This window comes from Paenibacillus taihuensis (assembly GCF_003386535.1).
GTDB lineage: Bacteria > Bacillota > Bacilli > Paenibacillales > Paenibacillaceae > Paenibacillus_Z > Paenibacillus_Z taihuensis.
The window spans coordinates 24,200-81,870 of sequence record NZ_QTTN01000024.1 but is presented as its reverse complement, the minus strand read 5'-3'; the positions used below and the strand labels follow the sequence as shown (position 1 = coordinate 81,870).

50 protein-coding genes, 1 tRNA gene and 1 riboswitch (1 of these 52 cut by a window edge) are annotated in these 57,671 nt (G+C 54.7%); of the genes, 17 read left to right on the top strand and 34 right to left on the bottom strand.

What is annotated here, in order from left to right; genetic code table 11:
- A protein-coding gene (locus A8990_RS19265) for a DNA alkylation repair protein (RefSeq protein WP_116190677.1) crosses the window boundary here: on the bottom strand, positions 1-254 show its beginning. Its footprint begins 892 nt before the window's first position; only the first 254 of its 1,146 coding nucleotides appear in the window; it begins with the start codon at positions 252-254; its stop codon lies beyond the left edge, outside the window.
- A gap of 112 nt (positions 255-366) precedes the next feature.
- Between A8990_RS19265 and A8990_RS19260 the strand changes: the two genes are divergently transcribed.
- From A8990_RS19260 to A8990_RS19245, 4 genes are all read left to right on the top strand, one after another.
- Positions 367-1,341, top strand: a complete 975-nt coding sequence (locus A8990_RS19260) for a diacylglycerol/lipid kinase family protein (protein WP_116190676.1) — start codon at positions 367-369, stop codon at positions 1,339-1,341.
- A 55-nt stretch (positions 1,342-1,396) separates the two neighbouring features.
- Positions 1,397-1,894: a large-conductance mechanosensitive channel protein MscL gene (gene mscL / locus A8990_RS19255; protein WP_116190675.1), complete on the top strand. Its 498-nt coding sequence runs from the start codon at positions 1,397-1,399 to the stop codon at positions 1,892-1,894.
- A 4-nt stretch (positions 1,895-1,898) separates the two neighbouring features.
- Positions 1,899-2,546 (top strand): NUDIX hydrolase, encoded by a 648-nt coding sequence (locus tag A8990_RS19250; RefSeq protein WP_116190674.1) that lies wholly within the window; start codon positions 1,899-1,901, stop codon positions 2,544-2,546.
- Between the two features lie 157 nt (positions 2,547-2,703).
- On the top strand, positions 2,704-3,096 hold the full coding sequence (locus A8990_RS19245) for a hypothetical protein (protein WP_147306833.1): 393 nt from the start codon (positions 2,704-2,706) through the stop codon (positions 3,094-3,096).
- A gap of 168 nt (positions 3,097-3,264) precedes the next feature.
- On the opposite strand, the gene A8990_RS19240 is transcribed toward A8990_RS19245, so the two are convergent.
- The 5 genes from A8990_RS19240 to A8990_RS19220 all read right to left on the bottom strand — a co-directional run bounded on the left by A8990_RS19240 (position 3,265) and on the right by A8990_RS19220 (position 9,812).
- Positions 3,265-3,660 (bottom strand): hypothetical protein, encoded by a 396-nt coding sequence (locus tag A8990_RS19240; protein WP_116190672.1) that lies wholly within the window; start codon positions 3,658-3,660, stop codon positions 3,265-3,267.
- Between the two features lie 215 nt (positions 3,661-3,875).
- The gene (locus tag A8990_RS19235) at positions 3,876-4,310 is read right to left on the bottom strand and encodes a hypothetical protein (protein WP_116190671.1); all 435 of its coding nucleotides are present in this window, start codon (positions 4,308-4,310) and stop codon (positions 3,876-3,878) included.
- A gap of 109 nt (positions 4,311-4,419) precedes the next feature.
- Positions 4,420-7,764 (bottom strand): Ig-like domain-containing domain, encoded by a 3,345-nt coding sequence (locus A8990_RS19230; RefSeq protein ID WP_116190670.1) that lies wholly within the window; start codon positions 7,762-7,764, stop codon positions 4,420-4,422.
- Between the two features lie 336 nt (positions 7,765-8,100).
- Positions 8,101-8,175: transfer RNA gene (locus A8990_RS19225), tRNA-Thr, on the bottom strand.
- Positions 8,176-8,243: 68 nt separating this feature from the next.
- A complete protein-coding gene (locus A8990_RS19220; protein WP_181909671.1) occupies positions 8,244-9,812 on the bottom strand; it encodes a sensor histidine kinase in 1,569 nt (522 codons plus the stop codon).
- A gap of 248 nt (positions 9,813-10,060) precedes the next feature.
- On the opposite strand from A8990_RS19220, the gene A8990_RS19215 reads away from it, so the two are divergent.
- Entirely contained in the window at positions 10,061-10,279 is a 219-nt protein-coding gene (locus A8990_RS19215) for a hypothetical protein (protein ID WP_116190668.1), read from the top strand.
- Positions 10,280-10,391: 112 nt separating this feature from the next.
- Here A8990_RS19215 and A8990_RS19210 read toward each other — a convergent pair whose 3' ends face one another.
- From A8990_RS19210 to A8990_RS19195, 4 genes are all read right to left on the bottom strand, one after another.
- Entirely contained in the window at positions 10,392-11,747 is a 1,356-nt protein-coding gene (locus A8990_RS19210; protein WP_116190667.1) for a putative bifunctional diguanylate cyclase/phosphodiesterase, read from the bottom strand.
- A 188-nt stretch (positions 11,748-11,935) separates the two neighbouring features.
- A complete protein-coding gene (locus A8990_RS19205) occupies positions 11,936-12,652 on the bottom strand; it encodes a response regulator transcription factor (RefSeq protein ID WP_116190666.1) in 717 nt (238 codons plus the stop codon).
- Between the two features lie 102 nt (positions 12,653-12,754).
- Entirely contained in the window at positions 12,755-16,642 is a 3,888-nt protein-coding gene (locus A8990_RS19200; protein WP_116190665.1) for a response regulator, read from the bottom strand.
- Between the two features lie 103 nt (positions 16,643-16,745).
- Positions 16,746-16,988: a hypothetical protein gene (locus A8990_RS19195; protein ID WP_116190664.1), complete on the bottom strand. Its 243-nt coding sequence runs from the start codon at positions 16,986-16,988 to the stop codon at positions 16,746-16,748.
- A 300-nt stretch (positions 16,989-17,288) separates the two neighbouring features.
- Between A8990_RS19195 and A8990_RS19190 the strand changes: the two genes are divergently transcribed.
- A complete protein-coding gene (locus A8990_RS19190; protein WP_116190663.1) occupies positions 17,289-18,173 on the top strand; it encodes a helix-turn-helix domain-containing protein in 885 nt (294 codons plus the stop codon).
- A gap of 801 nt (positions 18,174-18,974) precedes the next feature.
- Here A8990_RS19190 and A8990_RS19185 read toward each other — a convergent pair.
- The 5 genes from A8990_RS19185 to A8990_RS19165 all read right to left on the bottom strand — a co-directional run bounded on the left by A8990_RS19185 (position 18,975) and on the right by A8990_RS19165 (position 23,361).
- The gene (locus tag A8990_RS19185; protein ID WP_116190662.1) at positions 18,975-20,423 is read right to left on the bottom strand and encodes an HD-GYP domain-containing protein; all 1,449 of its coding nucleotides are present in this window, start codon (positions 20,421-20,423) and stop codon (positions 18,975-18,977) included.
- Positions 20,424-20,454: 31 nt separating this feature from the next.
- A complete protein-coding gene (locus tag A8990_RS19180; protein WP_116190661.1) occupies positions 20,455-21,360 on the bottom strand; it encodes a multicopper oxidase family protein in 906 nt (301 codons plus the stop codon).
- A gap of 176 nt (positions 21,361-21,536) precedes the next feature.
- Positions 21,537-22,484, bottom strand: a complete 948-nt coding sequence (locus A8990_RS19175) for a DUF4097 family beta strand repeat-containing protein (protein ID WP_116190660.1) — start codon at positions 22,482-22,484, stop codon at positions 21,537-21,539.
- Entirely contained in the window at positions 22,481-23,044 is a 564-nt protein-coding gene (locus A8990_RS19170; RefSeq protein WP_116190659.1) for an HAAS signaling domain-containing protein, read from the bottom strand. The genes A8990_RS19175 and A8990_RS19170 overlap by 4 nt, the downstream gene beginning before the upstream one ends.
- Positions 23,041-23,361, bottom strand: a complete 321-nt coding sequence (locus A8990_RS19165; protein WP_116190658.1) for a PadR family transcriptional regulator — start codon at positions 23,359-23,361, stop codon at positions 23,041-23,043. The genes A8990_RS19170 and A8990_RS19165 overlap by 4 nt, the downstream gene beginning before the upstream one ends.
- 205 nt (positions 23,362-23,566) lie before the next feature.
- Here A8990_RS19165 and A8990_RS19160 point away from each other — a divergent pair, with 205 nt between their 5' ends.
- Entirely contained in the window at positions 23,567-24,433 is an 867-nt protein-coding gene (locus A8990_RS19160) for an aldose epimerase family protein (RefSeq protein ID WP_116190657.1), read from the top strand.
- 56 nt (positions 24,434-24,489) lie between these two features.
- Entirely contained in the window at positions 24,490-25,482 is a 993-nt protein-coding gene (locus A8990_RS19155) for an aldo/keto reductase (RefSeq protein WP_245996103.1), read from the top strand.
- A 138-nt stretch (positions 25,483-25,620) separates the two neighbouring features.
- Here A8990_RS19155 and A8990_RS19150 read toward each other — a convergent pair whose 3' ends face one another.
- From A8990_RS19150 to A8990_RS19140, 3 genes are read right to left on the bottom strand one after another with little or no spacing between them, the layout of a single operon-like run.
- Positions 25,621-26,718, bottom strand: coding sequence for a TRM11 family SAM-dependent methyltransferase (locus tag A8990_RS19150; protein ID WP_116190655.1), 1,098 nt, complete (start codon positions 26,716-26,718; stop codon positions 25,621-25,623).
- Positions 26,719-26,738: 20 nt separating this feature from the next.
- Positions 26,739-27,659: an ArsR/SmtB family transcription factor gene (locus A8990_RS19145; protein ID WP_116190654.1), complete on the bottom strand. Its 921-nt coding sequence runs from the start codon at positions 27,657-27,659 to the stop codon at positions 26,739-26,741.
- 31 nt (positions 27,660-27,690) lie between these two features.
- Complete coding sequence (locus A8990_RS19140; RefSeq protein WP_116190653.1) at positions 27,691-28,821, bottom strand: alpha/beta hydrolase family protein; 1,131 nt, start codon at positions 28,819-28,821, stop codon at positions 27,691-27,693.
- Between the two features lie 144 nt (positions 28,822-28,965).
- Between A8990_RS19140 and arfA the strand changes: the two genes are divergently transcribed.
- Positions 28,966-30,468: an arabinosylfuranosidase ArfA gene (gene arfA, locus A8990_RS19135; RefSeq protein ID WP_116190652.1), complete on the top strand. Its 1,503-nt coding sequence runs from the start codon at positions 28,966-28,968 to the stop codon at positions 30,466-30,468.
- Between the two features lie 674 nt (positions 30,469-31,142).
- Here the strand turns inward: arfA and glpK are convergent.
- Positions 31,143-32,732, bottom strand: coding sequence for a glycerol kinase GlpK (gene glpK, locus A8990_RS19130; RefSeq protein WP_116190651.1), 1,590 nt, complete (start codon positions 32,730-32,732; stop codon positions 31,143-31,145).
- Positions 32,733-32,762: 30 nt separating this feature from the next.
- Entirely contained in the window at positions 32,763-34,598 is a 1,836-nt protein-coding gene (locus A8990_RS32505) for a glycerol-3-phosphate dehydrogenase/oxidase (protein WP_116190650.1), read from the bottom strand.
- 198 nt (positions 34,599-34,796) lie between these two features.
- Here A8990_RS32505 and A8990_RS19120 point away from each other — a divergent pair, with 198 nt between their 5' ends.
- From A8990_RS19120 to A8990_RS19105, 4 genes are all read left to right on the top strand, one after another.
- On the top strand, positions 34,797-35,189 hold the full coding sequence (locus tag A8990_RS19120; protein WP_245996102.1) for a VOC family protein: 393 nt from the start codon (positions 34,797-34,799) through the stop codon (positions 35,187-35,189).
- A gap of 76 nt (positions 35,190-35,265) precedes the next feature.
- Entirely contained in the window at positions 35,266-36,417 is a 1,152-nt protein-coding gene (locus tag A8990_RS19115; RefSeq protein ID WP_116190649.1) for a copper amine oxidase N-terminal domain-containing protein, read from the top strand.
- Between the two features lie 25 nt (positions 36,418-36,442).
- A riboswitch (ZMP/ZTP riboswitch) is annotated at positions 36,443-36,530 on the top strand.
- 93 nt (positions 36,531-36,623) lie between these two features.
- Positions 36,624-37,574 (top strand): bifunctional 5,10-methylenetetrahydrofolate dehydrogenase/5,10-methenyltetrahydrofolate cyclohydrolase, encoded by a 951-nt coding sequence (locus A8990_RS19110; RefSeq protein ID WP_116190694.1) that lies wholly within the window; start codon positions 36,624-36,626, stop codon positions 37,572-37,574.
- Between the two features lie 3 nt (positions 37,575-37,577).
- Positions 37,578-38,207 carry a cyclodeaminase/cyclohydrolase family protein gene (locus tag A8990_RS19105; protein WP_116190648.1) on the top strand — a complete coding sequence of 210 codons (630 nt, stop codon included), beginning with the start codon at positions 37,578-37,580 and terminating at the stop codon, positions 38,205-38,207.
- A 39-nt stretch (positions 38,208-38,246) separates the two neighbouring features.
- Here A8990_RS19105 and A8990_RS19100 read toward each other — a convergent pair whose 3' ends face one another.
- The 12 genes from A8990_RS19100 to A8990_RS19045 form a co-directional block, all read right to left on the bottom strand.
- Entirely contained in the window at positions 38,247-39,074 is an 828-nt protein-coding gene (locus tag A8990_RS19100) for a prenyltransferase/squalene oxidase repeat-containing protein (RefSeq protein ID WP_116190647.1), read from the bottom strand.
- Between the two features lie 100 nt (positions 39,075-39,174).
- Positions 39,175-40,668, bottom strand: coding sequence for a sensor histidine kinase (locus A8990_RS19095; RefSeq protein WP_116190646.1), 1,494 nt, complete (start codon positions 40,666-40,668; stop codon positions 39,175-39,177).
- Positions 40,665-41,348 (bottom strand): response regulator transcription factor, encoded by a 684-nt coding sequence (locus A8990_RS19090; RefSeq protein WP_116190645.1) that lies wholly within the window; start codon positions 41,346-41,348, stop codon positions 40,665-40,667. The genes A8990_RS19095 and A8990_RS19090 overlap by 4 nt, the downstream gene beginning before the upstream one ends.
- Positions 41,349-41,705: 357 nt before the next feature.
- A complete protein-coding gene (locus A8990_RS19085; protein WP_116190644.1) occupies positions 41,706-41,993 on the bottom strand; it encodes a small, acid-soluble spore protein, alpha/beta type in 288 nt (95 codons plus the stop codon).
- A 72-nt stretch (positions 41,994-42,065) separates the two neighbouring features.
- Positions 42,066-43,028, bottom strand: a complete 963-nt coding sequence (gene corA, locus A8990_RS19080) for a magnesium/cobalt transporter CorA (protein WP_116190643.1) — start codon at positions 43,026-43,028, stop codon at positions 42,066-42,068.
- 49 nt (positions 43,029-43,077) lie between these two features.
- Positions 43,078-44,520: an S-layer homology domain-containing protein gene (locus A8990_RS19075; protein WP_116190642.1), complete on the bottom strand. Its 1,443-nt coding sequence runs from the start codon at positions 44,518-44,520 to the stop codon at positions 43,078-43,080.
- 540 nt (positions 44,521-45,060) lie between these two features.
- On the bottom strand, positions 45,061-45,663 hold the full coding sequence (locus A8990_RS19070; protein ID WP_116190641.1) for a response regulator transcription factor: 603 nt from the start codon (positions 45,661-45,663) through the stop codon (positions 45,061-45,063).
- A gap of 18 nt (positions 45,664-45,681) precedes the next feature.
- Positions 45,682-46,812 carry a sensor histidine kinase gene (locus A8990_RS19065; RefSeq protein ID WP_116190640.1) on the bottom strand — a complete coding sequence of 377 codons (1,131 nt, stop codon included), beginning with the start codon at positions 46,810-46,812 and terminating at the stop codon, positions 45,682-45,684.
- 4 nt (positions 46,813-46,816) lie between these two features.
- Complete coding sequence (locus A8990_RS19060) at positions 46,817-47,569, bottom strand: ABC transporter permease (protein WP_116190639.1); 753 nt, start codon at positions 47,567-47,569, stop codon at positions 46,817-46,819.
- A gap of 47 nt (positions 47,570-47,616) precedes the next feature.
- Positions 47,617-48,510 carry an ABC transporter ATP-binding protein gene (locus A8990_RS19055; RefSeq protein WP_116190638.1) on the bottom strand — a complete coding sequence of 298 codons (894 nt, stop codon included), beginning with the start codon at positions 48,508-48,510 and terminating at the stop codon, positions 47,617-47,619.
- A gap of 518 nt (positions 48,511-49,028) precedes the next feature.
- Positions 49,029-49,958 (bottom strand): DMT family transporter, encoded by a 930-nt coding sequence (locus tag A8990_RS19050; RefSeq protein ID WP_116190637.1) that lies wholly within the window; start codon positions 49,956-49,958, stop codon positions 49,029-49,031.
- A gap of 118 nt (positions 49,959-50,076) precedes the next feature.
- Entirely contained in the window at positions 50,077-50,532 is a 456-nt protein-coding gene (locus tag A8990_RS19045) for a DUF2269 family protein (RefSeq protein ID WP_116190636.1), read from the bottom strand.
- Between the two features lie 217 nt (positions 50,533-50,749).
- On the opposite strand from A8990_RS19045, the gene A8990_RS19040 reads away from it, so the two are divergent.
- Positions 50,750-51,838, top strand: coding sequence for a M24 family metallopeptidase (locus tag A8990_RS19040; protein WP_116190635.1), 1,089 nt, complete (start codon positions 50,750-50,752; stop codon positions 51,836-51,838).
- 418 nt (positions 51,839-52,256) lie between these two features.
- Here the strand turns inward: A8990_RS19040 and A8990_RS19035 are convergent, their stop codons facing one another.
- Complete coding sequence (locus A8990_RS19035) at positions 52,257-52,793, bottom strand: PadR family transcriptional regulator (protein ID WP_116190634.1); 537 nt, start codon at positions 52,791-52,793, stop codon at positions 52,257-52,259.
- A 491-nt stretch (positions 52,794-53,284) separates the two neighbouring features.
- Here A8990_RS19035 and A8990_RS19025 point away from each other — a divergent pair, with 491 nt between their 5' ends.
- The 3 genes from A8990_RS19025 to fdhD all read left to right on the top strand — a co-directional run bounded on the left by A8990_RS19025 (position 53,285) and on the right by fdhD (position 56,986).
- Complete coding sequence (locus A8990_RS19025) at positions 53,285-53,659, top strand: Na-translocating system protein MpsC family protein (protein ID WP_116190632.1); 375 nt, start codon at positions 53,285-53,287, stop codon at positions 53,657-53,659.
- A 144-nt stretch (positions 53,660-53,803) separates the two neighbouring features.
- Positions 53,804-56,173, top strand: coding sequence for an FdhF/YdeP family oxidoreductase (locus tag A8990_RS19020; RefSeq protein WP_116190631.1), 2,370 nt, complete (start codon positions 53,804-53,806; stop codon positions 56,171-56,173).
- A 15-nt stretch (positions 56,174-56,188) separates the two neighbouring features.
- Positions 56,189-56,986 carry a formate dehydrogenase accessory sulfurtransferase FdhD gene (fdhD, locus tag A8990_RS19015; RefSeq protein ID WP_116190630.1) on the top strand — a complete coding sequence of 266 codons (798 nt, stop codon included), beginning with the start codon at positions 56,189-56,191 and terminating at the stop codon, positions 56,984-56,986.
- A 53-nt stretch (positions 56,987-57,039) separates the two neighbouring features.
- Here fdhD and A8990_RS19010 read toward each other — a convergent pair whose 3' ends face one another.
- A complete protein-coding gene (locus A8990_RS19010) occupies positions 57,040-57,528 on the bottom strand; it encodes a glutathione peroxidase (RefSeq protein ID WP_116190629.1) in 489 nt (162 codons plus the stop codon).
- Between the last annotated feature and the right edge of the window lie 143 nt (positions 57,529-57,671).

Here is a 57,671-nt window from a genome sequence, read left to right as displayed (position 1 = left end):
TACGGGAAGCCTGCGCATTGCTTATGAATGGCAAGCAGCACATCGAGCGCTTCCGGATATGTAGCAGGCAAAGTTGCCCCAAGTGCTTGCGTTATGCGCCGAATTCGGCTTTTGAGCTCCAGTGCCTCCCAGCCGTCCGCCGTGACAAGCCGGATAAACGCCTCTTCCTGAAAAGGTGCCCACGCGGAGGCAACGCGCGCTGCAAACTGCCGCAGAAACGGCAGGTCGTACATTGCTTTTAACGGTTCAGCCATATGTTGTCTCTTACCTCCTTTCGTTATTATAGCCGATTCTGCTGCAAAAAGAAGTTGGCGGGCTGGTCCGCCGCCCCTTATAATGAGTGCAAGTCAGAGGAGGAGACACATCATGTGGATTTTTGCAGTTAACGAACGCGCCGGCAGCGGCCGCGGGAAAATCATTTGGAAGCTTGTTGAAACCGAGCTGCAGCGCAGGAGCCTTCCTTACCAAGCCGTCATTGCGGAATCGGCTGAGGCTGCGTGTCAGGAAGTGCGGAACTTGCTGGAACAGAATCGCCGCGGGGGCTCGAGTGACAGCGATCTTTCGCGCTCGGATGTGAGAGCGGTTACAATCATTGGCGGCGACGGCACGATCCACAGCATCCTGCCGGCACTTGCGGGCAGCGCTGTTCCGCTCGGCCTTATTCCGTCCGGCTCGGGCAACGATACGGCGCGCGCGTTCGGCATTCCGAAGCAGCCGCTTGCCGCGCTGGAGCGCGTGCTTCAAGGGCAGGCCGTGCCGGTCGATCTCATCATGCTCGGCGGTGACGATGATTGCGGCGGGGTTCAGCCTAAGAAGCCGATCTTGACCGCGCTCGCTGTCGGCTTCGACGCTGCAATCGCCTCTGCTGTGAACCGCTCCTCCTATAAGAAGCTATGCAACAAGCTTGGCGTCGGCTCTCTTGCCTACCTCATTGCCCTTGTCCACATGCTTCTCACTTACCGTCCTCGTCCGATGATAGTGACGATAGACGGCAAGCCTCATGTGTACAGGCGCGGCTGGATGGCCGCGATTTGCAATGTGCCCGCCTACGGGGGCGGGCTGCGGATCTGTCCGGAGGCATCGCCGTCCGATGGCATGCTCGACATCTGCATCGTGCATACGTGCACGCCGCTGCAGCTGCTGCGTCTCTTCCCGACGCTGCTGACGGGCAAGCATGTCCGGCTGCCGTTCGTAACGATGCTGCGCGGGCAGACTGTCTCTGTTGCCGCAGAGTCTATGCCGGGTCTAGATCCGATTTCCGCATTCGGCGACGGAGAACCTGCGGGGCAAGTCCCGCTTCATGTGAAGCTTGCTTCAAATCGGCTGCTTTTGGTGAGATAATCTTTGAACCCTCTCAGGATTCCGATATAATAGGGCAGAAGGAGCTGAATACATCATGAAAATAGTAAAAGAATTTAGAGAGTTCGCCGTCCGAGGCAATGTGCTCGATCTTGCTGTCGGGGTTATTATTGGCGGCGCGTTCGGGAAGATCGTGACCTCGCTCGTCAACGACATTATTATGCCGCCGATCAGCAGACTGATGGGCAGCGTCAATTTGGTAGATCAATTTATTGTCCTAAAGAATGTGGACGTTCGTCCTGAGACTTTAGCGAAGGCACAAGCCGCTACCGTGCCCGTCATTGCATACGGCAATTTTATTAACGTTGTCCTCGATTTCACCATCGTCGCTTTCTGTATCTTCATGATCGTGAAGGGCGCTAATGCTTTGCGCCGCATCGGCACCAAGGAGCCTGAGGTCGTCGCAGCACCAGAACCGACCGAGAAGGAGTGCCCGTACTGCTTGACGAAGATTCCGATCAAAGCAACGCGCTGCGGTCACTGTACTTCGCATCTGACGGAGCCGTCCGACGACCTGCAGGAAGGCTTGGCTTAATTCTATGACGGCTGCGCACGGGGAAGAACAGTTCGACTACTACGACGAAGCGGGCAACTGGCTTGGCACGGCCAGCCGCGGCGACGTGCATGCGCGCGGGCTGTGGCACCGCTCCATTCATTGCTGGCTGGCACGGCGGGACGGCGAACGCAAGCTCGTCCTGTTCCAGCAGCGCAGCAGCGATAAAGACACGTTCCCGAGCCAATTCGACATTACCGCAGCCGGCCATCTGAGCGCCGGCGAAACGATGCGGGATGCCGCTCGGGAAATCGAAGAAGAGCTCGGCGTTCGCGTACCGTTCGATGCGCTCCTCCCTCTCGGCGAAGCCCGCAAGGAAGCTGCGGGCTTCGCCAAGGGTGCGGCCTTCATCGACCGCGAGGTGAGCGAGGTGTTCGGCTTTATTTACGACGCGCCGCTCGCTTCGCTAACCCTGCAGCCGGAAGAAGTGGCTGGGATTTACGAAGCCGATCTCGAAGCGATGATTGTCTTGTTCGAGGGGCAAGCGGATCACGCAGCGGCGGCCGGTTTCCGACTTGGCCATGATCAGCAGCCGATGATTGAGGCTTCAGTTCAAGTGAAGGCTTCGGATTTCGTGCCAAGGCCTTCCAGCTATTATGCCGGCGTATTCCGCGCTTTACTGCTCGCGCTTTGAGCAGTAAGGCGCTTTTTTTATGCCCTTTTACTCGAATCGCGGGCTTCTGAGACTTCGGCTGCGGCACGGAAGCGATACCAGCCTCCGTTCCCCCTCGCCCTGCATTCACCTGACCCGTTGCACGTTCCCAGTTCGTATACCATTGATCGATCAGCCCATGGATTTTGTAAAACATCGTAGTGGCCGGCGCAATGTCGAAGTCGTTCAATGCTTCTTCGTTAAACCATCTCGCCGCCTCCTGGTGGATGCAGCCGTGCAAGTTCGTGCCTTCAATAAACAAACCGAGCTGATCCAGCGTCGCGAACGATTGCGGGTTATTCACCACGCGGGCTTCTGCCGCCCGGTTATAACAAGAGGCGCCCCGAATCACCTCGGGCACGCTCGGCCAAGCCGCTACAAGCTGCGGATCGAAGCCTTGCGCGTTATACCACTGCAATACTTTTCGAATGAAATACCGGTGGAATTGCATGAACTGCTGGCCATAACCTGGCGGCAGCAAAGCTGGATTATCGAAGTGATGCGCATGGTGCCAGCGCGCATGCTCATCTAGTAAGGCTTGCGGAAAATTCGGTATAAACGGCATACCAAGTCACCTCCGTAGTCAGATGTCCATTACTTCAGCTTATGCCGCCGCGCTGGCATCGGTTCACAACAAAACAGGCCATCCCACTATTCGTGAGACAGCCTGCAGCAGATACAGCCGGTTCGCCATTCAAAATCAGAATACATTGTTGCAGTTGCCCATGGAGACACAAATATCAAACGTAATCCGTACATCACAGCACTCGCCAAACACACACGCAATTCGTACACATGCATATCTGCCTTGGTGGAAGAAACAAACGACCTCACAGTTGTCGCCGAGCAAAGAATTGACGAGCTTACGGTTTCTGCAGCGGATACCGCGTACGAGCTTAGCTGCATTCTCAGGGCTGCGAAGATGACAGAACAGATTGGAAAGATCTTGACCTGCCTCCTGGATACCTTCGACAGCACCGTCACGACGATTGCAGCATTGGCTGCGGCCACTACGCATTCCTTCGTTGGACACGCGCGCATTACGGGAACGCGTACGCACTGCTTTCACGTTACTCACTTTCAATTTAGCTGACACTAGATTTCCTCCTCTCGAGAGAACTACCATACTCTATGAGTGGAGAGATAGATTGGTATAAGGCAAATTACCACCGCTATTGGCACAACCTGCATTCTGCTGTTTGCGCGCCGCCCGCGCCCTGACCCGTAATTAGCCTGGATAAAAGGCTCTTGGCGGAGGTGTGGAGGGGCAAATGCCAGTGCTGGAAGCAGACCCGTGTTCGTTTCTGCTATTCAAAATCGAAGCCGTTCTGTCTCTTTGAGCTGAAGCTTATATTTCTTCTTCAGATAACGTCCCAGACTGACCCCACTGTTTTTAAAAGCAGCGTTGACCTTTAGTGATGAGCGATTCTTCATTTGCAAAATATAGTAGTCTTCCGCATAAGACTTCCCAATCCTAATCGTTATGTATCCAAATTTCTTCTCTGTTACGGCCTCGATCCATTTCATTTCTTCTATGCCGTATTCGCGTTTAAAGAAATAGAATGTTGTTTTAATAACCTTATCATCGATGATTTTAATGCTCGAAGCGGAACCATATACCAAAGAAACTACCATGAAGATCAATCCGACAATCGCAAAAGCGTGGCTCGTGAACGACATCAAAATGGAGAATGCTAGAAGAACGGCAGTTTGCACTATGGTTGTTTGCAAAGGTCTAAATATCACAAGTCGCGGTCCCCTTCTAAAAGAAAACGCGGTCCCGATCTCTCGGAAACCGCGCCTTTGTGTTGTTATGAGCTAATTTACCCCTGCCTCGGCTTAAGAGAAGTATAGGTTATTGCACACCGAAGGTAAATACCGCATCCGAGTCAGGCGACAAACTGTTGTAATCCCGGATCGAGTCTACGCCATTGCTGGTGAACTTGATCGTTCCAATCTTGCCCGAATCGAGAGACGGCACTTTCAACACAATCGTTTGCCCATCCAGAGAGCCTTCCGTAGGATTGACTGCTTTGCCATCCACTACGATGTTGAAGAAATTCGTTTCATCCGTGTAGCCCTTGATTGGCTCGCTGAACGTAATCTTGATATACGTTCCTTGCGCATCTACTTTCGCAATCGAGGGAATGGCATTAGCCGCACTTGAAGCGGTATAGATATAGACGCTGCTGTTGTCAGAGTCCGCAAGCGCGGCCCCTTGATCGTCCACGATCCGACCGTGATTCGAATCGTATTCCAAGCGGTAGCGCTGATTCGACTTCAGAGGATCCAGCCGGTCCGCGTTCAGATACACCGTGATCGCCTTGCGGTCCGAAGACAGAACGTAACTCGCGTTGCCGCTGGAATGAATGTCGACTTCGTCTCCGCTGGACACTTCGTACAGCGAGAAGCCTCCCGATTTATCAAGCCGAACCGGCTCACTGAACTGAATCTCGAACGTGTAGCGGTCCGACGAGACGATCTTCGTGACGGCAGGCGCTTGATTGGAGGTCGACGTTCCCGCGAACACAACTTGATAAGGCTTGGAGTCCTCCTGCGTGCGGATAGCGTTCCAGCCCGCCGCGTCCTTGATGTTGTCCTTGAAGCGCAGACGATATGTTTTACCGGACTTTACGTCGTCGTCCAGATAAAGAGTAACTTCCGTCACGATGCTGTTCGTGTTATTCAGGCTATCTCCGGTGATGCCGATCGTCGAATCGTCGTCACGCAGAAGAGAGAAGCCCGACTCGTTGACGCCTCGAACAGGCTCGCTGAATGTGACCTTAATCGCTCTGCTGTTCAACGCCGACACTTGCGTGACGTAAGGAACGTCGTTTGCTTTCTCCGTGCCTGGGAATACCTTCTGGTCTGCCCCATCCTTGGTGACCAAACCAGGCAAATCAGAGATGCGGCCGATATAGACATGCCCAGCGACGAACAGGGAAGGATTGCCCGATTTGTCCGTCCTCTTCTGGATCACAACCACGTTATTCGTGCCGGACTTGCGGACAACGTATTCGCTCCACCCGCTCGTGTCGACGTCTCGGTTATTGTCCTTCAGGATCGTCAAGTCGAGAGAAGCGACCTCGGAGTCGGATAACGCACGGCTGAACGTGGCTTGCACCGTGTTCTGATTGACAACTTCGAGCTTCTGAAGCTCGATCGAGTCTGCCGTTTCGCGGTCGCTGCCGACGAATTGAATGCGCGTATCCGCAGCGATCGCATTGCCGCTCAGGTCATACACTTGATTGATGGTGACGGAATAGACCCCGCCCGGTGTCTGTGCGTTGGTCGTGAGCGTGACCGTCTTCTTCGCATCGTCGTATACCGCGCTCTTCACGTCGCCGAGATTGCCGCCCAGCTTGTAGTTGCTCGCGCGGTTCGCCGTACCCGCATCCAGACGCTCGCTGAACGTTAGCACCACCTGGCGCGCTGCCGCTTGAATGCCGACAACGGTCGGGAGAGTATGGTCGACGAAGCCGCCGAAATACAGGTTCGTCGCCTTATCCATCACGTTACCCGCCAGGTCAGAGATCCCTTGAACCGTTAAGGTATACAGCACGGCATCCGTCTGCTTCGTCGTCGTCAGAATAACCGCGTCTCCATCAGCCTCAAGAATAACGTTGGTTACTCTGAGATTGTTGTTGATCGTGTAGTTCGAACCTTGCTTAGCCTGATCCGCGTTGACCTTCTCGCTGAACTGCACTTCGATGGTCGAATTGCTGAGCACGGTTACGGATTGGATATAAGGCTTATCATGATCGTTCGTGCCTTTGAAAACAACATCTCGCCGCGTGTTCATGACGTTGCCAGCCAAATCGGCAATACCCCGGATCGTCAGCTTGTATTCCTTGCCATTCTCTTGTTCGCCCGTGTACAGCGTAACCGTTTTGCCGTCGCTAGCGAGAATCGCACGAGTGACGCGCAAATCGTTATTGATACTGTAGTTGCTCACGTCGCGAGCGTCGCTTGCGTCGACCTTCTCGTTGAAGACAACCTGAACTGTCGAATTGTTCTGCCCAGTGACAGACACAACAGTCGGCTTCGAGCCGTCGAGGTCGTAGATGCCGTAGAAGTACAAGTCGCTCCGGGAAATCATCGTGTTGCCTGATAGATCCTTCACGCCGGATACGGCCAGCCGGTACTGATAGCCGTTCTCTTGCGTGCTCGTCGTGATTGTGACCGTGCGGAGATCGCTGGATAACGTGAAGCCATTGAGATCGAGGTTACCGGTAACGATGTCGTAATAGTTCGCATTCTCTGCCGAGGAGCGGCTAACCTGCTCGGAGAACGTCAGCCGAATCGTGCGAGCTCCTAGGCTCTCGACATTGGTGATGGTAGGGCGAGTGGTGTCTGTGTTGCCCGTTCCGCCGTTGTTATCCCAGATGGAGTAATAACGCCAGCCCGTTCCGTCCACCGTAAGCGTATGGTAAACATACCCGTTCTGCGGCCCGGTCGTGATATAAACGATCTTGCCATCCGAGGACAGAAGCGCTGTCTTGATCGCAACAACCGAGCCCTGATCGTCCCTTAGCGAGAAGCTGGACAGATTAACCGAGGTGACGGCTGCTTTCAAGTTAACTTGAATGATGTTGTTACTCAGCGGTTGAACAGTGCTCACCTGAAGTTTTTGCGGGTGCTGCTGCTGATAAACGGCATATGCGGCATCGACGAGCTGCCCGCGGGTAGCAGCTAATTTGTAATTGCTCTGGTAGGAGATAAAACCGTGATCGAGCGCGGCACTGACCGAGCCCCTAGCCCAAGGGGAAACGAGGCCTGTCACCGGAGAGCTGCCGCTTTGGTAGCCATAGGCACGAACCAGCACGACAGCCAGCTGCTCCACGGTTACGTTAGTGGCGGGAGAGAACTTGCGCAAGGCGGTTCCTGTCATGAGCCCCGCCTGATTTACAGCCTCGACTTCGTGAAAGGACCATCTTGACTTCAACACGTCGTCAAAGCTCGCCCTCGCCGGGTCGGTGTCCGCCAGACCCCAAAGCCGGTACAGCACGGCGGCGAACTGTTCACGCGTCATCGATAGATTAAGCCCCGCGCTTCCATCCCCAAGTCCCATGAAAACTCCTTGGTCCTTCAGTACCTCGAACTTATCTTGCGTGGAAAGCGACTCCGCACTTGCAGTGATAGCGGGAATCGCCAGCGTCAACAGCAGCCATACGATCAGTAATTTCCGTACTACAGTCATGCACTAACCTCCATTTCTGCGAGCCATGAAGACCCGCTGCGTTGAATAGCTGTTATTTAAACGCAAGGGGGTTACGAAATGTTGCGGCGACAAAATCAAGTTAGGCTCCTGTCAAAACTCGCAGTTTTCCGCGAAAATACTAGAAAAACCAACACTAACCCCCCCTTTCACAAAGGGTTTTCAAATCTATTCTCTATCGCTACCAGAGACATTATGTAGCATTTTGTTGAGATTCAGAGAATGAATATTTTTAAATTTATTTTCAGGTAACGAAGACGAGGACGCAAAAAAGCGCGGTCCCCGACCTCTCGGAAACCGCGCATGATTGAATTATAGTGGTGCTGGTGAAGGGAATCGAACCCCCGGCCTACGCATTACGAGTGCGTTGCTCTGCCCCTGAGCTACACCAGCTTACCTTACGATGATATTAATATACTGCACCGTTTTCGCAGGCGTCAATGCTATTTTGAACCCCGCTGTCAGGCGCGACTAGAGCGCCGATTTCCTTTGTCCGGCGGTTCCGGTTGACCGTTGTCGCCAAGCGCAACACTGCTTGTCATCGGCGGCGCAACTGGCAGATAAAGCGTGAACGTGCTGCCCTCGCCCTTCTGGCTCACAAGCGACAACGTCCCTCCGAGCAGGCGCGCAAGCTGCAGGCTGATCGATAACCCAAGCCCCGTCCCTCCATAGTTCCGGTTGATCGAACCGTCTTCCTGCTGGAACGCCTCGAAGATCAGCTTCTGCTTCTCATGCTCGATCCCAATGCCCGTATCGATAATGGAGAACGAAACTCGCTGCGGCGAGGTGATCCTTACAGCCGAACGTCCCCACGCTGCTGGATTCCAGCTGCGCAGTCTGCGTTTCTTCAGCGCGGCAGGCTCGAGCGGCATGCCGCCCTCCTGTTTCACGACGAGCTTCACGGACCCTTGCTCGGTGAACTTGAATGCATTCACAAGCAGATTTCGCAGGATCTGATTGACCCGCAGCGCATCGCTCTGCATCACTTCCGGCACATTCGGCGCGATTTCCGTCTCGAAGGCGAGATTCTTCCGATTCGCTAGCGGCATGAACTGCTCTTGCAGCGTCTGGACGAGCTCGCGCGTCGATAGCGGCTCGAAATAGACATCCATTTTGCCGGCTTCCACTTTCGACAGATCCAGAATGTCATTGATCAGCTGCAGCAAGTCGTTCCCTGCTCCATTAATGAGCTCCGCGTACCGCACATCCTCCGCACTGACACGCTCGCCATCGCTCTCTTGCAGAAGCTGCGAGAGCAGAATAATACTGTTGAGCGGCGTCTTCAATTCATGCGACATATTCGCAAGAAACTCAGACTTGTATTTATTCGCGACCATCAGCTCCCGCGCTTTCTCTTCAACATCCCGCTTCGCCTCGCGCAATTCGCGCGTCTGTCTGCGAAGGAGCATATTCATCGTTCGCAGCTCATCCACGCGCTGCTGTTCCTTCTGAAAATCCCGGATGACATAGATCAGCAGCATGCTCATTACAATTCGGAGCGGGAACGAATAATAGCCAAATTCCCGCCAATACGTGCCCACAGGCATTAATTCAAGCGTTTCCAGTGTCAGCGTCGTATCCAGGGCATACAATATATTTACAACAAGCACGGCAACAATGCTTTTATACTCGAACCGCCACGGCTTCCACCGCAGATAAGAACATAGCCAAGCACTGACAAGGCCCACAATGGTCATATTCAAGAAGGCAGCTATCGCCGCTTCATCGATACCGAGAAATAACCGCCCTACTCCGATGCCGAACCCGATCAGTGCTATCGTCAGCGGCTCTTGCAGCACCAGCACCGCGATAATAAGCGGCACAAACCTCAGGTCAAGCAAATATAGGCCATCGGTCCTAATGCCGAAAGCCATCGCCGTCCACCCGCCCAGAATAAACATTGCTGTCGTCAGCATATATTTTGCCCGGTTGGATGCATATTGAAAGAGGTACCGATACCCCAAGTCGAACAAATACGCTAGCGCAATAAGCAAACAAATATTGGTTAATAGCGCTTTAGCATTAGCCAATTCCCACGCCCTCCTGCCCATCTTCTGCAGGTCATTACCCGATTTTTGGGATCATGACACAGCATGAGGATTATTCCGCACATTTGAGCAAATAATACCACTTAAGTCGCACGCGAAACATCTCGAATGTTGTATGAATTTGTTAGAAAAGGTTAAGTAAAACAAACAGAAGACTCATTTTCATTTTATAAGGGACTAAAAGATTTTCATTACAATAAGGACATCAAACAAACGGAGGCGCTACAGCGATGACCAAAGTCATTACCTTCAAGAATCGCACTGTTCCAGTCCACTACCCATCCGAGCAGCTTTCCTATATAGAGCTTCTGCACAATAAATTGCTGGAAATGGAATTTAACTTTGATTTTCGCAAGAAATGGAAACGAATTAAATCTGTCGAAATGGTTCGCGACGTAGCTATTTTGCAGTACAGCGACGGTACCAAGCTTTATCTCGAAGTCTGCTAATGAACGGAACGCTCCGCAAACTTAAAGGGCAGTTTGTACTTAGCGGCCAGTTCGGTCATCTCCGAATTCCGCATAGGTGCAAACTGCCCTTTGCCGTTCTCTCGTTCTTAGACTAAAGTGCCGCCTGCATCAGCGGCGCACAGAGCGCTTCTTCCTGCATTGGCTTGCCGAGCAAGTACCCTTGAAAGAAGTCGCAGCCCCAGCTGCGAAGCAGCTCGAGCTGCTCCTTCGTCTCGACACCTTCAGCAACCACTTCAAACCCAAGCTCATGCACAAGTGAAATCATCGCCTTCACAATCGCCGCTTCCGCATGCTGCTCCGTAATATGGCAGATGAACGAGCGATCAAGCTTGAGCGTATGCAGCGGCAGCTCTCGCAGGTAGGTAAGCGAAGCATAGCCGATGCCGAAGTCATCCAGTGCAACGCGCACGCCCATGGCCCGAAGCGCATTCAATACAGAAGTCGTGCGCTTGCTCGAATCAATCATAATGCTCTCGGTAATCTCGAATTCCAACCACTCTGCCGACGTCTCCGTCAACGCCAGCACGCATTGCAGCGTCTCGACGAATCCCGGTGCGGTTATCTGAAGGGGCGATAAATTCACGGAGATGATAATGTCGTCCAGCCCTTTGCCCCGTACCCGGCGAATCATCCGGCACACCTCGCTCAGCACCCATTCGCCGATCTCCACGATCTGGCCGCTTTGCTCCGCAAGCGAAATAAACTCACCTGGCGGTATATTGCCGAGCTGCGAGTGCTGCCACCGTAGAAGCGCTTCCAAGCCTCTCAGACGACCTGCAGCGTCGTAGATAGGCTGATAGTGCAGCGACAGCTGCTCGCCCGGGACGATGCTTCTGAGCGCTCTACGCAGATCCTCCATCCGATTGATATGCGCAACATCGTCTTCGGTGTAGACCGCAACCTGATTGCCTCCAGCTGCCTTCGCTTGGCGAAGCGCCGTGTCTGCGTGACGCACGATCAGCTCCGCTGTATCGCCGTCTGCAGGGAAACTGCTCACCCCAATGCTGCAGAACGGATATAGCTGCTGCCCTCTGACCTGCAGCAAGCCTTCCACCGAGTTCTTCAGCTCTTCTATGAGCGTCTCCGCTTCCTTCGCCGCCGTATCCAGCCGCAGCATCCGGAACAGGAGGAAGGTGTTGCCGCTCAAACGATAGACGGAGCAGGACCAGTGGCTTAGCTCGTAAAGCCGATTCGCCATCTGCCGGAGCGCCTCATCACCGAACGCCGTGCCTCTCGTCTCGTTAATCAAATAGAATCGGTCCATATCGACAAGCGCAGCGAGTACACCTCTGCCGCACTTCTTGGCTAATGATATCGCTCTTGCGAGCATGGCATATGCCGCCTTACGGCCAGGCAGTCCAGTCAAAGCATCATATAACTGCGCAGTTGGCGCATTAACTCGGCGCGGCATCGTTTCCCCTTGAAAGATGGGATCCATTAGTTCCATATGTATTTCCTGTCACCCTTTCGACCCATAAGAGCCACTGTCGGTTATAGGTAAATTCTCACACAAATCGGTGCGAAAGGAAATAGCCATTTACAGTTTATACGTTAAAATTCTCCTAAAGTGTATAATCTTCCGACAAAAAAAGCTCCCCAGTGCATAATTATGCACCAGAGAGCTTCATAGGTTAATTAATGTGCTGGCTCAGCATCTGAGACGTATTTGTACCCCACACCCCACACGGTGCGGATAAAATGCGGCTCCTTCGGATTACGCTCGACTTTGCGGCGTAAATTGACGATATGAACATCGATGGCCCGGTCTGTCACGAATGAATCGAACCCGCGTATCGCGTTGATCAGATCCTCACGACTGAACACTTTGCCTGGATGTGTAAGAAACAGCTTCATAAGCTCAAACTCAGAGAAAGTCGTCTCGACTTGCGTCCCCCGTACAAGCAGCAATCTCCGCTCTGTGTCTAGCCGGATCGCTGTCTCCGATTGCTCCAGCTCGTCCTCTTCCGCACCTGCTGCAACTGTCTGCATCAGACGCGCTCTGCGAATGAGTGCTTCGACCCGTGCACTTAGCTCATGCATGCTGAAAGGCTTGCATAAGTAGTCGTCTGCACCTGCGCGCAGCGCTTGCACACGTTCGGAAACCTCCGACTTCATGGACACAATCATTATGGGAACGGAAGATGTTTGCCGAATTTTCTGACACAGCTCCGTACCGTCCCAATCCGGGAGCATCAGGTCAAGCAATACGACATCCGGCAAAAACTGCTCGAGCAGCTTCAACCCTTGCTCACCAGTAGCAGCCTGCTTAATGACGTAGCCTTCCTCAGACATGTACATCGATAGCATATCGCTCATCATTACATCATCTTCGATAACCAATATCTTGTACATGCATTCTTCACCTCGTGAAGGGATTGGTGATTCGTACAAAAACCTTCTACCTATTACTATACAATAGGAAGATCAACCCAACAATAGATTGTTAGAAAAATGTTAGGTTTTCGTGTCGAATTCTGTCATCTCCGTCACCAGTCTCATAATAATTTGCCGAAGCATCTCATTCACTATTGCTGCAGACTCATATACGAGTCCCGCCTCCAATTCATGCTCCGGTGCTTTGAGCTGCTGCTCGAGCTGCTGCGCGAGCTGCGCCAGTTCCGCAGCCGACAGATTGCTCGCAACCCCTTTGAGCGTATGCGCCATGCGCCGCGCCAGCGAATAGTCTCGCCCTTCGAGCGCTTCGGCAAGCCGCTCCTCGAACGTGCTGTAATCCTTCACGAACAGCTTCAGCATATGGGTTAAAATATCCCTTTTGCCGTTCACCCGCTGCAGCGCTTCTTCGAGATTGAGACCTTCAACGCCTCGCGCCAGCCATTCGTCATCGAGCGCTTGTGCCGGCACATAAGCCGTGGTCACGGATTCGCGCTCCTTCGGCTTCGATTTCGCCTGGTCGACACGGAGCTCTCCGCCGAAGCGGATCCACTTGGTAATGACCTGCATCAACGCATCCGGCGGAATCGGCTTCGTGAGGACATCGTTCATGCCAAGCTGCATGTATCGGTCATGATCCTCTTGAATAATATTCGCCGTCAGCGCCACGATCGGCAGCCGATCATACTTGGAATCCAGCCGTATAATCCGCGCAGCTTCGTCCCCATCCATCTCCGGCATATGAATATCCATAAGAATGAGATCATAACGCTTCGTTGTCAGGCGCTTGAGCACCTCGGTACCTGTCTCCACCACATCGACCTTAAAGCCCCACTCGCGCAGCTGTTCCACGGCGACAAGCTGGTTGATGTGATTGTCTTCGGCCAGCAGAATCGTGCCCTTCGTCTGCTTCGGCAGCTCCGCTAGCGCCGCAGCCGCTTGGGCATCAGCTACAGCCGCCGGCTGCTCCTCCCTTGGGAACAGCGTCAGCAGCATCTGATTCAAGCTGACGCGCGTAGCCGGCTTCACCAGGATGGCATCCGGACGATGCTCGAGCGGCAGCTTCAGCAGCTCCTCGCGTCCATAGGCCGTCGTCAGCGCGATCGTCTTCACGCCCGCTTCCTTGGCCGCCTCCTGCATGTCGTTCCATGTTTCTTCTCCGTACATATCCGGCATTTCAAAATCGAGCAGTACCGCGAATGGTCGAACTCCGATGCCCGAGCGCAAGAGGCGTTCATGCGCAGTCTTCCAAGAGCTCAGAGGTATTGGCGTAAGCCCGCTGTCTTCAAGCGCGATGCACATCCGCTGGCTCATCGGCGCATAATCCTCAACGACCCAGACGGAATGTTCCCCGCTCTGATCACTCCGATCAATTCGGAAACGTTCCGGCTGCGCCACTTCCCCCACGGCCAGGTCAAGCATCACCGTGAAGACGCTGCCTTTGCCGTACTCGCTCTGCACCTGTATCGTGCCGCCCATGAGTTCCACAAGCCGTTTCACAATGACAAGCCCAAGACCGGTACCGCCATACTTGCGGTTCGTCGCCGCGTCTGCCTGCATGAACGGCTTGAACAGCTTGGCAAGCTGCTCTTCCTTCATGCCGATGCCGGTATCTTCGACGATGAAGGCTACCTTCGCATTGCCGCCCGGCTTGCTGCTTTGCAGCAGCTGAAGCTGCAGCCGCACATGGCCGCGCTCCGTAAACTTAATGGCGTTGATGCATAGATTAAGCAAAATCTGCTCCATCCGGAGCCAATCGCCGATGAGCAGCGACGGCAAGTTATTCGGCGTTTCCATGATGAACTGGAACCGCTCCTTGCCGCCGACGAACACGCTCAGCAGCTCGGTTAGCTTATGAATCATGCTGTATGGATCGAACGGAACCTCGTCCAGCTCGATTTTGCCTGCTTCGACTTTAGCAAAGTCTAGAATATCGTTTATGATGAGCAGCAGCGCCTCAGACGAGTCCCTCATCTTGTGCAGGTACTCGAGCTGCAGCGATGTTAGTTCCGTCTTCTGCAAGAGCCCTGTAAGCCCGATAATGCCGGCTAGCGGCGTACGTATCTCGTGGCTGATCTGCGCGAGGAAATGGCTCTTCGCGAGGTTCGCGCTCTCCGCTTCTCGCCTTGCTTGCTCCAGCTCCAGCTGGACCCGCTTCGTCTCCGAAATATCACGCGCGATACAAGAGTAGAACATCTCGCCGGTCTGATCATCATGATGTACGACGAGAATCTTCGACACCGGAATGAATGCGCCTTGAATGGTGCGCAGAAGCACTTCCTTCTCTTGGAAGCCGATCACCCGCGCTTCATCGATGCCGTCCAGCAGCTCGCCGATCGTACGCATTGGCATCGGATCAGAGTCGCTGTGGGAATCATGAATGCCGAGCAGTGCTCGACCTGCCGCATTGATGTACAGCAGCTGACCCTGCGCGTCGAATGTCGCGATCAAGTCCTTCGCAGCGCCCATAACCTTCAGCTGCTGGCTGCGTGCCTTCTCGGCCTGCTTCTGCCCTGTAATATCACGCGCGATGCCGGCTACGCCAATAAAGCGCCCTTCGCGGTCGCTCATCCCGTTCGAGCTGTGCGCGACAGGGAAGCTTGTCCCGTCCTTGCGAACGTAGTTCCATTCCCGCTCATACGAGAAAGCTTCGCTGCGCAGCATCTCGAATACGGTAATATCCGCCGGAATGTGGCGGTTGTACTTCTTGCTGAGCCGCTTCGATTCCCTGCGGATATCCTCCGGAGAAATGAACAAAAGCCCCGTCGCCTTGTTAATGACTTCTTCGGACCTGTAGCCGAGCATCTTCTCCGCGGCCTTGCTGAAGTATGTGACCCGGTATTGATCATCCAGCACGATAAAAGCGAACTGGTTCTGGTTAATGATCGCATCCATGCGGCCGAACAAGCCGCTCAAATGCACTTTCATTTCGTTCACGGAATGGGCAAGCTGCGAAATTTCGTCGCCGCTGTCATCATGCACATTGTTGACGTCGAACCGGCCGGCAGCAGCTGCCTCCGTGACATGAAGAATGCGCTTGATGCGGCGAATAATATGATCAGAGAAGAGGAAGAAGAGAATCGTCAGCAACACTTCTGCGACCGCGATCGTACCGATCGAGCGCCATTTGATCGCTTTGAGCGGCGCTCCAATATCATCGAGCGGTACCTTCAAGGCGATATGCCAGGACGTCCCCTTGACCGCAGCATAGAACAGAATCGAGGTGCCTGCCGAGCTATGCAGCGTTGCGTAACCGTAATCATTTACAAGCATGTCCGAAGCTGCGGATTGAAAAGGAAGCGCTGCCGAATGAATCGAGTTGGAAGGCAGCTGCTCTGTTGCTTCAATAATCCGCGCGTTGTCGTTATACATGAACAGCGAATCGTTCTTTCCGACATGGATATTCAAATGCTCCTCGTACATGCGGTTCGCAAGCAGAGAAGCATCCACAACACCGATCACCTCATTGCCCGCGCCGAATACCGGCACCTGGACAACGATAATCTCCATCTTATCCTGACGGCCTTCCATCGGATCCGTAACGACAACATTGCCTCGAATCGCTCTCGTAAAGGAAGGCTCGTCCAATATATTAATATAACTATTGTTAGTAAGACGCATGCGCCCGGTCACGTCCGCAAACCCTAGTGAAAGATAAGGTGAACTAGGCCGGTGCGTCTCTGTATTAAAATAAAGCTCACGCTGGCTCTCCGTACCGAAACGAACCTGGTCCGTACGGCTCATCACTTCCACCTCGGCACGCCGGGTGTCGATCCAAGATGCCAAATCTTTTGCCGTGTTCTGAACCTTCGCATTCGCCTTCTCGACGAGCGTATCCATTATCGTTTGCTTGGCAAGCGTATAGTTGCCGTAGCCGACGATCGAAAGCGCGCCTGACGTTACGAAAATAATTAACACGAGCACTTTCGTCCGAAGTGAGAAACTGCCCAAGTGTGATGCCCTCCTGAAGGAAACAATAGTTGTTACCCTATTATACCTCGGGCGAAAATGGCTTCATAGAGTTGTTATTTGTGCTATTGAGGAAGGAATGGACTTACGAGTTGACTTGAACCTTCTGCACATTCTGCATCCGGTATATGTAATAATGCTTCGAACAGAAGCCCTTACTTACTGTAAGTCTGTCGCAATTCACCCATTTGCAAGCGGTCGGTTCAGCAGATTGGCGGACTTTCGTCACCACTGGATCTCCGTGCCTGCGCCAACGCTGATGATGCATGGAGCACATTTGCTTTGCTTTTACCGGTTTATCGCATTCATTGATTGTACAGTTAGCCATTCAAAATACTCTCCTTCGTTGTCAAAGCATAGATGCATGTCTATGTATTATTATGAATGAAATCGCGCGGTTTGGAAAGTTCTCGAGCGGGTACTTTTCATTGGTAATTGTAACATTTCAGTGGCAAGCCAGCCGTGCCCGCGCCCGGATAAATATGTCAGAATCATCTCCTCTTAGAAGCGAAAATGATGTCCGAATTTATAAATAATCGCGACAACTCATAAATAATCATTGAAAATTCAGACTTCCTTTCTTATACTGTTATAAAACTAGCCGCTTATCGATTGTGAGGGAAGCCCGATGTCACTGTTTGCCGCTGTGTTCCATACACTCAAAACGCCGCTCGCTGTCATAACAGGACAGGGTGCGAGTATGCAGTTTGATCGTGTAAATAAAGCATTTTCTGATCTGGTTGGATGCTCGGAGGTTGAGCTTCAGGGACTTCCGCCAAGCAGGTTGTTCTCCCCCTGGAACGAACAGCTGCTGCTTGCTGCCGACAAGTCGGAAATCTTTACGCTAAGGCAGTCATCTTTACCGAGAGATCCTCAGCACTTGCTGCTAACGATCGACGAAGTGGTCGACACTGCTGAGCCTGCTTACTTGCTGACAGCCGAGGACATCTCTGCCAGAACGTGGATCGAATCGATGAGCAAAACCGAACGTGTACTGCAATCCGGTATTTTGAACGAGCAGCTCGTGATCGAGCGTTATTATCGCAGCAGTGCATCTCCGATTCTCGATCCTAACCTGCGCATTGAAGCAGAGTCTCTCCAGAAGTTTTTTGACGACAGCGACCGCGAAAGGTTAGTGTCCGCGCTTAAGCAAGCAACCCTCCACCAAAGAATGGACCAAATTGTCGTTCGAACCAAGCCACTTGCCAACAATTTGCAGCTGGAGCTGCACATTACGTTCCGCCCGTTCTTTAACGGTGACAAGTCTTTGCTTCACTATGGCTTCATTATTACGAATATTCATTCCCTCTCCGAACCTGCCGATCCGTCTGTGACACTAAAGGTGCTTATGACCCGCAACTATATATCCGCCCAGCAGCTGTCGCATGCGACAGGCATCTCGCTGCAAACCATCTCCAAGCTGCGCAACGGTAAAATCGGCAAGCCGCAGCGGCAGACCGCGCTGCTCATCGCGTCCCAGCTGAACGTGCTGCCACAGGATATATGGCCATAACGGCAGAAAAGAAAACCTCTCCTTGAAGAACGGCCCACGCAGGTGCGCTGACCATTCCTCAAGGAGAGGTTTTTTTGTTGTGGAGGGGCTGGGGGTCGGAAGAGTGTGAGTCGGGCGGAGAGAGAAACGGCTGAGAGGTGGCGATTGGGTCTCTCGGCGAGCCGGAGCGGTGGTTTCGACGCGTTTGTCGTGCTGAGAGATCCGATTCAGCACTCTCAGCGAGGTCTTCGCCCGGATTGGACGCTGAGCGTGCTTATTCGGGTCTCTCGGCGAGCCGGAGCGGTGCTTTCGGCGCGTTTGCCGTGCTGAGAGATCCGATTCGGCACTCTCAGCGAAGTTTTCGCCCGGTTTGGACGCTGAGCGTGCTTATTTGGGTCTCTCGGCGAGCCGGAGCGGTGGTTTCGACGCGTTTGCCGTGCTGAGAGATCCGATTCAGCACTCTCAGCGAAGTTTTCGCCCGGTTTGGACGCTGAGCGTGCTTATTTGGGTCTCTCGGCGTCCCAGTACACCAGTCGCGCTCCATCTAAAATCCGAGAGACGGATTTTCCGTCTCTCACACATAAACAAGCCCCCATCCAAGCACGAGAGTCGAATAATCCTACTCTCGCTGCAAGAAATGTCCCAAATCGCCTCACATCCCCAGCTGAGAGTCGGAACAGCCGTCTCTCAGCGCCGAATTCTCCCTATCCCGCGCCTGAGAGGCGGAAAACCGACTCTCACAAAAAAAGGCCATCCCGCAAGCCACACATCCAACATGTGACTTACGGGACAGCCTTTAACAACTGCTTCTACTAACTACCTCTACTGCGCCGCCTTATGCGCGAGCCGCAGCGTTCTGTCGCTCGCCGCGATTTCGTCGAAGAACTCGGCGTCGATGGACGCGAGCTTCTCCCACGCCTTCACGCACGCCGGATCAAAGTGAGTGCCGCTGCCGGAGAGGATCACTCCCATCGCTTCCTCATGCGACATCGCGAGGCGATAGGATCGCGACGAGGTCAACGCATCGTACACGTCGGCGACTGCGCTGATCCGCGCTAGCAGCGGAATCCCTTCACCGGCGAGACGGTCGGGATAGCCGGTTCCGTCCCACTTCTCATGATGCGAACGGATGATGGACAGCTCATCCTTCAGGAAACCGAGCTGACGGCATATCTCGTAGCCGGATACCGGATGGCGCTCGATGACGAGCCGTTCCTCCGGAGTAAGCTTGCCTTTCTTATTCAGGATCGCATCCGGCACGCGCAGCTTGCCGACATCGTGCACGACGCCGCCATGTGCAATCGCCTGCAGCTGATGCTTCGACAGCCCCATCACTTCGCCAAGCCGCAGCGCGTACAGCGCAACGCGCTTGTTGTGACCAGCCGTGTACGAGTCACGCGCTTCCGTCGCCATAATGAGCGCCTGGACGCTCGGCGTAATCCACGCCTCCAGCCATGCCCGCGGATCGGATTGGAACAGAATGCGCAGCGACGTGCTGAACGCGCCTTTGGAGAAATATTGGCGCACGAGGCCGAAGAGCATCGTGAGCAAGGAGCCTAGCAGCAGGAAGTGGTACAGCCACCAACTCAGCTTCCATGCTGCGCCCATAAGAATAATATACTGTGACGCAACGATAAGTCCCGTACTGTACACGATTGCTTGCTGAAGCGGAATATTCGCATGGCGATTCGCGTGCCAATAGCGGTACATGGTCCATAAACAAGCAGCACTTGTGACAGCGGCCGCGATCCATTTGTACGGATTGATATTAAGAGGCATATGATCCATGGCATCTGGAAACTCTAGCGTAATCATACATAATCCGCCGAGCAGTACCAGCCAGGCGGGAAGGAGCCAGGCGCGCCACTTCGACATGTGCCGGACGCTCCAATGATCAGAGCCTGCGGCAGACAGCGCAAGCCAAAACGAAGTCAACAGCACACTCAGCTGCGCGAAGATCTTCGGCATATACTCCTCATGCATCAGAAACCCTGGCGTCGTAAGACCATGCAGGAAGAAAACGCCTGACAGTGACAAATATGCAATCGACATAAAGCCTACTTTAATGTTACGAAGCCGGTGACCCGTAATCCCGACGCCTATAGCAACCAGCATCGCAAGTGCGGCTACGATCGTTACAATGTGAAAATGTCCTTCCGGGACAACGATGGATACATCCTTCGCTCCTAATGAACGGACCCATTCAAACGCGCCAATCGGCAAAAGAATCGATAAAATGGGTCCTATGACAGATTTCCCTTTAAGCTGCATGTTCCTAGCTCCTCTGCTACATATACTCGAACTAACGGGCAACTTGAATGGTCGTAAACATGCCTCCAATTGGCAGCGTAAAGTTGTTGGACGTATGATGTGGAATATGGCAATGAAACGGCCAATGCCCCGGATTCCACGCATCGAACTGCACATCGCGCGTCTCGCCCGGCGCAATGAACACGGTGTTTCTGAGGAGCTGCCGGGTCGGCGGAACTTCGTTGCCGTCATAAGCCGTCTCCAGCATCTGCACGCCATGCAAATGCATCGGATGGCCCTGCATCCCCAGGACCGCCAGCCGGATTCGCACGCGATCGCCTAAGCGAACCTGCACCGGCGACGTATTCGGAAAGCAGCGGCCGTTCATCGTAAAGAAGTTAAACCCATCTGACAACGGGTCAATGGTATAAGTACCCGGGCGCAGTTCGCCTTTGGGCAGGCCGCTCAAATGAAACTCCTGCAGCATATAGGCGATATCCCTCTGGTTATGCCGCTGCCCTTGCCCCTGCCCCTGCTTGCCCAAAATAATGAATAACCCGCCAAGCCCCAGCATCTCTTGGCGAATCGTATGATAATGGCTGTGATACATATGTGTTCCGGGCGGATTGATGATCTGGAACGTATAATCCATTCCGTAGCCCGGCTCAATGAGCGGCGAAGGCTCAATATACGGCACGCCGTCCATCGTATTCGGCACATCGAGCCCATGCCAATGGACGCTCGTCGCCTCCGGAAGCCGATTAACAACTCGAATGCGTACCCAATCGCCTGTTTCTACAACAATGGTAGGACCGGGAATAGAACCGTTATAACCATAGCCCTGCATATAAATTTCCGGCAGCACTTCCTGAAGCACAGGCTCGGCGACTAACTCGAAGCACTTGATCCCGTTCTCTAGCCGATAAGGTGCAAGCGGCAAGTCCGGCGATTCCACCATGCGCATCTCCCCCCGTGTATAAACAACGAAGTTTATGCAGTCTGGTAGCGAATCATAACCATCCACTAGAAAAAAAGGCTACTATCACCAATTATATCGGATAATCGCCCTCTTGAATGTAGTTTTTTATACAAAAATAGGTTCCATCTGCTAGGTTAGCAAACGGAACCTTACTATTAGCGGGCACCGACGTCCAAATCGCCGGAGCCTGTATGAATATGCACGGGAACAGCTCCACTGCCGAACACAAGATTGTCGCGGTCATCTGCATCAGTCGATTTCTGAGCCCCGTCCCAATCGTTGTCCAGATCACCGCTGCCAGTACTGTACGTAATGTGTGCATTTTGCGGCTGCTCGCGCGTCATAATAGATACGTCGCCGCTGCCAGTTTCCAGATCAACGGTCTGGTTCAGCGCATCCAAAGCCAAGTCGATATCGCCGCTTCTCGCCTCGCCTTTAATAACGGCGTCTACATCATTCAACTCGATATTGCCGCTGCCGGTCTTCGCCGTAAGCTGCTTCGACTTCAGTCCGTCAACGGTAACGTCGCCGGATTGCGCCTTCAGCTCTGCTGATTCATTCGCTGTAATATCGGTCGCGTCCAAGTTGCCGCTACCGATAACTACACTCAGAGTCGAACCTGTAAGCTGCTCCAAATCAACATCGCCGGAGCCGGTATCGAGCTCGATGCGGTCCGCCTGAACCTGCCTTACATCAGTATCACCGCTTCCGGTATCAAGCACCAGCTTGCGGTACATTTGCTGCGGCAGCTCGAGCGTCAAGTTGACGCTGCGGAAGTTCAGTCCGAACGTGAAGCCCACCTTGTCTTCCAGCGAGACGTTCAATTGATTGCCTTCGCGTTCAAGCGAAACCGACAGCTTGTCGAGATATTTGCGGCTGACGCGGCCAGACAACGTCGCTTTAACCTGCTGATCGCTGCTCGGCACAATCGTCACGTCCATGCTGCCGCTTTTGACCATAATATCGGATATACCGTCAACAGCCATCGTCTTCTGCTGGTTGATTTTTTCCGTACCGAACGTAAAATCGCCATGGAACGAGCTGAATGTGCCGATTAGCCCTGCAACGAGCAGGACGAGTGCAACAACAATCCAGTTTCTCATTTTTTGTTCACCCTTATCACTCTGGAATTAAATTTCAAGTAAGCAAGCGTCATCTTCATGAACGCTTTGGTCAGCCAGTGCGTACCTGCACCGAGGAGCATACCAGCACCGAGCAGCACCATTGCGATAAAGATCCCTTGCGTCATCGTTACGCCGCCGCCGAACATCCCTTCATAAACCGCCATGAGAGACGACACGCCAACGCCGATTGCTGCTGACCACAGAGCCACAAGAACACCAAGAAGCGCAACATAGGGACCGAGCACGAAGATCAAATTGAAGAACCCAAGGCTCACCGCCGCCAGCACAGCGCGTGAAACAAGTGTGATGCTTCCGCCGCTTCTCGAATTCTCTGCTTGATCGACGCGATAAGTGAGCAGCAGTTCTTTGGCAATCAGACGCGGATCTCCTAGCTCATGCGCCGCTTCCGCCTCCGACCGGCCATGCTCGGCTGCCATCCGAAAATGCTCTTCATAATCGTACATCCACTCGCGCCGGAGCCGCTCCGGAACAGGCGAGAGAAGCTCCCACAGCTGCTGCAAATATTGATTCCTGATCATCGCTCTACACCTTCCTTAATAATTTCGTCCACGGCAATGGAGAATGACCTCCACTCGCGAATCAGCTCCATCAGATGCGTGTGCCCTTGCGGCGTAAGCTTGTAATACTTGCGCGGAGGCCCTTCCGAAGATTCCCTCAAATAGGTGGAGAAATAACCCTCCTGCGTCAAGCGGCTTAACAGCGGATACACACTGCCGACGGCAACCTCGAACTTCGCGGACATACTGACAGCCAGCTCGTAGCCGTATCTGTCTTCCCAAGCGGTCAGCGCGAGCACGCATAAATCCAGCACGCCTTTCTTAAATTGAACGTTCATACCAAGTACCACCTCTATACCGTATCGTTAGGTATTCAACATTGTAGAATAGCTGGTCAAAAAAATTTCCGCCCTGCAGCTATAGTATATCGCCAGCTATTCAATAATGCAATATAGTGTTTTAAAAAATAGGCATCCGCTTTAGTACGCTTCCCCAATATGGTAAACTGATCGCATAAAACTAGATGATGGGAGACCTGAAGTAATGAGCTATGAAGTGATGCAAACGACCGATACATACGAGCTGTACACGCTGATTGACACGGAGACGAACTCCTCTGTTACCGTATGTCCGGAGCGCGGCGGCATTGCGATCAGCTGCGTGCTTGGCGGCGTGGAGCTGTTCTACCTGGACAAAGATACGCTGCTCGACCCGGTTGCAAACATTCGCGGAGGCAACCCGGTTCTTTTTCCGATCTGCGGTCAGCTGGTCGAGGGCCGGTACGAATGGGAAGGCGAGTCCTACACGATGCGCAATCATGGTGTTGCACGCAATCGTCCGTGGGAGGTTGTTTCGACAAACGAGGACGGGGAAGCGTCGATTACGCTGCGTTTTCGGAGCGACGCGAGCACGAAGCTGGAGTTCCCGTGGGATTTTGAACTGCTGTTCACCTATGCGCTCGTAGGCGGCGAGCTTCAAATTCGTCAGGCGTACAGCAACTTCTCAGACTCGGAGATGCCGTACTATGCGGGCTTCCATCCGTACTTCCGCAGCGCGTCGAAGGATCTCCTGTATGGGACGGACGCTTTGAAGTTCCTTGATTACAACGACAATATCGTTAAAGAGGTTCAAGGCGAAATCGCGCTGTCCGGCTTGAAGGAATCGGTTGCTCTGCTGGATGCATCGGAGCCGCATATTTCGTTCCCGGGTCCTGATGGCAGCGGCAAAGTGGCGATGCGCTACAGCGATGCGTTCAAATATGTGGTGCTGTGGCAAGTGAACGGTTCCCCGTTCGTTTGCGTGGAGCCATGGATGGCGCTGACCGGCGCGCTGAACCGGAGAGACGAGCTCCCGATGCTCGCAGCAGGCGCGAAGCAGCAGCTGGAGCTGTCGATCGCGTTCGAGAAGTAATAGCAGCGTAACGAATAGATCATAAACGATTGCATGGGAAAGAGGGGATGGGTGCGATGGTGGAGCAAACAGCGGTAACGGGGTTACGGCGGAAGCTTGGCAATTCGGATTTGGAGCTGTCCCCGCTCGGGTTAGGCTGCTGGCAGTTCAGCAAAGGAAGCGGCATGGTCGGCAAGTTCTGGCCGGTGCTCGCCGATGAGGACATCCTCGGCATCGTCCGCACGAGCCTCGAGGGCGGCATCAACTGGTTCGATACCGCCGAGGTGTACGGCGGCGGCAAGTCCGAGGAAGCGCTGGCGGGTGCGCTGAATGCGCTTGGCGATGCGGCACGCGGTGCGCATGTCGCGACGAAGTGGTGGCCGATTATGCGGACATCCGGCAATATACCGCGCACCATCGATGAGCGGCTGCGCCGACTGAAGGGCTGGCCCATCGACCTGCACCAGGTGCATCAGCCCTACTCGTTCTCTTCGGCAACGGCCGAGATGAACGAGATGGCGAAGCTGGCGCAGCAGGGCAAGATCCGCCACGTCGGCGTAAGCAATTTCTCTGCGGCGCGCATGCGCGAAGCGGACAAGGCGCTGCGCGCGCATGGGCTTCGGCTCGCGTCCAACCAGGTGAAGTACAACCTGCTGGACCGCCGCATTGAGCATAATGGCGTGCTCGAAACCGCCAAGGAGCTCGGCGTTGCCATTATCGCGTACTCGCCGCTGGAACAAGGCGTGCTGACGGGCAAGTTCCACAGCAATCCCGAGCTCGTGCGCGGGATTGCCGCCGGCCGCAAGCTGAGCGGCAGCTTCAAGCCTGCCGCTCTGGCGCGGACGCGGCCTTTGATCGACCGTCTTGCCGAGCTTGCCGGCAAGTACGACGCTTCCCCGAGCCAGGTCGCGCTGAACTGGCTCATTCATGCGAATGGCGATACGGTGTTCGCCATTCCGGGCGCTTCCAAGCCGAAGCATGCACAGGAAAATGTGCATGCGATGGCGTTCAAGCTCGGCAGCGACGAGCTGCTGGAGCTCGCGGAGCTGGCGAGCCGCTGCGCGCGGTAGCTCAAGCGAGGTAACTGCCGGCGCTGGGGCTTGGCACAATCGCGAGACCGCCGGCTTTCGCACGGCTTACTCCTCTCTCTACAGCACGATGCCGCGGCGACACTACTCCGCCCCGTCCGGCTAAAGTGGATTTCTCCATTATAGAAAGCCCAAATGATCCGATCCGGCTGGCCATGTTGGAGAAATCCACTCATTTCCCCGCAAAATGGACCATTTCCCCGATTTCAGCCGTGAATGAGTGGATTTCTCCATTATCCGGCAGACGATAACCTGCCGCTCGAACTTGCCTTTACGGACAACGCAGCGGTCCGTAACAACCAGGCGCGCCGCAGCGATGTCATCGTCGATCGGCTCCGTGGTGACGATGACGACACGAGCCGCCAAGCGGCGTGCGCTCTGCAGCATTGCCAGCCGTTCTTCGGACGGCAGCTTGGAGCACAGGTTGTACGGCAAGTCGATGATTGCCGCATCGTAGGGCGGAATGTCATCGCCATCAGCTGTTTCGAGCTGCAGCTGCGTCATATCCGCTCGGTGCGCGACGTCCGGCATGCCGAAGTGAGCGAGATTCACTCGCGCTCCCTTAAGCGCCAGCGGATTCAAGTCGTAGCCGACAATATCGATGCCCATCGAGAGCGCCTCGATTATGACCGTGCCAATGCCGCAGCACGGATCAATGACACGGAGGTCAGCTGTTATATGCGGCGCCGCGATGTTCACGACCGCCCTCGCAACCCGCGTACTAAGCGCCGTGGAATACGGCTGCGGCTTCTCATTATGCTTCAGCCAGAGTGCCTCGCTCTTGGCGAATTCCCCGAATAGGTAACGTCCGCCTGCGATGGCGACGCCAAACAGCCGGTCCGGCTGGCGCATCTCCGCCTTGCCGATCATTCGCCAGCCGATCTCCTTCTCGATTGCCCGCTGCTGGTCGAAGTCGACCGGCACGTCGCCGCCGACGAATATAACTTTGAACGTTCGCCCCTCGAGCGCGACAGCCTCTCCAACCTGTGCCGCGATTCCAGCTGCATCATCCGCTGTTAGCTGAACGGTGAGTTTTCCTCGGACGAATGGACTCCGACTCGGATCGACATTTTTATCTGAAATCACATAACCACGATGCGGTTCGACACCAAATAGCGACCGCATCTCCAAATCGCACAAATCTTGCTCATCCTCGTGGCAGGAAACCGGATAATAGAACCCTTTTCCACTTGGAATATTTTGCACATCTTCACACATGATACTGCTCCCTAATTCTGCTATTCATTGTTGGTGTTAGCACGGTAGGTCCGGAACACGATGGACTGATTGTAATTGCCGAACGCTTCGCCGTAGATGGTGAGCCCGCCGACATGCTCGGCATCTTCGGGAACGGCGAGGCGAAGCAGCCAGTCGTTGCGCGTCATCACGATGTCCGAGAGCCTCACGTCCGACAGGCGCTGACCGTCGAGGTAGGTGCCGTCTTTTGTGATGCGAATGATCTTGAGCCAACCGTACTGGTTCAGCTTAACGCTCCACCACGGAGGATTCAGCTTGCCCCGACCTTCGCCGGAATCGCCGGGACTTGTCCATGCCCCGAGCAGCGTGTTGTTGAGGTAGAAATGAATGTCGGACGGCCAGTCGGCCTGCACACCCGGCGCTTCCGAGCCAATCTCGAACGAAATTTCGATCTCCTCCAGCGCCTGCCCGAGCAGCACGTAGTTGGGGAGCCGATACTCCACATACCCTTTGCCGAACCAGAGAATTTGCGCATGCATCCGCTCCGGATCGTGGAAGTAGCGAGGATCGTCAAACTGGCCAATCATATGCTCGCTTGTAGCGAGGCCGCAGGTCGGATGGATATCGAAGCTCGTGTAGTGACCGACCGGCACCGACACCTCGTGAAACTCACGCTTCTGCTCGACTGTCTGCGGAATCGTAATCTCGACTTGGCCTTCGGCAATCGAGCAGATTTTGTGCGTGCCGCCGCCGCGGCGGACGAGCTTCGTCTCAATGAGCCCGCCCTTCTCCAGCTTCTTCGCATGCATTGTTACGATCGCACTGCTGAGGCCGAGCGCCGCCGCTATTTCTTTTATATTCATGGGCTGCACCGCAAGCAGCTCGAGGATGTGCAATCTCACATCGCTGGCAAGCGCTTCGTAGAGGGGAAGCCATTTTCGGTCTAAGTTTGCGCGAATCATTCGTCGTTCACTCCATATCAGTCGAGGGCTATTAGAGCCGATTGTCTGCGAATGCCAGTATATAGGTCCAATCCGTAACGGTCAAATCATGACCGCCTGCTCGCACATGGTAGCCGCAGTGCTGTGCCGTAATAGGAGAGTCAATCTGTGGAAAAGGTTCCGCCGCGAGTCCGTCAGAGCCGAACAGCCTGTACGCAGGCTCAGCCAGCTGCAAAGATAAATATTCCGACTGCGGATCCGCCCAAATGTCTTCGGCAGCGCTCGCAACGTAGAGCAGCCTTGGCGCGATAAGCGCGAGCAGCATGTGCTGGTCGACCGGCAGCTCGTCTTCGTTATGGTTATACTGCTTGTAGTTGCCGCAGAACCAGTGCGGGAACACCGTATTGATATGATGGACGTCCTCGCCCTCCTTGCCGCGCGTGATCGCTGCACCTGTGCACCCAGACTCGTTGCTGACTACCATGGCGAAACGCTCGTCGAGCGCACCGGCCCAGAGCGCTGTTTTGCCGCCTCTGGAGTGACCGATCACGGCAACCCGGTTCGGATCGACATCCGGGTCCGTCTGCAGGTAGTCCATCGCGCGGCTCGCCCCCCACGCCCATGCTGCGATTGTCCCCCAAGCGTTTCCCGGACGCGGCTGGTCCGGCCCAGATAGTGCATCGAAGAGGCCATGCACGCCATCGCGAAACTCGTCATGAATATCCGGATCTACATCAGACGCTTGGAAGACAGCCGTTCCGTAGCCGCGAGCAAGAATTTGGGCAACCGGCCAAAATTGACTATTCGGCCAATCATCTTCCGATCCGACCGCCAGTCTGCCATGGTCGATGAGCAGGAAGACGGGGTGCTGCTGGATGGCAGTGGTGGTGGCGGGTGCTGGGAGGTAAAGGGTCAGGCGGATATTGCCCTGTTCAGGGTGCTCCGCGGCAGATTGAATACGAATTTGCTTGCGAATGGCGGTGCCGCTGAAGCATGCTTCTTGATGCTCCAGATGCATGGTCATGCCCGGCGGACGCCCGATCGGCTGCCTGCCGTACACATGCTCCTCGAAGAGCTGGATGAGCTCCGGTCTTCGTCTGCTGCTCCATTCTTCTGCTGAAGTAATATTTTCGCCTACCTGATTCACGAGTAATTCCGGTAATGCTGCCAATCGATTCGACATCCAAGCGTCCTCCCTCGAGATTCAAAATCGTTCTAAAAGAAATGCTTGCGCGAAACCGTCATGGTGCGTTTTAATAAGGCTATACGTTGTTTTTTATTAACTAATTAATATATTTATTAAACCAAGAGGTGAACCATTGTGTCAATGCAAGCAAAGCTGATAGTGGATAAAGATTTTACGATTGGTGAGGTCGACAAACGGATTTACGGTTCTTTTATCGAGCATTTGGGGCGCGCCGTTTATGGCGGCATCTACGAGCCGGGTCATCCGAGCGCAGATGAGCAGGGGTTCCGTACCGATGTGCTGGAGCTGATACGCGGCATTGACGTACCGATCGTGCGTTATCCCGGGGGCAATTTCGTATCCGGATACAATTGGGAGGATGGTGTCGGACCGGTCGAGCTGCGCCCGAGACGTCTGGAGCTGGCGTGGCGGACGATAGAACCGAACCTGTTTGGTTTTGGCGAGTTTGTAGACTGGTGCCGCAAAGCGGGAACGGAGCCGATGATGGCTGTCAACCTCGGCACGCGCGGTCCGGAAGAAGCACGGCAGCTGCTGGAGTATTCGAACCATCCGTCCGGCACGTATTGGAGCGACCTTCGCGTGCAGCATGGCTATAAAGCCCCGCATGCGATTAAGACGTGGTGCCTTGGCAACGAAATGGACGGCCCTTGGCAAATCGGCGCGAAGACGGCCGAAGAATACGGACGGATCGCAGCCGAAACGGCAAAGGTGATGAAATGGGTCGATCCAAGTATCGAGCTGGTCGCCTGCGGAAGCTCCGGTCTTGGCATGCCCACTTTCCCGGAATGGGAGCGTACGGTGCTGGACCTGAGCTATAACGAGGTGGATTATATTTCGCTGCATCAGTATTATGGCAACCGCGACAAGGATACGGCGAATTTCCTGGCGCAATCGATGGGAATGGACGCTTTCATCGGTTCCGTGATCGCGACCTGCGATTATATTCAAGCGAAGAAGCGCAGCAAGAAGAAGGTCCACCTCTCCTTCGACGAGTGGAACGTTTGGTACCACTCCAATGAAGCCGACTCCCGCATCGAGCCGTGGTCGATCGCTCCGCCGCAGCTGGAAGATGTGTACAATCACGAGGACGCGCTGCTTGTCGGCAGCATGCTCATCAGCATTCTGAAGCGTGCGGACCGGGTCAAAATGGCGTGCATGGCGCAGCTCGTCAACGTTATCGCTCCGATCATGACGGAAACAGGCGGCGGCGCGTGGAAGCAGACGATCTATTATCCGTACATGCATACGAGTATTTTTGGCCGCGGCACGGTGCTTGTACCGCTGGTGGAGTCGCCGAAGTATGATGCAAAAGACTACACCGACGTTCCGTACTTGGACGCGATCGCGGTGCACAATGCCGAGGCCGGCGAGGTGACCGTGTTCGCCGTCAACCGCCACCTGAGCGAGTCGCTGCCGCTTTCGGTCGACCTGCGCAGCTTCGGCAGCTTCCGCCTGATCGAGCATATCGTGCTCGAGTCGGACGATTTGAAGGCGGCCAACACGAAGGCCGCCCCGAACCGTGTCGCGCCGCACACGCACGGCAACGCTGTGGTCGACGGCGGCGGGCTGAGCGCCTCGCTCGGCAAGGCGTCGTGGAACGTGATCCGCGTGAAGCTGGGATAGTGCGTTGTGATTGGTTAGTAGTTAGTAGTTAGTTGTTATCGCCCCGCCTTTGGTGGGGCGATTTTTGTGCTGAGAGTCGGATATTTCGACTCTCAGTTTGTTTTTCGCCCCTTGGCGGAGCCGAGAGTCGGGTTTTCCGACTCTCAGGGGCTGGGTGCCGCCGATCGGGAGGCGATTTATGGGCTGAGAGAACATATAGGTGCTCTCAGCAGCCAATCCAGCATATTTCGAACACCGAGAGAACACATACGTTCTCTCGGCAGCGCATAGCTGGTTACTTGGTGCCACTTCGGCGGTGAGAGATCACATATGCGCTCTCAGCAGCCACTCCAGCATTTTCGAACACCGAGAGCTCGCATACGTTCCCTCAACATCGTCACTCCTACACTGAGAGAGGCTTTTCCCGCTATCCACCTCGGTTTGGCGCGAAATGGTCTTTGAGAGAGGCTTTTGCCTCTCTCAAAGACCATTTCGCGTCATATTCGCCCTTTTCGGGCAGCGAGAGAGGCAAAAGCCGCTATTCAACGGGCTTTGGGCGGCCTTTTTTCGCGTGCGAGAGAGGCTCTTCCCGCTCTCGCTAACCCGACAACCTTTCCCTACCGCGCCGCCTCAACCACACCAACGCAACAACAAAAAAGCGAAGCAAGGCACATCCCCTGCTCCGCTTTCCAAACTTACAACTGATAGCCCACTGCCTTCTGCCAGCCGCTGTATACGCTGGCGCGCCAAGCTTCGTCCCGCTCCGGGACGAAGGTGCGGTCGTGCTCCCACAAGGCGCGGAGCTCATCCGTGCCGCTCCAGAAGCCGACGCCGAGCCCGGCGAGGAACGCTGCGCCGAGCGCCGTCGTCTCCAGCATGACCGGGCGGATGACGGAGACGCCGAGCAGGTCGGCCTGGAACTGCATGAGCAGACTGTTCGCGACAGCGCCGCCGTCGACGCGCAACTCCTTCAGCCGCAGGCCGGACTCCGCCTCCATCGTGCCGAGCACATCCGCGGTCTGGTACGCGATGGATTCGAGCGCCGCGCGCACAAGATGCGCGGATGTGGCGCCGCGCGTCAAGCCCGTTATCATGCCGCGCGCCTCGGCATTCCAGTATGGCGTGCCAAGTCCCGTGAATGCCGGGACGATGTACACGCCAAGCGTGTCCGCGACCGAAGCGGCTATCGACTCGCTCTCGGACGCATGCGTAATCAAACCCAGTCCATCACGCAGCCATTGGACGACAGAGCCCGCCGTGAAGACGCTGCCCTCCAGCGCATAGGTTGTCCGGCCATCCATCTGCCATGCGATCGTCGTAAGCAGCCCCTTCTCAGAAGCAATCGGCGCCTCGCCGGTATTCGTCAGCAGGAAACAGCCTGTACCGTACGTATTCTTCGCCATACCCGACTCATAGCAGCCTTGTCCGAACAATGCCGCCTGCTGATCGCCTGCAACACCGGCAATCGGGATGCCGCGCGAACCGCCTTCCCCTGCCTGCCCTTCCGAATCCGCTGCTCCGCCATCGCCATCCAACAGCCGCGTATATCCAAAAATCCCGCTCGAGGGCTTCACCTCCGGCAGCATCGCAGCCGGAATGCCCAGCTTCGCCAGGATCTCCTCATCCCACGCCAAGGTGTGAATATTGAACAGCATCGTCCGCGAAGCGTTCGACACATCCGTCGCATGGACAGCGCCTTCCGTCAGCTTCCAGATGAGCCAGCTGTCGATCGTACCGGCAATCGCACGTCCCGCTTCCGCCTTCTCGCGCAGCCCCGGCACCTCATCGAGCAGCCACTTCAGCTTCGTGCCCGAGAAGTACGGATCAAGCACAAGCCCCGTCCGCGCGCGCACCTCCGCCTCCCAGCCATCCGCCTTCAGCGACTCGCACATCGCGCTCGTCCGGCGGCATTGCCAGACAATTGCCTGGTGCAGCGGCTCCCCTGTCTCCGGGTCCCAAACGACCAGCGTTTCACGCTGATTCGTAATGCCGATCGCGCTAATTTGCGCCGCAGACACACCACTGGCTGCCTCGCGCATCACCTTTAGCTGCGTGCGCCAAATTTCGTCCGCATCCTGCTCCACCCAGCCGGCCTGCGGAAACCCAGAAACAAATTCCTGCTGAGCAGAAGCCGCTGCACGCCCCTGCCGATCGAACAAAATCGCCCGGCACGACGTCGTCCCCTCATCAAGTGCCAAAACAAATTCGCCCTGTTCCTTTTCATGTCCCTGTTCCTGCTCCTGCTCCTGTCCCTGCTCTTGCTCCTTCTCCGACTCGATCCCCATCGCCAACTAAGCCCCCTCTAGCCTCTATGTTCACGTCATATCTGGAAAAGCCGCCGCCGCATGCAATTCGGCCTGCACACGCGCCAGCTCCAGTCGCTTCTTCTCTTCATTCCAGCCGAATCGCTGTCCAAGCAGCCGAATGACCGAGCTCGTCAGCTTCTCCGCGCGCTTGCGGTCGAACAAGATCATCCCCGTACGCCGCAGCAAGAAGTCCACCGCACTGCAAGTCATTTCCTCTTCGACTGCAAAATCAAGCTCCGCCCGCAGCGCCCGCTCCAGCCGTGCATTCTGCGAGGACTCTGCGCGTCCTACTGCGACCGTAATCCTCCGCCCCGCAGCCGCACCAGCACCGCCTGTTCCACCAGCGCTTCCACCGCCGCCAATGCTGGCGCCATCATCCTCCCGCGCTGCCGCAACGGGCAAGCCTGCCGCATCCGCAGCCGCCTTTTGCTCGGAAGCCTCCGCACGCTCATACGCCGCATATCGCGCCAACAGCTGCGGCGCGTTGCTGCCGTAGCGCGCTACCCAGCCGCTCAGCACTTCTTCCGGCACGCCTTGGCGCTCTCCCTCTAGCAGCAGCGCTTCGCACATCGCTTCAAAACTCGGATAGCCGCTGTAGTCGCCGCCCGAGAGCACTTCCTTATGCGTCGTACAGCCGCCGAACTTACGCCCGGTGCCCTCTCGCACTTCTGCTGCAACGAGATCCACGACCTTCTCCGCCATTTTGCGAAACCCGGTCAGTTTCCCTCCCGCTATCGTCACGAGCCCTTTGTCCGATATGAAAACCTCGTCCTTCCGGGATATTTCCGACGGGCTCTTCCCGTCTTCGTGAATGAGCGGCCGAACTCCTGCCCAGCTCGACTCAATATCCGCACTTGTCAGCCTGACCGTCGGGAACGCCGCGTTCACTGCATTCAGCAGATAATCACGGTCCGCGCGAGTCGCAACCGCTTCGCCTGGATCATCGTGATAGAATGTATCCGTCGTGCCAAAATACGTCTTCCCGTCACGAGGGATAATGAAGATCATCCGTCCATCGGGCACATCGATATAAATCGCCTGCTTCACAGGCAGCTTCGCGTAGTCTACTACAAGATGGACACCCTTGGTCAGCATAAGACGCTTCCCTTCCACCTTGCCATCCAAGCTGCGCACATGATCGACCCACGGCCCTGCTGCATTGACGATTTTGCGTGCGTAGATGTCGTAGCTCTTCCCGCTGCGAACGTCCTTCACACGAGCGCCGCAGATAACGCCGTCCCGATAAAGCATCTCTTCCGCCTTCGCATAATTCACGATCGAAGCGCCATGGCGGTGCGCCGTCTTCATCACTTCCAGCGTCAGCCGCGCATCATCCGTCCGATACTCGTAATAGTGACCGCTGCCCTTCAGACCCTCGCGCTTCAGGAGAGGCTCCAGTGCTTCCGTCTTCTCGCGCCGGTACATTCGCCGCCGCTCCGCGTGTTTCACTCTGGCCAGTCGATCATAAATATATAATCCGATCGATGAGGCGTAATAGCCGAAGGTGCCGCCTTTGTACACCGGCATCAGCATCGGCGCAGGAATAACGACATGCGGCGCATGCCGATGCAGCAGCGCCCGCTCCCGTCCAACCTCAGCGACCAGCTTCACTTCGCCTTGCTTCAGATAACGCAGCCCGCCATGAACCAGCTTCGTCGACCGACTGCTCGTACCCTGCGCGTAATCGCCCATCTCCACGAGCCCGGCCCTTAAGCCCCGCCGAGAAGCGTCCCAAGCAATGCCCGCCCCTGTAATGCCCCCGCCAATGATAAGTACATCCAGTAGTTCAGATGCCATATTTTCCAAGTACGCCGTCCGCATCGACGCCGAGAAAGGTTCGTTCATCGCCTGCAAGCCCTCCTTATGAGAAGAAACCACACATGATATGCATCCTTACCCGCTGTTAGACCCACGAAATCGTTCTTATTATCAGTATAAGCTTACGAGGAATTTCATACCACTTCTTGCTTCGTTATGCTATCATTTAAATATGAAACACAGTTTCACTAGGTGAAATAAACCTAACAAGGAGGCATCATCACTATGAGCAACATGACTGCAAAATCGTTCTCGTTCGACGGAATTGACCACATTCAGCTTGCTGCACCACCAGGCTGCGAAGAAGCAGCGAGACATTTTTATACGGGCATTCTTGGCTGGACAGAACTGACCAAGCCGACCGAACTGCAGAAGCGTGGCGGCGTCTGGTTTCAGTGCGGTGCACATCAGGTGCATATAGGTGTTCAGCAGGATTTTGTCCCGGCGCTGAAAGCCCATCCCGCCTTCCTCGTTCGCCAGCTTGATGCACTGCGCAGCCACATCGCTGCAGCAGGTATCAACGTGCTTGATGACGATGCACGAAGCGCCCAGTCCATTCGCCGCTTTTATGTGAATGACCCTTGGGGCAACCGTCTTGAGTTTATGGAATACGTCTAACGGTAACCTTTTTCCAAATTCTCGCGTCTATTCAATCAAACGGACAAAATCCCACTGATTAGGAGATGCGCCAACGATGAAACTCCCTTCCTTCGCCAAACGGACGGCCGCTGCAATACTTATCACCAGCACCGTTCTAACCTGCTATACTGCCACTCCAACGGTCCATGCTGGGGTCGTCACTGTACAGCAGCAAGCAAAGCCAATCTTCGTCTACTTCAATAATTTACAGATAACCATTCCCTCGATGAAACCCGTTATTAAAGATGGCAATTTGCTATTTCCGCTTAACCTAATCAGCGGTATTCCCGGTGCTTCGGTCTATTTTGACGCTCACACCCAGACGGTCCAGGCTGCTTACGAATCACACAAAGGTAGTCTTCGAATCGGTGAACAGTCCGGCACGGTGGATGGTCACAGCATGAGCTTTACCGGTAAAGCCGTTCGACTGAACAATCAATTCTTTATTCCTGCCCGCTTCGCTGTCGCCGCAATTGGCGGAACGATGGTCTGGGATGCGAAAAACCGGATAGCGTCGATTGTCGGGTCGCAATATGTAACAGCGAGTGGCAAGGGCGGTCAGTACCGACTCGACGGCACAACTGGCGCTCTCTATTACAAAATTCAAGGTCAGCCGCAGAAGCTAATTGGCAAGAGCATCGCGAAGCTGAACCTGGGCTACATTCAGATGGCGACGATGAGTGTCATCTCCATCGGCAAAGACAGTGAGCTGGTTACGATCAGCCATGTGCACGGGGAGCCGCTAATCAACGATGAAGAATATACGGTGTTTGTGAAGAAAGGCGCTATTGTCTATCAAATGCAGGCCCACTACTGGCAGTTCTCGCCTCGAAATACGGCAACGGCAGGCGATCTGGCGGTTATGACAGACGGGCGTAAGATACAGCTCGTGAACGGCGACGCCAAGATTGTTAAAACCTATTCACTCCCTGAGCTTGCAGGGCTGGATTCTACTTTTGATGTTGAGGCCGTCCACAGCGACTTCCTGCTGTTCCGCTCCGCCGAGGGTCTGCTCTATATCGCCGATTTCAAGTCAGGGATGACAACTGCGCTTTATCAAACGTTTGAACTGGATCAGAAGCAGCCAGGTCCATTCTATGACGGTATCATGTTCAAGGAGCAGGATGGCAACAAGCTCTATTTTGAGGTAACGGACAGCCGGGACGGCCATAAAGATATTTTGGCCTATGAGATTGGTGGCGCGTAGAATTTGTGGTAAACTAATTCAAAATCATGCGGTATGCGACTGGCGAGGAAGCGTGGAATAAACCACGGGGAAGCATACATTCGGCACATCTACCGTTCGCCTGGGTAAAGTATTTGCGTTTGGCCCCCTTGTCTCTATTGGACATGGGAGCCCTGCGTGAATACTTTTTTTATTACGCGGATAAAGGGGAACTGATTATTATGGCAATGGCACGACTGTTGAAGGCAAAAGAAGCGGCGGACCTCGTCTACGCCGTTATTCTGGAACATGTCCAAGAGCATCAGAGGAATGGAATACGGCCGCGTTTGGCGACACTGCTCATTGAGGGCGACCCGGCGTCGGCTTACTACGCCAAGTCGAAGCAGCGGATCGCCGAGAAGCTCGGGATTGCGTTCGACCTGCACAGCCTCCCGGCTAACGTTTCACCGGATGAACTGATCGGCTTGATCGGAACGCTGAACGCAGACGAGCGGATTCACGGCATTATGCTGGAGCTGCCGCTGCCGAAGCATCTGTCCGTGACAGCGATCGTCTCCCAAATTGCACCGCTCAAGGATATCGACGGCGTCACGCCGGCGAATAAGCTTGCGACCATGACGGGCGAAATGGGCCTCTACCCGGCGACGCCGCAAGCCTGCATCGAGCTGCTTCGGCACTACGGCTATACGCTGGAGGGCAGCAATGTGGCGCTGATCGGCAGAGGCCAGACAGTCGGTTTGCCGCTGTTTCATCTGCTGCAGCGCGAACAGGCGACGGTGACGGTCTGCCATTCGCGAACGCCGGACATCGCATCGCATCTGCGAAGTGCGGATATCGCCATCGTCGCCGCTGGGAAGCCAGGCATCGTTAACCGCGAGATGGTAGAGCCGAATCCGAGCCTCGTCGTTATCGATGCGGGGATTAACGAAACGGCTGACGGCGCCATCATCGGCGACGCAGCGGCAGACCTGAGCGAAGCGGCTGCAGCCGTATCCCCGGTTCCAGGCGGCGTCGGTACGCTGACGACCGCAGTGCTGTTCCGCAATCTGATGGAAGCCATTCAACTGCAGCTTCAATTTCAGCATACGAACGCGAACGTGAACTTGAATTTAAACGTGAATTTGAATGTGAACTCACAAGCGAACGTGAATTTGAACGCAAACGCGAAAGGGGAATAGATGATGACGACAGTATCCTGGGACGATTCTTTGAGACGTTTTCTGGAACGCGCGGCGAGCGCTGACCCGACGCCAGGCGGCGGGAGCGCGGCCGCCGTTGCCGCCGCGCTCGGCACAGCAATGACCGCGATGGCGAGCCGTCTCACGCAAGGCGACAAATTCGCCGAAGCGCAGCATCTCATCGCGCCAGCGCTTGACCAGATGGCGCAGCTATCCGCCGAATGCGAGGAGCTGCTCGCAGCCGATATCCGCGCCTTCGATCACTACATGACGGCGCTGAAGCTGCCGAAAACAACCGACGACGAGAAGCACCGCCGCAAATTGGCGCTTCATGTCGCGACGATCGGCGCCATCGATGTGCCGCTTCGATTGATGCGCGTGTGCCGCTCCGGCTTGCAGGCGACTCTCAGCGTTGCCGCCTGCACGAATCCGCATGTCATCTCGGATCTAGGCATCGGCGCGATCCTGCTTGAAGCGGCTGCCCAGTCGGCGCTGCTCACGGTGCAGATCAACCTGGCCGCGCTGAAGGACGAGGAGCAGCGTAAGGAGTTCGAAACAGCAGCGGGCGAGCTGATCAGCGAGATCGAGCAATTAAAAAACCGGACATTAGCTGTCGTTCGCGACAGAATCTAATGTCCGGCTTTCTCATCTGATCCGATTTGATCGCAAACGTTATAGTCTGCCGTAATTGCGCAGCACGTTCAGCACCATCACTGTAAAATAAGACTGCCAATGCTTCAGACCATGCTCATCGTCCCATCCGCCGTCTTCGCGCTGAGAAGAGGCGAGATGGTCGAGGAACTTGTTCAGCAGCTCCGCCGGCGTTGCCTTCGCAACCGGGGAGTCCGGCGTCCGGGCAAAGTGGAAGTAGGAGAAATACTGCTTCGGCTCCGCCTTCGACGCGCAGGCGATAATGTTCGCAATCGCCGCTTCCCTAAGCGGCGCAAGCTCAGGCTTCTCTGGCGCATTGACGTAGTAATCGAAAGCGTGATACGCCATGAACAGCCACTCGTTCGCCTCGATTTGCGCCAGGTTCAAGTTCTCGCTCGCCCACCCAGCAGTAGTAGCTTGCAGCTCATCCGAGCAGAGCCCGAGCCGAATCAGATTGCCTGTAATCGAGTCCGGCTTCGTCTGTCCGCCTCCGCTCCACCAAGGTGCATGCGGATATTTGAGCAGCGTATCTGGATTACGCAAGGAACCGTCAGCTTCGCGATTGCGTTCTACCCACTCCACTGTGCCATCAAGAAGCGCTGTAATCGGCACGCCTGTATCCCGGTTAATCGTGAGCAGAAATTCAAGCGCGAGCGGATGCGAGTCCGGGCATTTGATGTCATGCTCAAGCCCATGCGCCCAGCCCCCGTCGGCATTTTTATAGTTTAACAGGCAGCTGTGCAGACGCTCGATGGAGCCGCCGTCAAACAAATAGCTGAACAGCGCCTGCTCCCACAATAGCCCGTTTGCATACACAAATTGTCTCGCCCGATCAATCGATATCGACATGCGTGTTAACCTCCCAATTGGCTTCACGTTCACCAACTACTAGTTCGGTACCTACGCGCCATATCCTTCCAATCTCTTAATGAAAATACACCGTCTCTCGCTATGCCGCTCCCTGCAGCAGCACGCTGAACTTAACGCCTTCCGGCGTATTCATAATGCTGTACTGCGCGCCGTGGGCATCGAGCACCTTGCTCACAATATACAGGCCTAGCCCGCTGCCTCCGGTCGAACGGCTTCGCGATTGCTCCGCGCGGTAGAACGGCTCGAACAACCTTGGCAGCTTCGACTCATCGACCGCCGCACCGGTGTTCAGCACCTCTAGATGGTAGGCTGTCCGCAGAGCTCCCTGCACGCTTGCTTGTTCGCCCCACAACCGCACAATGACGCGCTCCTCATCCCCGGAATATTGCACTGCATTCGTAATGATATTCTTAACCGCCTTGGACATGAGCCGTTCATCTGCCGTAATCATCGCTTCGTCCAGCAGCTCGCATTCGAGCGTCATGTTCTTCACATTCGCCAAGTAGCTCACTTGGCCGATCGATTCGCGGACAAGCTCCGATAGATCAACCTCCCTCATGAGCGGCAGGAAATCACGGCTTTCCAGCTTGCTCAGCTCCAGGATCTCATGAACCAGCTTGTCCATATCCTGCATAATCGTATAGGACTTGCGCAGATACGTGTCCCGGTCGCGGAACGGCCCAACGTTCGCAATCATCGCCTCAAGCTGTCCGCTCACCGCTGTAATCGGCGTCTTCAGCTCATGCGATATCGTCGCGACGAACTCGCGCCGCTTGGTCTCCTGCTCGCGCTCTCGCTCAATGTCGCTCTTCAGCTGATCATTCGCTTCCTGCAGCTCGCCCATCGTCGATTGCAGATTGCTCGCCAGCCTGCTGAGGCTGAGCGACAGTTCTCCCAGCTCGTCTCGCGTCTTCAGCGCCGGCTCCGTCACGGTGAAATCCAGCTTAGCAAGGCGCCTCGCGACTTTATTCAGCGACAGCAGTGGCCTTGCTATGAGCCTCGAGTAAATGAGTGCTCCGCCTATGGCGATAAGCAGGATCGGAATGAGCATATATGGCAGGAATAACAGAATAACGCCTGCCGCCTCGCCAACCGGCTGCAGCGGCGCATCGACGAACAGCGTGAATTCTTCGTCGCTTTCCGAGAATTTGATTTTGCGTTCCACGCTGAGCAGATGCATGCCATTCCCCGGATCGCGGCCGCCGACCATGAACCGGCCCTCCTGCATTTGCTTGCGCAGACCGAGGTAGCTGTCGCCGGCTCCTGCCCAGTTCTTCATCGAGCGGAAATTCGGCGGGATATAGTAACCGATCCCCTCGCTGTCTCGCAGCATCATCATCGCGTTATGCTCCTGCCCGAACTGGGCCATGAGCGGAATGGCGTCCTCGGCGCTCTTGCCGTCGATGCTCTTCACGAGCTCGCTGACGCCGCTTTCCAGCCGATCCTGTTTGATCGACTTATAGTAGCCTGGCAGCGCGAAGTAGAGCGTCAAGTAGATGACGAGCGCGAACGCGACGAGGAGCGCGGTCGTGACCAGGAAGATCTTGAACCGGATGCCTTTGCGTCTTGTCATCCTTCCACCGCCGCAGCTTCCGTTTCCAGCGAGTACCCTACTCCTTTGACCGTACGAATGACAGAGATGCCGAGCTTCTTCCGAATGTTCTTAATATGCGCGTCGACGATGCGGGAATCGCCGTAATAATCGTAGCCCCACACCTTGTCGAGCAGCATATCCCTGGTCAGAATGCGTCCGGCATTATTGATCAGCGTGTTCAGAATATCGAATTCCTTCGTCGTCGTATCGATCAGCTTCCCGTCGACATATACCTTGTATGCGTCAGCATCGAGTCTCAGCCGTCCGTCGAACAGCAGTTCACCTGACTGTCCGCCACGCGTGCGGCGAAGCACCGCCTCAACCCGCTTCATCAGCACATGGAACGAGAACGGCTTCGTCACATAATCGTCTGCCTCTTCCTCGAACGCCTTCAGCTGATCCTTCTCTTCGCTAAGCGCGGTAAGCACGATGACCGGCGTATCGGACTTCTCGCGGATCAAACGGCATACTTCGTAGCCGTTCATCGACGGCAGCATCAAATCGAGAATAACGAGGTCGCAGCTGGCCTGCTGGAACTTCTTCCAGCCTTCCAGACCGTCGCTGGCTACATCCACCTCATAATTCTGCGCGCGCAGAAATTCGGCGATGAGCTCTTGAATATAGTAATCGTCTTCGACAACGAGAATAGCGGCTGGCATAGCAGCAATCCCCCATCCTAATAAGTTACTCTTATCATACCTGCTTTATATGAAAGGAATATGAATATGGGCTAAAAAAAGGATGAAGCATTTATCCGTTTTAATCTCCGAATAACTGTATTTATCCAGTTATTTAATAGTGAATTAGCCGTTATGATCGAAATAACTGGAAATATGCAGTTATTTCGGTCGTTTCTAGCTACAAAGCCTCGATTTCGCTGAAGTTAATGGATGGCAAGCTCGGCAAAATCATCTAAAATAAATGGGTTTTTCCATCTATTTAAACATTGTGTCAGTAGCACAAAAAAACTGACACCCCTGCTCCAGAAGTGTCAGTTCTAAAATCACTATTGCACCTTACACCTTACCCTGATTCGCCAGCTTCTCCTGCGCCATGCGAATGAGCTCCTTCACCATCGCGCCGCCGATCTGTCCGCCAATCTGACCGGCAGACTCTGTCGACAGCTGGCCGTTATAGCCCTCTTCGAGCGGAATGCCGAGCGACTTCGCCACCTCATACTTCACATCATCAGGACGACTCGGATTTACGACGTAGCCTTCCCTCCGCATCACTTCGGCTTTGAACGCGCTCATTTGCGCATCCGCTGCCGGGACTAGATGCTTCCTCCGACTTCTTCGTGCCATTTTAACCTATCCGCCTCCTTCTGGAGTATCTACCGATTACCGTACCCCATGGCGGAATGTTCTATTCAGGCTTCAGTCAAACCAGCCTTTACCTTTAAACCACGCATACATGCCGACAGACACCGCAGCCATAAGGACGAGCACCATATAATAACCAGCATGCCAGCCAAGCTCCGGCATATTCGAGAAATTCATCCCGTAGATCCCGGCGATGAACGTCAGCGGCATGAAGATGACCGTAATGACCGTGAGCGTCTTCATGATCGCATTCATCCGGTTCGAATTGAGCGACATGTAATGATCGCGCAGATCGGATGTCATATCGCGGTTCGAGTCGACGACCTCGGACAGCTTGAGCAGGTGATCGTAAATATCGGTAAAAAACATATGGTAATGCGGCATCTGTTCAATCCGCGTCGAATTCAGCACACGGTAGAGCAGGTCCCGCATCGGCACGATCGTTTTGCGCGTCCGCAGCAGCTTGTTTCGGATATTGAACACATGGTTCAAGTTCTTCTGAAAGCCCTTCTCGTTCTTCTCTTCCGTCTCATAGAACTCCAGCAGCTGATCTTCAATCGTCTGCAGTGCCGGAAAATATTGATCCACCAGCTCATCCATCACCGCATAAGCTGCGTGCAGGTTGCCATGGGCTTCCGTGTGCGGCTTATGGCGAATTTTCTCCCAAGCTTGATCCACCTCTTGATGCGGCTTCGTGTGGTAGCTGACGAGAAAGTTTTTGCCGATGAACAGGTCTACCTCGGACGCCTCCAGCGTCTGCTCGTCAAGGGCATGCAGCACGAGAAAATGAACATCCTCGTAGTGGTCCATCTTCGGGCGTTGCAGGTAAAGCAGACAATCTTCAATAGCCAGCGGATGAAAATGAAAATAGTCCTCAAGCAGCTTCGATTCCTCATGCGTCGGCTCGCAGAAATCAACCCAGTACCACTGGACATGCGCTTTGGGGTTGTCCAGCTCCTCGAGCTTGGAAAGCTGCATTACGCGGTGGTCCTTCGTAATCAGCATAATTCGTATCATAGCGGCGTTGCTCCGTCTCTTCTTTGCTTTCTTTGCTTACATTGTAGCACTAGCGGTAACGAAACTTAAAGCTGACGACACCGCTCTTATCCATCGTGTACGAATAGCTGGCGATTTCCGCTGCGTGCTTCTGCATGATCGGGCTCCACGCACTCGCTCCTTGACTATCTGTATAGATGCGCTTTAGCGTAACGGAATCCGCTTTGGATCTGATCGCGTCGTCAATCCGTTCTTCAAACTGCTGCGGCGTATCCACGGTCAGCCCGTTGTAAGTGTAGTAATTATAAATAATAGCTGTTGCCTTCGGCAGCTGATCCGTCCAAACATGGTCGCGGCGAAGCTCATCGTCAGTGATGTTGAAATAGCCATAAGTCAGACGGCCTTCGACATCCGGGACCGGATCATCCCAGGTGACGTCTAAATTGTAGTACGCGCCGCCGATCTTCACTTTGTTCCAAGCATGCCGGGCACCGTCGACCGTCCCTGTTACAATATGAGACTCAATCCCGGCCATCGTCAGGAGCAGCTGCGCCGAATAGGCATAGCCTTGGCACACCGCGATGCCCTTCATCAGCGAACCGTAGATCGTATACGATTCCTCCGGAACGGTGTTGTTCTTATAGTTATCGTAATCATACGCGATATGCAGCAGCAAATAATTGTGGATCGCAAGCTCGCGCTCATAGTCTGACATGCCGGGCTTTATGATATCTGCGAGGATTTGCTTCGCTTTGGCATCAACAGTTCTTGCCCGCTCGTCCTTAATGACGACGGGTCTTGTCTGGTTCGCGGCGTTCAGAAGATCGAGCTCGTCATTTACAAAATAAGACCCGAACTGCGTGTAAATCCGGTATACCAGCACAATAGCCTGCTCCCGCGTCGTCGTCCCGAGCGGCATGAAATTCGGCAGGCCGGCAGTGCTGCCGTCGCCTTTCATAATGCCCTTCGCTGCAAGAAGCATGACTGCGTCCTTCGACCACGCGGCAATCTTCTTGGCATCCGCGAATGTCGGCGCAGCTCCATGCGCGCTAGTCAGCTTGTCGCTGTAGCCCGAAACCGCGAGCGTGTTATATAGCATAAGCGAGATTTGCTCCCGGGTAATGGTTGCGCCTGGCGTGAACGTATTCGCGCTCGTGCCTTTCACGATGCCAAGGCCGTACGCCTGCAGCACGGGATAGCTGTTCGTGTCCTTGAACGGGTCCGCCTTCGGCGCCGGCGGCTTCTCGCTGGTCAGCACCTGATAGAGCTGCACGGCCATCTCGCTGAACTCCTGGCGGGTAAGCGGCTTCTGATAGCTGTTCGTCAATCCGTAGGGGATGAGGCCGCTATCAATCGCATCTTGAATTTCCTGCTTCGCCCATGCGCTTGGGGCACCTGCAGCTGCAGCTTGGACAGGGCTAACGCTTGCTCCCTCGCTCAGCTGGCTCACGCTCAAGGTGACGAACGCAACCAGTGTAATGCCATATTTTTTCATGCGATGCATGTTATTCATAACCTTATTATCCTCCTGAAGCGATACATCGGTGAAGCTACTTAACTATTAATCAAGCAAACTATTAATCTAGTTTAGCACAGTTATGGGGATGGCTTACATTTTATTAAACAGAGGTATATATAAAATAAACCTCAAGCTCCGTCTGTGGTGGATGGACTTGAGGTTTGGTTTTAAGTGTTTAAGTGCCTAGTCTAGCCGACTCGGCGGATCTGTCTGTCGGGGTTCTGACAGGCTAGGCAGAGTTAGCTATATTGGATTTTTCCACTCATTGGAGCTGATTTCGACGGTTTTTCCTGGCTATGTTGGATTTATCCATTCATTTTCAGCTAATACGGCGAATTTCGTGCCTTTCGGGCAGGAATGATTGGATTTTTCCATTATAGATTCCAAATATCGCTCAGAGAGCTCTTTTACTATGGGTATTTCCAATATAGGATAGCTATGTGTGCTGACGTAGCTGCTTTGCTGGACCTCCTCTACTTTCTCCCGGCGAAGTCCAGCCTCATCGCTTTACTGCTCAACTACATCCACTCGCAGCTAACTCAGCCAACCGTTCTTCTCCGCAATGCCAATCGCGTCGATCCGGTTCTTCGCCTCCAGCTTCTGAATGGCTTCGGACAAATAGTTGCGCACCGTCCCCGCCGACAGAAACAGCTGCTTCGCGATATCGCCCGCCGTCAGCCCGGCAGCGGCCAGCTTCAGCACCTCTTGCTCCCGCTCCGTAAGCGGATTTTCCGTCTCCCAGAACGTCATCGCAAGCTCCGGACTCACAGCCCGTCCGCCGGCATGCACCGTACGAAGCGCCGCACCGAGCTCGTCAATCGGCGAGTCCTTGAGCAGAAATCCGCGCACGCCTGCCTTCATCGCCCGCTGGAAATAACCGGACCGCGAGAACGTCGTCAAGATAACGACCCGGCAGGAATGGCGCTGCTCCTTCAGCTTCTCCGCCACATCCAGACCGCTCATCTCCGGCATCTCAATATCCATCACGCACAGATCGGGAACCAGCTCCTGTATAAGAGCCAGCGCCTGCTTGCCGTTCTCCGCCTGTCCGACTACTTCAATGTCATCTTCCAAATCAAGCAGCGCACTCAGCGCACCGCGCAGCATTCCTTGATCCTCAGCGACAATTACCTTCATCCGCGCATTCCTCCTCTCTTAAGCTTCCTTCGCCACAATTGGAACGCTCATTGTTAGCCTTGTCCCGCGACCGATCGATTCAATCGCCAGGCTGCCCTCGATTAATTTGAGCCGCTCCCGCATTCCCTTGATCCCGTTGCCGCCGCGAGCATCCGTCCATACTCCGTTCTCGCCAGTCTTGCTAAGCCCCGTGCCATTGTCCGTAACCGACAGGGTTAGCCGGCTGCCTTCCCAGTCCAGACCAACCGTGCACAGTTTCGCCTTACTATGCTTAACAACATTCGTGACCGCTTCGCGCAAACACATGCCGAGTATATTGTTTATCGTTGCCGATGTGATTTCCCGTTCGTAATCGCCCTCTGCATCCAGCACAATACCTGCCGCAGACAAAATCTGCTTCGCATGCGCAAGCTCATCGCGAACCGTGAGCGCGCTCATGCCGGACACAAGCTCCCGCACCTGACGCAGCGCCGCGCGCGAGGTGGTTTGAATATCCTTCACTTCCTGCACCGCGCGCTCCGGGTGCTTCAAGATCAGCTTCTCTGCCAGCTCGCTCTTGAGCGTAATGAGCGATAGTGTGTGACCGAGCGTATCGTGCAAATCGCGCGAAATACGCTGACGCTCCTCATTCTTGGATAATCTGGCGATTTCCTCGTTGGCCAGATTCAGCTTCTTTCGCAGATCCTTCGATCGCTGTCCGACAAGTAGTGCAAACGGAATGAACAACATGACAATCATAGCCGGCAAGTACTGCAGCAGCAGGCTTTCGTCGTTATACATCTTCCAGTACCAGATCGTTGCGCCGAATAAGACGGCCATCAAATTGGTGCCAATCAACACCTGCTTGCGGGTAGCCTGCATGCCGATTAACGGAGCCGTGTAGAAGGCCATGTAGATCGAACTCTCATCGGTATAAGTAAACAGTCCCACCATGACAATCAATGCTATTGTGCAATTGAACCGGTAACGTTCAAATCGGAACGCACATACATAGATCACAATAAATACGATTACTGCGGTAAGTCCCGCAGCTATAATCTTCGCAGGCTGATCGAATATTTGGACAAGCGGAATCACAAGATAAACAAGCCATATTAAAGAAAAAATCAGAGGCGGACCCGATCCGGGCCGCCTTGATGATTCCGACATATCGTTACACCGCTTCCTGTTTCTTCATAATGTAAGCGGAAATTCGCATGAACACAACCATATAGATCGCAAGAATTAGAACGCCCATCCAATCAATGGAACCGCCGGCGATAATATTCCACGCACCTTGACCAAGTCTGTACGTAGGTGTCAGCTTCGAGATCGTTTGCATGGTTTGGGACATCGTTTCCGTCGGCATCCACAGCCCGCCGAGAACGGACAGGGCCATATATACAATCGTACTCAGTACTTGAACCGCATCAGGATTGCGCATGGAACCGAACAGCGTTCCGAGCGACATGAACGACAAGCCGCCGATCCAGATCCACAGTCCGCTCTCAATCCAATGTGCCGCCGACATATCCACCTGTCTGCCAAGGCCGCCGATAACAAACATCATTAGGATAATAACCAGGTTAATAATCGCTTGCGAAGCGATTTTGGACACGATATAAGCCCAAGATGGAAGCGGCGTAATCTTCAACAGCCGAATCCAACCAAGCGAACGCTCGCGCGCCATACGAATGCTGAAGGTGCTGAAGCTCGCCCCGATAATGCCATAACAGGTCATCGACATCAAGTAGTACGCTGTGAAATCTACGCCCCCGACTTTCTGACTGCCAACGACATTGGAGAACAGAAAGAAGAACAGGACTGGCATAATGACCGAGAAAATTACAAACCTTTTATTGCGAACTGTCCGCAGCAGTTCTGCTTTACACTGGGCAACCGTAGCCCGAAGCATCGTTGAATTCACCGTATGCTCATCTCCTCAAAATATATTTTATCCGTGCCTTTCGCCAATTATTGATTGGTTGACGCTACGAGCGCTTGGAACGCATCCTCAAGTCCGCCGCTCTGAATTTCAATATCGCGCATTTCAACTCGCTTCTCGATCAGCAGCTTAATCAGCGAATCCGTATCGCCGCTGGACAGCTTCACCCGGCGGCCGCTCCATTCGACGTTCGTAATTCCCGGCAGCTGCAGCAGCGCTTCCGTTGTCACGGACGAACCTGCAATGAACGAAATGACGCGTCCTGTTGTCTCTGCTTTAATCTCGCTCGGTGTTCCGTCTGCAATGATCCGGCCATTGTTTATTACGACGATCCGGTCTGCCACACTGTCCGCTTCATCCAAGTAGTGCGTCGTCAGCACAATCGTCCGGCCGCGGCCCGCCATCGCCCGAACCGTATCCCAGAACAGCTGCCGCGAAGTGACATCCATGCCAACCGTCGGCTCATCGAGGAAAATCACTTCCGGGTCGCCAGCCAGCGCAAGCGCAAATCCAAGACGCCGCTGCTGTCCGCCCGACAATGCAGTTGCGAGCTTATCGCGCTCCGCTTCGAGGTTCGATACTTTCAGCAAATAATCGAGTGCCAGCGGCTTCTGATAATAGCTGCGGAAGAGCTGAATCGTCTCTGCGACTTTAAGCCCGTCGATGACGCTGACATCCTGCAGCATCGCGCCGATTCGGTCTCTTACCCGCTGTTCGCGCGGATCGTCGCCGAGCAGCTTGATCGTACCTTTCGTCGGCTTATTCATCCCGAGAATCATCGATACCGTCGTTGTTTTGCCTGCGCCGTTCGGCCCGAGCAGCGCGACAACCGTTCCTTCCGCGATCGTCAGCGTCAAATCATCAACAGCTTTCTTCTCTTTATACACTTTGCTAACACCCGTTAGCTGTATCGCCGGTTTCATCGTTTCGTTTCCGCTCCTTTTCACAAGCTCATTTGATCTGCTCTAAGCATACCTGCTCGCGCCTCGCGAAGGTATTCATGAATGTAATGCTTTTCATATGACATATGTCATGTGAAAGGGATATACGAAGGCGTTCCCTTTCATTTGACAAATGTCATATGGGACGATTGTTTGACAAAGGTGTGACAAGCGCGTATAATATGTCCTTGTATCAAGTGTAACCTCTGGTTTTTTCCTCATATGATGTGTTGTTTCACCCTCCAGATCACCACACAAGCTTTTCCTTTTCAATTTCAATCGGCTGCTTTAAAGGAAACACGGATTCACACTGGCGCGGCCCGAGGAGCCGCAAGGACGTTAGAGAGGTTAGGGCTTTCGTTGCTTTCGTGCATAAGTTATTTATGAAAGTAGGAAGACATTAGCGGTTACGCTTACTATATATGAGGCGCAGTTTAAGACGCCTGCATAGTTTTTTTGCAAAAGACCCTCGCTTCGAGATGAAGCGAGGGTCGTCCAATTTATACGGCTTTTTTAATGGAGGCCGGAGGCTCCGAACCTCTTTTCTCTAAGCTAATCCACACCAATCCTGCCGCCATGAACAGTGTGCCCGCGAGCTGCCAAAGGCTGATCCTTTCATTGAAAAATACATAACCGACCGCGACTGCAGCCGCCGGCACGACATAACGGAAGAAATTCGCTCGTGCAGCACCGATCTGAAACATGCTGGCGTTCCAGATGCTGAACGCAATCACCGTGCAGATAACCACATTATAGAGCACCGCCGAATAGTGGCCGATGGTCAGCCCGCTCCAGTCCACTTTGCCCCAAGAGCCCAGCGTCAGCGGGAACATGAACAGCACGCCGAAAACGATGATCCAAGTGCTGACACGCAGCGCGGAATACCGTTTCATGAGCGGCATGCACGCTAGATTGTAGAGCGCGCCGATAATGCTTACGCTTAGCGCAAGCAAGTTGCCGATCATATGATCCGAAGACATGTTGAACCCTTCGCCGCCTCCAAGGATGACGAAGCAGACGCCAATCATCGCCGCCGCACCGCCGGCTACAAGCCGCTGAGAGATACGCTCGCGCATGAACAGCGGACCGAATATCGCCGCGAAGATCGGCCATGGCGCCACATTCAAGAGCGAAGCATTCGCGAGCGTCGTATACTTGATCGAATACACCACGATAATTTCAAGTCCCGTAATGCCGACAAGCCCGATAATTGCAAAATGCAGCAGCGACCGCAGCGAGACACCTACGCTGCCTTCTTTGATCTTCAGCAGCAGGAGCAGTAATGGCAGTGAGAGTGAGAAACGGAGAAACGTAAACAATATCGGGTCAAACGTCTCCATTGCCTTGCGCGTGACGCCGAAGTTAGCGCCCCAGACTGCCGCAACGATAACGAGCCCCAAGTAATACAGCCATTTGCGATCCTGCTTCATTGTTTCGTTTAATCCCCAATCCATGAATGAATATTGGTACCTCGCTCACAGTTTGAACGATTTTCCAGCGAAATACAATAACAAAAATCGGCGCCCATCAAGAGCGCCGACCAATATTTTAGTAGAATGGCTTCAGGATCATCAAGATGAAGAGCAGCGTACCCATCGCCGTTGCGCCATAGTACAGTTTGTTCGCTCTGGCAAGCAGCTGTTTCTGCTCGTCCGGCACTGCCTGATCGGATGTCAGCTTCGTCTCGGCAATCAGCTTGCCAAGCCGCTTCGTCACCGGGGATGCGAAGCCAATGACCAGCACTTGAATGGCGACGTACAGCACGAGCGAGCCAATAATCCAGAAGCTGACGAACTTCCAGCCGTCCGCGAAGACGAGAATGAGCCCCGTAATGACCGCAATCGAGCCGCCGATCTTCGGGAACAGCTCCAGCTTGCTGCCGAGCTTGAATGCGCTGCGCAGCTCGCCGACGTTTTCTTTTTTGCCGAAAAGCGCATGGATGAAGAAGGTGGGGCCGACCCCAATGATGGCTGACAGGACGTGAAGGAGTACCAGAAACTTCATTCCTCGAATCACCTCGATATAAGTTTGGGAATACAGGGTATGTATGGGAAACATAACCATATTACCACAGCACTACTTACAGCTATATTACTGTGACATTACAGCTATTCCTTCCAAATTCTCGGCGCTGAGCTTGGCGGATACTTCGACTTTCGCCAGCGCTTCGGCTACAATAACATTGTTTATGTCCATCACCAGAAAGAAGGTCGAATTCCGCATGAATACTCGCATTAATCAGCTTTATTCGTATATGGATCAGCACGCGCTAGATGCCGTGCTTGTGAACATGCCGAAGCATGTCTACTACTTAACCGGGTTCGCATCGGACCCGCATGAGCGCTTCCTTGGCCTCATCATCCCGCGTCATGAAGAGCCGTTCCTGCTCGTTCCCGCGCTTGACCTCGAGGCGGCGCAAGCAGCGTCCGAAGTGAAGCTCATCTATACCCACACGGATACAGATAACCCTTATGAAGTGTTGAAGAAGCACCTGCCAGCCAGCATTCAAACTCTGGGGCTTGAAAAAGGTTTCTTGACCGTCAGCCGGTTCGAAGCGCTCAGCGCAGCTATCGGCGCTGCGCGCTATGCCGATATCGACGAGCCGCTTCGCGAGATGCGCGTCATCAAGTCGGCCGATGAAGTCGTGCGCATGAAGCATGCGGTGCGCATCATCGAAGACGTGCTCCGCGCCGGCATCGCGCAGGTGAAGCCTGGCGTCACGGAGATCGAGCTCGTGGCGGAGCTGGAATATCAGATGAAGAAGCTCGGCGCGAGCGGCCCTTCATTCTCGACAATGGTGCTGGCCGGCGAGAAATCCGCGCTGCCGCATGGCGTGCCAGGTACGCGCCAGGTTCGTTCCGGCGAGCTGCTGCTGTTCGATCTTGGCGTATATGCGGATGGGTATGCATCGGATATTACGCGGACGTTCGCCGTCGGCGATATTTCGGAGGAGCAGGCGAAGATCTATGACACGGTTCTGCAAGGGAACCTGCGCGCTATCGCAGCGACGCGCCCAGGCGCGACGCTGGCAAGCCTCGACCAAGCGGCGCGCGAGCATATTGCCGCAGCCGGCTATGGCGAGTACTTCATGCACCGCCTCGGCCACGGGCTTGGCATGGATGTGCACGAGTATCCGTCCGTGCACGGTCAGAACCAAGAGCTGCTTCGCAGCGGCATGGTATTCACGATCGAGCCGGGCATCTACGTGCCGAACGTCGGCGGCGTACGCATCGAGGACGACGTGCTCGTCACGGATAGCGGAGTCGAGGTGCTGACGAGCTTCCCGAAGGAGCTTACGGTGATCGGGTAATTGGGTAATTGGCGCGTTTTGGGACCGAGGGGTGACTGCCGAGGCGCGGGCTGAAACTGGTCCGCAGAGCGGATGCGCAACTGCGGGCTGCCGAGGCTGGCTGCGAGCTGCGGCTATGAACGCACCACCTAGCCTAGCTGGGACCGACCGCTATGTTGGAAAAATCCATTCATTTTAGCTAAAAAGCGTCGATTTTCTCCGCTATATTGGATTTCTCCACTCATTTTCAGCGAAATAGGCGTAATTCAGCTATTTTGCTTGGAAATGAGTGGATTTTTCCAATATAGAGTACAGATTGCATTAAAATTGAAGTTTAATGTTGGATAAATCCAACATAGAGCAATAACAACAAACAGAAACAGCCACCGTCTTGCCCAAAGTCGGTGGCTGTTTCTTTGTTGCGCTATAAGAACAAGAGCTACTGCATCAGCAGCGGCAAAACCCACTCTATCCAAGCCATCTCTTCCTTCAGCAGCCTCACGCGCCGCTGGTACAGCAAATAACGCCCGAACTGCTTCGACTTGTAGCTCGTCACCTCTACCGGCTCGCTCTCCATCAGCTGCATCTCAGCCTCCAGCCGATGCATGCGCTCAAGCATCGCCTCACGCCGTTCCTCGAACAGCTTAATCGCCGTTTGCGGCTCTGCGATGCCGATTGCGTACAGCTTGATGAGGAACTCGTCCCGTTCCAGCTGCAGCGAGGCGGGCTGCTTGTCGATCCACTCCCGGAGCGCGGCTGTGCCCGCCTCTGTAATGCTGTATATTTTCTTATCCGGCTTCCCCGTCTGGCCGATATGCTCGAAAGTAACCAGCTGCTCCTTCTCCAGCTTCGCCAGCAGCGGATAAATCTGGCTATGCTTCGCCTGCCAGAACGCTTGAAGCAGCTTCATCAGCTCATAGCCTGAGCAAGGCTTGCGCACCAGCATGCTAAGCAGCGCATAAGACAATGCATTCACGTCGTTGCAAACTCCCTTCGTCGCCTATTATCTGCCCTAGATCGTATCATAAAAGCGCAATGAACGCATCGCAGCAGCTTCCAGTCATGTATAATATTGTTAATCATGTTTGAGGAGCGATTCCCGGATGATAGCCAACTACAAGCCGCTTATCTACAGGAAACTAACAACTGCAGCAATTACCTCAGGCATCGCTTCCATCCTATACTCGGCGAAATCGGGCTGTACTCGGCTCTGCTTTACTACTTCATTGATATCGTGCTGGATACTCAGCTAAGGAAACATACGTTGAAAGGAGCGATAGGTTCTTTTATTTTTGGACCCGTACTCCTATTCTTCTTCTCAATCGTATGGATCAATCTATAGGCCATGTCGCCGTTGCCACGAATGCGCTTTCTTGCTAAGATGAAGGAAGATATGACAGGTATTACCGCATTGATACGGAGCAGCGACCCTGCCACCGATTTTGCGGGTAAAATGAGGGATAAACGATGAACCAAACGGAAGCGGAATTCAGCAATTTGGTCAAAGCGTTCCGCAAGCGGCATATGGGCAAGGGGCCAAGCCGCATCACGACGACGTTCTGCAAGCATTGGGCCATCTGCGAGATGGACGGCAACCTCTCCCCTGTCGAGAAATTCATTGCAGGAGCGAGCGACGGCAAGCAGATGCTTCGTGAAGCGCGTACGCAATGGGTCAAAGAAATTTACCGAAACCATCCCCCGACGGAGATGGAAGCGCTGCTTGGGGCGCGTTTCGTGGATTTATTCGTAGATATCGATATCGACAAAGATTTCGGCATGTCGGTGTTCGTGTTCGATCAGGACATCGAGCGCAAATTCGGCAGCAGCCGGCAGCATACATGAATACACGATAGCCGTTGGCGCTTGGCAGCGAACCTGCGAGAGACTAACCGCGAGAGACGAACGATTTTCTTGGCACAAGATGATCGAGGCGTTTTCTTCGCGGTTTTTTGTTGTCTATGGGAATTAGAGGAGGACGCAATAAAGATGGGAAAAACGAAGCATACCGGGCCGATTAAGCTGCCCGGCAAGCCCGATCCGAAGCTGTGGGTGAGCAAAATGCCATTCGGTCTCGGCAAAGTGAAGCCGCACCATATCCGCGATACGATGAAGGTCATGGTCGATAACCGCGACAATCTGCCGTATGCATTTCGCATTCTGACGCAGGGGGTATGCGACGGCTGCGCGCTTGGCGTCTCCGGCTTGTACGACCAGACGCTGGCGGGGCCGCATGTCTGCACGACTCGGCTCAACTTGCTGCGCCTCAACACGATGCCGGCGATTAAGCCTTCGGTGCTGCACGCGGACATCGACGAGCTGCGCAAGATGGACAGCACGCAGCTGCGGAAGCTCGGCCGCATCCCGTATCCGCTCATTCGCCGCAAGGGCGAGCGTTCGTTCAGCCGCTTGTCGTGGGACGCGGCGCTCGATATGATCGCGGAGCGGATTCGCGAGATCGATCCGAAGCAGCTCGCCTTTTATCTAACCGCGCGCGGCATTACGAATGAGTCCTACTACGCGGCGGCGAAGGTTGCCCGCTTCCTAGGGACGAATAACATCGACAACGCGTCGCGCATTTGCCACTCGCCGTCGAAGACCGCGCTGAAGCGCTCGGTCGGCATCGGCGCCTCGAGCTGCAGCTACAAGGATTGGATCGGCACCGATGTGCTCATCTTCTGGGGCAGCGTCGCGGCGAACAATCAGCCGGTCTCGACCAAATATATGTACGCCGCGAAGCGCAAAGGGACGAAGATCATCGTCATCAATCCGTATCGCGAACCGGCGATGGATGGCTATTGGGTCCCTTCCATCGCGGAATCGGCTTTGTTCGGCACGCGCATTGCCGACGACTTCTATCAAGTAAACATTGGCGGCGACATCGCCTTCATGCACGGCGTCATGAAGCATTGGTTCGCGATGGAGGCAGAGAAGCCAGGCTCCGCGGTCGACCGCAAATTCATCGCCGAGCATGTGAGCGGCTACGAAGAGCTGCGCCAGCATGTGAAGCTGCAGGATTGGGCGCAGCTGGAGCGCTCCTCCGGCCTGTCGCGGCAGCGGATGGAGGAGTTCGCCGAGCTGCTCGCCGCCTCGAAATCCGGCGTCTTCGTCTGGAGCATGGGGCTCACGCAGCACCGCTTCGGCACGGACAATATCTCGCAGGTCGCCAATCTGGCGCTGCTGCGCGGATTTCTCGGCCGCGAGCACTGCGGCCTGATGCCGATCCGCGGACACAGCGGCGTGCAAGGCTCCGGCGAGATGGGAGCCGACCCGTTCAGCCTGCCGGGCGGCGAGTTCAAAGGCGCGGACATTCCGCGCATCGAGAAGGTCTGGGGCTTCGAGCTGCCGAAGTGGCAAGGCGACATTGTCGGCGTGACGCTCGAGAACGCGATGCTTCCGGAGGATCACGAGCGGAAGCTGAAGCTGTTCTATACGTCGGGAGGCAACTTCCTCGAGACGATGCCCGACCCGGACTTCGTCCGCGTCTGCCTGGAATCGGTGGCGATTCGCGTCCATCAGGACATCGTGCTCAACACCTCGACGCTCGCCGATGCGAAGGAAACGGTCATCGTGCTCCCTGCGATGACCCGCTACGAGCAGCCTGGCGGCGGCACGTCCACCTCCACCGAGCGGATGGTGTACTTCTCGCCGGAGATTGCCGGCCCGCGCATCGAAGAAGCGCGCGCGGAATGGCAGATCTACTGCGACCTCGCTTCGCGCGTCTACCCAGATCGCGCTGGGCTTGTGCAGTTTAAGGACGCGCAGGCACTGCGCGAAGAGATGGCGGTTGCCGCGCCGAATTACGACGGCGTGCAGCATCTGAAGAAGAAAGGCGACGTCTTCCAATGGGGCGGCGCATTCCTGTGCGAAGAGGGCAACTGCCCGACGCCTACGGGCCGCGGCCAGCTGATTAAGGTCGAACTGCCTGAGCTCCGCAAGCCGGAGGGTCATTATTACATCACCTCGCGCCGGGGCAAGCAGTTCAACTCGATGATCTATAGCGCGATAGATCCTTTCAACGACGCGGACCGCTACGATGTGCTTGTAAGCGCCCGCGACGCCGAGAACCAGGGCATTGCGGAAGGCGACGCCATCGTGCTGTACAACAGCTGCGGCACGTTCCACGGCAGAGCGCGTTACGCGGATATTGCTTCGGGGAACCTCGAGCTGTACTGGCCGGAGTGCAATGCGCTGCTGCCGAAGAAAGTATATGAACCTTTTGCGGGAATTCCCGAGTACAATACAGCAGTTGTGATGGAGAGGGCAGAGACGTTTCACGCGCTCAAGGACACGCGGTATGTGGAGAAGCGGATCGCCGAGCTCGATCACGAAATGAACGATGAGGAAGCTCACGCTTAAGGAGGTTTCGCAGGCATGCTGCCCAAAATAACGACGCGATGGCGCATTACCCGCATCAGCGACGGCACTGCCGCGCTGCAAGAGGATGATATCGCAACCGAATATCCGCTCACGGTTCGGCTCGGCGTCGAGGAGTTTGCGACGATCGTCTGCTCGCCGACCGACCTCGAAGAGATGACGATCGGCTTCCTCGCCTCCGAAGGCGTCATCCGCAGCGCGAGCGAGATCAAGGAGCTGCGCATCGACGAGGAACGCGGCTTCGTCTACGTCGAGCTGATGCATGAGGAATCCACGAGCAAGGACGACTACGCGCGGCGGTTCATCGGCTCATGCTGCGGGAAGAGCAGACAGTTTTATTTTCAAAATGATGTCCGTACCGCGCGTACCTCCATGTCCCGCACGACCATTACGCCAGCGGAATGCACCTCGCTCATGAGGCTGCTGCAGAGCAGCTCGAGCGAGTTCAAGCTGACAGGCGGCGTGCATAATGCTGCACTTTGCACGCCGACTGAGCTGATCGCCGTTCGCGCGGATATCGGCCGTCATAACGCGCTCGACAAGCTGTTCGGCTACGCGCTGCAGCAGCGGCTCCCGATCACGGACAAAATCATCGCTTTCAGCGGACGGCTCTCCTCCGAGGTCGTGCTGAAAGCCGCCAAAATCGGCGTCGGCGTCATGCTCTCCAAGTCCGCGCCGACGGATCTTGCGCTGAAGCTCGCGGGCGATCTCGGCATCACCTGCGTCGGGTTCATCCGGGGCAGCGAAATGAACGTGTATACGCACAGCCACCGCATCGCGACAGAAGGGGCTTAAGCGCCGAATAGCGCCTAAGCCCCTTTTACTATGCTCGATTATGCTCGATTTATTTATTTCAATTTCCCCAGCAGCCGCTTAATCTCAGCCTCGATCTTCATTGGCTTCGTCGCCGGAGCGAACCGTTTAATGACGCGTCCTTCGGAGTCTACGAGGAACTTCGTGAAGTTCCACTTGATGCGCCCGGAGCCAAGGAAGCCCGGCGCCTCTTTCTTCAGATACTTGTACAACGGGTCAGCTTCTGAACCGTTCACATCGATTTTGCCGAGCAGCGGGAACGTGACGCCGAAGTTGATTTGGCAGGTTTGAGCCATTTCATTGTCCTTAACCGGCTCTTGGTTTGCGAACTGATTGCAGGGGAAACCAACTATCGCTAAGCCTTCGTTCTGATACGTCTCATGCAGCTTCTGCAAATCGTTGAACTGTGGAGCGAGACCGCACTTGGTCGCCGTATTTACAATGAGAAGCACTTTACCGCGATAGTCCTCCATCGACTTCTCTTCGCCTCTCGATGTCTTCACCTTGAAATTATATACGTTCATGTTCCGCCACCTCATTTTGTATTTTATACAATTGTATTTTACTCAATTTATATTGAAATAGGAAGCAGAAAAATATGCCGCTGGCCTCATATGTCCCTCAGGGTCACACTTTCTCCGATTTCGCTGGTTATCCGCATATGTGT

Bases quoted from the DNA above. Each gene is read 5' to 3' on its own strand.
- A8990_RS19170 (WP_116190659.1), bottom strand. From the start codon at position 23,044: ATGATCAGGAATCAATATTTGCAGCAGCTGTGGGAGCTTCTCTCGCCT.
- A8990_RS19245 (WP_147306833.1), top strand. From the start codon at position 2,704: ATGGATTTTGTAAAACATCGTAGTGGCCGGCGCAATGTCGAAGTCGTT.
- A8990_RS19040 (WP_116190635.1), top strand. From the start codon at position 50,750: ATGAATACTCGCATTAATCAGCTTTATTCGTATATGGATCAGCACGCG.
- A8990_RS19085 (WP_116190644.1), bottom strand. From the start codon at position 41,993: ATGGCACGAAGAAGTCGGAGGAAGCATCTAGTCCCGGCAGCGGATGCG.
- A8990_RS19010 (WP_116190629.1), bottom strand. From the start codon at position 57,528: ATGAACGTATATAATTTCAAGGTGAAGACATCGAGAGGCGAAGAGAAG.
- A8990_RS19205 (WP_116190666.1), bottom strand. From the start codon at position 12,652: ATGTACAAGATATTGGTTATCGAAGATGATGTAATGATGAGCGATATG.
- A8990_RS19155 (WP_245996103.1), top strand. From the start codon at position 24,490: ATGGTGGAGCAAACAGCGGTAACGGGGTTACGGCGGAAGCTTGGCAAT.
- A8990_RS19185 (WP_116190662.1), bottom strand. From the start codon at position 20,423: ATGCAGCTTAAAGGGAAATCTGTCATAGGACCCATTTTATCGATTCTT.
- A8990_RS19140 (WP_116190653.1), bottom strand. From the start codon at position 28,821: ATGTCGAATCGATTGGCAGCATTACCGGAATTACTCGTGAATCAGGTA.
- A8990_RS19070 (WP_116190641.1), bottom strand. From the start codon at position 45,663: ATGAAGGTAATTGTCGCTGAGGATCAAGGAATGCTGCGCGGTGCGCTG.
- A8990_RS19045 (WP_116190636.1), bottom strand. From the start codon at position 50,532: ATGAAGTTTCTGGTACTCCTTCACGTCCTGTCAGCCATCATTGGGGTC.
- A8990_RS19230 (WP_116190670.1), bottom strand. From the start codon at position 7,764: ATGACTGTAGTACGGAAATTACTGATCGTATGGCTGCTGTTGACGCTG.
- A8990_RS19120 (WP_245996102.1), top strand. From the start codon at position 34,797: ATGAGCAACATGACTGCAAAATCGTTCTCGTTCGACGGAATTGACCAC.
- A8990_RS19165 (WP_116190658.1), bottom strand. From the start codon at position 23,361: ATGAACGTTCAATTTAAGAAAGGCGTGCTGGATTTATGCGTGCTCGCG.
- A8990_RS19105 (WP_116190648.1), top strand. From the start codon at position 37,578: ATGACGACAGTATCCTGGGACGATTCTTTGAGACGTTTTCTGGAACGC.
- A8990_RS19260 (WP_116190676.1), top strand. From the start codon at position 367: ATGTGGATTTTTGCAGTTAACGAACGCGCCGGCAGCGGCCGCGGGAAA.
- A8990_RS19020 (WP_116190631.1), top strand. From the start codon at position 53,804: ATGGGAAAAACGAAGCATACCGGGCCGATTAAGCTGCCCGGCAAGCCC.
- A8990_RS19160 (WP_116190657.1), top strand. From the start codon at position 23,567: ATGAGCTATGAAGTGATGCAAACGACCGATACATACGAGCTGTACACG.
- A8990_RS19065 (WP_116190640.1), bottom strand. From the start codon at position 46,812: ATGTCGGAATCATCAAGGCGGCCCGGATCGGGTCCGCCTCTGATTTTT.
- A8990_RS19195 (WP_116190664.1), bottom strand. From the start codon at position 16,988: ATGGCTAACTGTACAATCAATGAATGCGATAAACCGGTAAAAGCAAAG.
- fdhD (WP_116190630.1), top strand. From the start codon at position 56,189: ATGCTGCCCAAAATAACGACGCGATGGCGCATTACCCGCATCAGCGAC.
- A8990_RS19190 (WP_116190663.1), top strand. From the start codon at position 17,289: ATGTCACTGTTTGCCGCTGTGTTCCATACACTCAAAACGCCGCTCGCT.
- A8990_RS19075 (WP_116190642.1), bottom strand. From the start codon at position 44,520: ATGAATAACATGCATCGCATGAAAAAATATGGCATTACACTGGTTGCG.
- arfA (WP_116190652.1), top strand. From the start codon at position 28,966: ATGCAAGCAAAGCTGATAGTGGATAAAGATTTTACGATTGGTGAGGTC.
- A8990_RS19090 (WP_116190645.1), bottom strand. From the start codon at position 41,348: ATGCCAGCCGCTATTCTCGTTGTCGAAGACGATTACTATATTCAAGAG.
- corA (WP_116190643.1), bottom strand. From the start codon at position 43,028: ATGATACGAATTATGCTGATTACGAAGGACCACCGCGTAATGCAGCTT.
- A8990_RS19210 (WP_116190667.1), bottom strand. From the start codon at position 11,747: ATGGAACTAATGGATCCCATCTTTCAAGGGGAAACGATGCCGCGCCGA.
- A8990_RS19215 (WP_116190668.1), top strand. From the start codon at position 10,061: ATGACCAAAGTCATTACCTTCAAGAATCGCACTGTTCCAGTCCACTAC.
- A8990_RS19115 (WP_116190649.1), top strand. From the start codon at position 35,266: ATGAAACTCCCTTCCTTCGCCAAACGGACGGCCGCTGCAATACTTATC.
- A8990_RS19050 (WP_116190637.1), bottom strand. From the start codon at position 49,958: ATGAAGCAGGATCGCAAATGGCTGTATTACTTGGGGCTCGTTATCGTT.
- A8990_RS19145 (WP_116190654.1), bottom strand. From the start codon at position 27,659: ATGATTCGCGCAAACTTAGACCGAAAATGGCTTCCCCTCTACGAAGCG.
- A8990_RS32505 (WP_116190650.1), bottom strand. From the start codon at position 34,598: ATGAACGAACCTTTCTCGGCGTCGATGCGGACGGCGTACTTGGAAAAT.
- A8990_RS19095 (WP_116190646.1), bottom strand. From the start codon at position 40,668: ATGACAAGACGCAAAGGCATCCGGTTCAAGATCTTCCTGGTCACGACC.
- A8990_RS19100 (WP_116190647.1), bottom strand. From the start codon at position 39,074: ATGTCGATATCGATTGATCGGGCGAGACAATTTGTGTATGCAAACGGG.
- A8990_RS19110 (WP_116190694.1), top strand. From the start codon at position 36,624: ATGGCACGACTGTTGAAGGCAAAAGAAGCGGCGGACCTCGTCTACGCC.
- glpK (WP_116190651.1), bottom strand. From the start codon at position 32,732: ATGGGGATCGAGTCGGAGAAGGAGCAAGAGCAGGGACAGGAGCAGGAG.
- A8990_RS19175 (WP_116190660.1), bottom strand. From the start codon at position 22,484: ATGAGAAACTGGATTGTTGTTGCACTCGTCCTGCTCGTTGCAGGGCTA.
- A8990_RS19055 (WP_116190638.1), bottom strand. From the start codon at position 48,510: ATGAAACCGGCGATACAGCTAACGGGTGTTAGCAAAGTGTATAAAGAG.
- A8990_RS19250 (WP_116190674.1), top strand. From the start codon at position 1,899: ATGACGGCTGCGCACGGGGAAGAACAGTTCGACTACTACGACGAAGCG.
- A8990_RS19180 (WP_116190661.1), bottom strand. From the start codon at position 21,360: ATGGTGGAATCGCCGGACTTGCCGCTTGCACCTTATCGGCTAGAGAAC.
- A8990_RS19150 (WP_116190655.1), bottom strand. From the start codon at position 26,718: ATGTGTGAAGATGTGCAAAATATTCCAAGTGGAAAAGGGTTCTATTAT.
- mscL (WP_116190675.1), top strand. From the start codon at position 1,397: ATGAAAATAGTAAAAGAATTTAGAGAGTTCGCCGTCCGAGGCAATGTG.
- A8990_RS19025 (WP_116190632.1), top strand. From the start codon at position 53,285: ATGAACCAAACGGAAGCGGAATTCAGCAATTTGGTCAAAGCGTTCCGC.